The 57,671-nt window shown below is 51.7% G+C and carries 49 protein-coding genes (1 of these 49 running past the window's edge); 32 read left to right on the forward strand and 17 right to left on the reverse strand.

All coding sequences use genetic code 11. The annotated features are described in order from the left end of the window. Nucleotides 1-963: 963 nt before the first annotated feature. Both ACCI49_RS07490 and ACCI49_RS07495 read right to left on the reverse strand, forming a co-directional pair. Entirely contained in the window at nucleotides 964-2,436 is a 1,473-nt protein-coding gene (locus ACCI49_RS07490) for an aminoacyl-histidine dipeptidase (protein WP_371838338.1), read from the reverse strand. A gap of 124 nt (nucleotides 2,437-2,560) precedes the next feature. Further along, complete coding sequence (locus ACCI49_RS07495; RefSeq protein WP_371838339.1) at nucleotides 2,561-4,528, reverse strand: VacB/RNase II family 3'-5' exoribonuclease; 1,968 nt, start codon at nucleotides 4,526-4,528, stop codon at nucleotides 2,561-2,563. A gap of 350 nt (nucleotides 4,529-4,878) precedes the next feature. Here ACCI49_RS07495 and ACCI49_RS07500 point away from each other — a divergent pair, with 350 nt between their 5' ends. Together ACCI49_RS07500 and ACCI49_RS07505 are read left to right on the forward strand one after the other, a co-directional pair. Beyond that, a complete protein-coding gene (locus tag ACCI49_RS07500; protein ID WP_371838340.1) occupies nucleotides 4,879-5,967 on the forward strand; it encodes a Glu/Leu/Phe/Val dehydrogenase dimerization domain-containing protein in 1,089 nt (362 codons plus the stop codon). Between the two features lie 259 nt (nucleotides 5,968-6,226). After that, nucleotides 6,227-9,064, forward strand: coding sequence for a M16 family metallopeptidase (locus ACCI49_RS07505; RefSeq protein ID WP_371838341.1), 2,838 nt, complete (start codon nucleotides 6,227-6,229; stop codon nucleotides 9,062-9,064). 136 nt (nucleotides 9,065-9,200) lie between these two features. On the opposite strand, the gene ACCI49_RS07510 is transcribed toward ACCI49_RS07505, so the two are convergent. Beyond that, a complete protein-coding gene (locus tag ACCI49_RS07510) occupies nucleotides 9,201-9,812 on the reverse strand; it encodes a glutathione S-transferase family protein (RefSeq protein ID WP_371838342.1) in 612 nt (203 codons plus the stop codon). Between the two features lie 91 nt (nucleotides 9,813-9,903). Here ACCI49_RS07510 and ACCI49_RS07515 point away from each other — a divergent pair, with 91 nt between their 5' ends. Beyond that, nucleotides 9,904-11,265, forward strand: a complete 1,362-nt coding sequence (locus tag ACCI49_RS07515; RefSeq protein ID WP_371838343.1) for a metal-dependent hydrolase family protein — start codon at nucleotides 9,904-9,906, stop codon at nucleotides 11,263-11,265. Between the two features lie 58 nt (nucleotides 11,266-11,323). Here ACCI49_RS07515 and ACCI49_RS07520 read toward each other — a convergent pair whose 3' ends face one another. Continuing rightward, nucleotides 11,324-12,037, reverse strand: a complete 714-nt coding sequence (locus tag ACCI49_RS07520) for an SIMPL domain-containing protein (RefSeq protein ID WP_371838344.1) — start codon at nucleotides 12,035-12,037, stop codon at nucleotides 11,324-11,326. A 179-nt stretch (nucleotides 12,038-12,216) separates the two neighbouring features. Further along, complete coding sequence (locus ACCI49_RS07525) at nucleotides 12,217-13,386, reverse strand: hypothetical protein (protein WP_371838345.1); 1,170 nt, start codon at nucleotides 13,384-13,386, stop codon at nucleotides 12,217-12,219. A gap of 75 nt (nucleotides 13,387-13,461) precedes the next feature. Between ACCI49_RS07525 and ACCI49_RS07530 the strand changes: the two genes are divergently transcribed. The 8 genes from ACCI49_RS07530 (at nucleotide 13,462) to ACCI49_RS07565 (ending at nucleotide 22,639) form a co-directional block, all read left to right on the forward strand. After that, nucleotides 13,462-13,902: a VOC family protein gene (locus tag ACCI49_RS07530; RefSeq protein WP_371838346.1), complete on the forward strand. Its 441-nt coding sequence runs from the start codon at nucleotides 13,462-13,464 to the stop codon at nucleotides 13,900-13,902. A gap of 60 nt (nucleotides 13,903-13,962) precedes the next feature. Beyond that, the gene (locus tag ACCI49_RS07535; protein WP_371838347.1) at nucleotides 13,963-15,069 is read left to right on the forward strand and encodes a hypothetical protein; all 1,107 of its coding nucleotides are present in this window, start codon (nucleotides 13,963-13,965) and stop codon (nucleotides 15,067-15,069) included. After that, entirely contained in the window at nucleotides 15,066-15,737 is a 672-nt protein-coding gene (locus ACCI49_RS07540; protein WP_371838348.1) for a GntR family transcriptional regulator, read from the forward strand. The genes ACCI49_RS07535 and ACCI49_RS07540 overlap by 4 nt, the downstream gene beginning before the upstream one ends. Before the next feature lie 353 nt (nucleotides 15,738-16,090). Beyond that, a complete protein-coding gene (locus ACCI49_RS07545; RefSeq protein WP_371838349.1) occupies nucleotides 16,091-17,440 on the forward strand; it encodes an aspartate aminotransferase family protein in 1,350 nt (449 codons plus the stop codon). Nucleotides 17,441-17,565: 125 nt separating this feature from the next. Continuing rightward, complete coding sequence (locus tag ACCI49_RS07550) at nucleotides 17,566-18,951, forward strand: glutamine synthetase family protein (RefSeq protein ID WP_371838350.1); 1,386 nt, start codon at nucleotides 17,566-17,568, stop codon at nucleotides 18,949-18,951. Nucleotides 18,952-19,464: 513 nt separating this feature from the next. After that, entirely contained in the window at nucleotides 19,465-20,775 is a 1,311-nt protein-coding gene (locus ACCI49_RS07555) for a glycosyltransferase family 4 protein (protein ID WP_371838351.1), read from the forward strand. After that, complete coding sequence (locus ACCI49_RS07560; protein WP_371838352.1) at nucleotides 20,775-21,527, forward strand: class I SAM-dependent methyltransferase; 753 nt, start codon at nucleotides 20,775-20,777, stop codon at nucleotides 21,525-21,527. Before ACCI49_RS07555 ends, ACCI49_RS07560 begins: the two co-directional genes overlap by 1 nt. Nucleotides 21,528-21,532: 5 nt before the next feature. Then, the gene (locus ACCI49_RS07565) at nucleotides 21,533-22,639 is read left to right on the forward strand and encodes a prenyltransferase/squalene oxidase repeat-containing protein (RefSeq protein ID WP_371838435.1); all 1,107 of its coding nucleotides are present in this window, start codon (nucleotides 21,533-21,535) and stop codon (nucleotides 22,637-22,639) included. Here the strand turns inward: ACCI49_RS07565 and ACCI49_RS07570 are convergent. Next, nucleotides 22,568-23,185, reverse strand: a complete 618-nt coding sequence (locus tag ACCI49_RS07570; RefSeq protein ID WP_371838353.1) for a class I SAM-dependent methyltransferase — start codon at nucleotides 23,183-23,185, stop codon at nucleotides 22,568-22,570. The two genes, ACCI49_RS07565 and ACCI49_RS07570, sit on opposite strands and share 72 nt — an antisense overlap. A gap of 107 nt (nucleotides 23,186-23,292) precedes the next feature. Here ACCI49_RS07570 and ACCI49_RS07575 point away from each other — a divergent pair, with 107 nt between their 5' ends. Both ACCI49_RS07575 and ACCI49_RS07580 read left to right on the forward strand, forming a co-directional pair. Continuing rightward, on the forward strand, nucleotides 23,293-24,015 hold the full coding sequence (locus ACCI49_RS07575) for an acyltransferase (RefSeq protein WP_371838354.1): 723 nt from the start codon (nucleotides 23,293-23,295) through the stop codon (nucleotides 24,013-24,015). 37 nt (nucleotides 24,016-24,052) lie between these two features. Then, the gene (locus ACCI49_RS07580) at nucleotides 24,053-24,586 is read left to right on the forward strand and encodes a shikimate kinase (protein ID WP_371838355.1); all 534 of its coding nucleotides are present in this window, start codon (nucleotides 24,053-24,055) and stop codon (nucleotides 24,584-24,586) included. A 27-nt stretch (nucleotides 24,587-24,613) separates the two neighbouring features. Here ACCI49_RS07580 and ACCI49_RS07585 read toward each other — a convergent pair whose 3' ends face one another. After that, complete coding sequence (locus ACCI49_RS07585) at nucleotides 24,614-25,084, reverse strand: Lrp/AsnC family transcriptional regulator (protein WP_020413378.1); 471 nt, start codon at nucleotides 25,082-25,084, stop codon at nucleotides 24,614-24,616. A gap of 277 nt (nucleotides 25,085-25,361) precedes the next feature. On the opposite strand from ACCI49_RS07585, the gene ACCI49_RS07590 reads away from it, so the two are divergent. After that, the gene (locus ACCI49_RS07590) at nucleotides 25,362-28,919 is read left to right on the forward strand and encodes an indolepyruvate ferredoxin oxidoreductase family protein (protein ID WP_371838356.1); all 3,558 of its coding nucleotides are present in this window, start codon (nucleotides 25,362-25,364) and stop codon (nucleotides 28,917-28,919) included. 65 nt (nucleotides 28,920-28,984) lie between these two features. Here the strand turns inward: ACCI49_RS07590 and ACCI49_RS07595 are convergent, their stop codons facing one another. Then, entirely contained in the window at nucleotides 28,985-30,298 is a 1,314-nt protein-coding gene (locus ACCI49_RS07595) for an OprO/OprP family phosphate-selective porin (protein WP_371838357.1), read from the reverse strand. 300 nt (nucleotides 30,299-30,598) lie between these two features. Then, a complete protein-coding gene (locus ACCI49_RS07600) occupies nucleotides 30,599-31,489 on the reverse strand; it encodes a TraB/GumN family protein (protein ID WP_371838358.1) in 891 nt (296 codons plus the stop codon). Between the two features lie 326 nt (nucleotides 31,490-31,815). Between ACCI49_RS07600 and ACCI49_RS07605 the strand changes: the two genes are divergently transcribed. Beyond that, nucleotides 31,816-32,925, forward strand: coding sequence for a glycosyltransferase (locus ACCI49_RS07605; RefSeq protein ID WP_371838359.1), 1,110 nt, complete (start codon nucleotides 31,816-31,818; stop codon nucleotides 32,923-32,925). Nucleotides 32,926-32,960: 35 nt separating this feature from the next. Here ACCI49_RS07605 and ACCI49_RS07610 read toward each other — a convergent pair whose 3' ends face one another. The 3 genes from ACCI49_RS07610 to ACCI49_RS07620 form a co-directional block, all read right to left on the reverse strand. Continuing rightward, nucleotides 32,961-33,488, reverse strand: coding sequence for an acyloxyacyl hydrolase (locus ACCI49_RS07610; RefSeq protein ID WP_371838360.1), 528 nt, complete (start codon nucleotides 33,486-33,488; stop codon nucleotides 32,961-32,963). 163 nt (nucleotides 33,489-33,651) lie between these two features. After that, on the reverse strand, nucleotides 33,652-34,800 hold the full coding sequence (locus tag ACCI49_RS07615; RefSeq protein WP_371838361.1) for a sigma-70 family RNA polymerase sigma factor: 1,149 nt from the start codon (nucleotides 34,798-34,800) through the stop codon (nucleotides 33,652-33,654). Nucleotides 34,801-35,020: 220 nt separating this feature from the next. Continuing rightward, entirely contained in the window at nucleotides 35,021-35,443 is a 423-nt protein-coding gene (locus ACCI49_RS07620; RefSeq protein WP_371838362.1) for a hypothetical protein, read from the reverse strand. Nucleotides 35,444-35,695: 252 nt separating this feature from the next. On the opposite strand from ACCI49_RS07620, the gene ACCI49_RS07625 reads away from it, so the two are divergent. Continuing rightward, nucleotides 35,696-36,025 (forward strand): hypothetical protein, encoded by a 330-nt coding sequence (locus tag ACCI49_RS07625; RefSeq protein ID WP_371838363.1) that lies wholly within the window; start codon nucleotides 35,696-35,698, stop codon nucleotides 36,023-36,025. Between the two features lie 67 nt (nucleotides 36,026-36,092). Here the strand turns inward: ACCI49_RS07625 and ACCI49_RS07630 are convergent, their stop codons facing one another. From ACCI49_RS07630 to ACCI49_RS07645, 4 genes are all read right to left on the reverse strand, one after another. Continuing rightward, nucleotides 36,093-36,851, reverse strand: coding sequence for a YciK family oxidoreductase (locus ACCI49_RS07630; RefSeq protein WP_371838364.1), 759 nt, complete (start codon nucleotides 36,849-36,851; stop codon nucleotides 36,093-36,095). 52 nt (nucleotides 36,852-36,903) lie between these two features. Next, entirely contained in the window at nucleotides 36,904-37,563 is a 660-nt protein-coding gene (locus ACCI49_RS07635) for an HAD family hydrolase (protein ID WP_371838365.1), read from the reverse strand. Between the two features lie 12 nt (nucleotides 37,564-37,575). After that, a complete protein-coding gene (ubiG, locus tag ACCI49_RS07640; protein ID WP_371838366.1) occupies nucleotides 37,576-38,277 on the reverse strand; it encodes a bifunctional 2-polyprenyl-6-hydroxyphenol methylase/3-demethylubiquinol 3-O-methyltransferase UbiG in 702 nt (233 codons plus the stop codon). Nucleotides 38,278-38,349: 72 nt separating this feature from the next. Beyond that, nucleotides 38,350-39,675, reverse strand: coding sequence for a TRZ/ATZ family hydrolase (locus tag ACCI49_RS07645; protein ID WP_371838367.1), 1,326 nt, complete (start codon nucleotides 39,673-39,675; stop codon nucleotides 38,350-38,352). Nucleotides 39,676-39,863: 188 nt separating this feature from the next. Here ACCI49_RS07645 and gyrA point away from each other — a divergent pair, with 188 nt between their 5' ends. From gyrA to ACCI49_RS07725, 16 genes are all read left to right on the forward strand, one after another. After that, the gene (gene gyrA, locus ACCI49_RS07650) at nucleotides 39,864-42,425 is read left to right on the forward strand and encodes a DNA gyrase subunit A (protein ID WP_371838368.1); all 2,562 of its coding nucleotides are present in this window, start codon (nucleotides 39,864-39,866) and stop codon (nucleotides 42,423-42,425) included. A 165-nt stretch (nucleotides 42,426-42,590) separates the two neighbouring features. Continuing rightward, nucleotides 42,591-43,670 (forward strand): 3-phosphoserine/phosphohydroxythreonine transaminase, encoded by a 1,080-nt coding sequence (serC, locus tag ACCI49_RS07655; RefSeq protein WP_371838369.1) that lies wholly within the window; start codon nucleotides 42,591-42,593, stop codon nucleotides 43,668-43,670. A 46-nt stretch (nucleotides 43,671-43,716) separates the two neighbouring features. Further along, nucleotides 43,717-44,820 carry a prephenate dehydratase gene (gene pheA / locus ACCI49_RS07660; RefSeq protein ID WP_371838370.1) on the forward strand — a complete coding sequence of 368 codons (1,104 nt, stop codon included), beginning with the start codon at nucleotides 43,717-43,719 and terminating at the stop codon, nucleotides 44,818-44,820. Next, nucleotides 44,820-47,051 (forward strand): bifunctional prephenate dehydrogenase/3-phosphoshikimate 1-carboxyvinyltransferase, encoded by a 2,232-nt coding sequence (locus tag ACCI49_RS07665; RefSeq protein ID WP_371838371.1) that lies wholly within the window; start codon nucleotides 44,820-44,822, stop codon nucleotides 47,049-47,051. Before pheA ends, ACCI49_RS07665 begins: the two co-directional genes overlap by 1 nt. 74 nt (nucleotides 47,052-47,125) lie before the next feature. Further along, nucleotides 47,126-47,815 carry a (d)CMP kinase gene (gene cmk / locus ACCI49_RS07670; protein WP_371838372.1) on the forward strand — a complete coding sequence of 230 codons (690 nt, stop codon included), beginning with the start codon at nucleotides 47,126-47,128 and terminating at the stop codon, nucleotides 47,813-47,815. Nucleotides 47,816-47,990: 175 nt separating this feature from the next. After that, nucleotides 47,991-49,670 carry a 30S ribosomal protein S1 gene (gene rpsA, locus ACCI49_RS07675; RefSeq protein WP_371838373.1) on the forward strand — a complete coding sequence of 560 codons (1,680 nt, stop codon included), beginning with the start codon at nucleotides 47,991-47,993 and terminating at the stop codon, nucleotides 49,668-49,670. Between the two features lie 141 nt (nucleotides 49,671-49,811). After that, entirely contained in the window at nucleotides 49,812-50,120 is a 309-nt protein-coding gene (ihfB, locus tag ACCI49_RS07680; RefSeq protein ID WP_371838374.1) for an integration host factor subunit beta, read from the forward strand. 115 nt (nucleotides 50,121-50,235) lie between these two features. Continuing rightward, nucleotides 50,236-50,544, forward strand: coding sequence for a lipopolysaccharide assembly protein LapA domain-containing protein (locus ACCI49_RS07685; protein WP_371838375.1), 309 nt, complete (start codon nucleotides 50,236-50,238; stop codon nucleotides 50,542-50,544). 1 nt (nucleotide 50,545) lies between these two features. Beyond that, the gene (gene lapB / locus ACCI49_RS07690) at nucleotides 50,546-51,736 is read left to right on the forward strand and encodes a lipopolysaccharide assembly protein LapB (protein ID WP_371838376.1); all 1,191 of its coding nucleotides are present in this window, start codon (nucleotides 50,546-50,548) and stop codon (nucleotides 51,734-51,736) included. A gap of 78 nt (nucleotides 51,737-51,814) precedes the next feature. Then, nucleotides 51,815-52,525, forward strand: a complete 711-nt coding sequence (gene pyrF, locus ACCI49_RS07695; RefSeq protein WP_371838377.1) for an orotidine-5'-phosphate decarboxylase — start codon at nucleotides 51,815-51,817, stop codon at nucleotides 52,523-52,525. A gap of 141 nt (nucleotides 52,526-52,666) precedes the next feature. After that, on the forward strand, nucleotides 52,667-52,975 hold the full coding sequence (locus ACCI49_RS07700; RefSeq protein WP_371838378.1) for a ComEA family DNA-binding protein: 309 nt from the start codon (nucleotides 52,667-52,669) through the stop codon (nucleotides 52,973-52,975). Nucleotides 52,976-53,756: 781 nt separating this feature from the next. Continuing rightward, complete coding sequence (locus tag ACCI49_RS07705; RefSeq protein ID WP_371838379.1) at nucleotides 53,757-54,335, forward strand: TetR/AcrR family transcriptional regulator; 579 nt, start codon at nucleotides 53,757-53,759, stop codon at nucleotides 54,333-54,335. Between the two features lie 130 nt (nucleotides 54,336-54,465). Then, nucleotides 54,466-54,693 carry a tautomerase family protein gene (locus ACCI49_RS07710; protein WP_371838380.1) on the forward strand — a complete coding sequence of 76 codons (228 nt, stop codon included), beginning with the start codon at nucleotides 54,466-54,468 and terminating at the stop codon, nucleotides 54,691-54,693. Between the two features lie 37 nt (nucleotides 54,694-54,730). Further along, complete coding sequence (locus ACCI49_RS07715; protein ID WP_371838381.1) at nucleotides 54,731-55,156, forward strand: hypothetical protein; 426 nt, start codon at nucleotides 54,731-54,733, stop codon at nucleotides 55,154-55,156. Nucleotides 55,157-55,187: 31 nt separating this feature from the next. Beyond that, the gene (ahr, locus tag ACCI49_RS07720) at nucleotides 55,188-56,189 is read left to right on the forward strand and encodes an NADPH-dependent aldehyde reductase Ahr (RefSeq protein ID WP_371838382.1); all 1,002 of its coding nucleotides are present in this window, start codon (nucleotides 55,188-55,190) and stop codon (nucleotides 56,187-56,189) included. Between the two features lie 181 nt (nucleotides 56,190-56,370). Next, nucleotides 56,371-56,811 (forward strand): acyl-CoA thioesterase, encoded by a 441-nt coding sequence (locus ACCI49_RS07725; RefSeq protein ID WP_371838383.1) that lies wholly within the window; start codon nucleotides 56,371-56,373, stop codon nucleotides 56,809-56,811. A gap of 565 nt (nucleotides 56,812-57,376) precedes the next feature. Here ACCI49_RS07725 and ACCI49_RS07730 read toward each other — a convergent pair. After that, nucleotides 57,377-57,671, reverse strand: the end of a protein-coding gene (locus ACCI49_RS07730; RefSeq protein WP_371838384.1) for a hypothetical protein. Its footprint extends 740 nt past the window's final position; 295 of the gene's 1,035 nt are visible here — the last part of the coding sequence; its start codon lies beyond the right edge, outside the window; the stop codon is at nucleotides 57,377-57,379.

Below are 57,671 nucleotides of genomic sequence, written 5' to 3' on the forward strand. Positions count from 1 at the left end.
CCTGTAAGCTCGTAATCGGCATCCATGCCTCATACGGTCCCGAGCGCAGTGTATTCTTTCCTTCCCCATTTTTAGTATATCTTGAGATAAGAAGTGTTGTTGTTGAAGCAAAAGTGGAGTAAACACTTCACTTGCGCTATGCAGTGAATACAATCTTGCCGCTCGTAATTGGTATCCATGCCACCTCATATGTGGTCTCGAGTGGAATGTACTCTCCACCTCTGTTTAGTAGTATTCGCTGCTTCTCACCAATATGTTTCCGCTTTTGTTCTGTCTATATATTGTAACGGGAAGGACAGCTGTGTCAGTGGCAGTAGATACAACGCTATCTAAGAGGTAAACACCAAGGAGTAAATCAACATTTATTGAATCGCTGCTTGAGTGCATTTTACACATGTTGTAAGAAAGTCCACTGTAAACTCTTGGTATAGACTCGCAGCTGGAATTTTGCTTTTTCAGGTTTGCCGCAATTTCTCGATCCGTACTGGTTAGCGTGGTAAAAGTTCCGCAAGCTGTCAGGGGGAGAATGCAAAGTGCGAAGATTAGAAATTTCATTGACTGTATTTCCTTGGGGTCTAGAGCTGGCAGCCGAAGTGTAACCGCAGTTCTACCCTATCCTTGAGGGAGCTATCCCTGCTCGTTTTTTAATAAAGTAACCCCCTAAACTCAGACCAGTCAGGAAGCCAGTTACATCTTTAGATGCGATTTTATTGACCTGTGAGCTTGAAATAAAGTTCCCTGTGTGAGGTTTTTGGTAGAATGATTTACCGGAAAGAATCAGCTGATGCTTTATTTGATGGCTAAATATTTTCCATTAGCTGGAGATTTGCAGCTGGTATCATGATTCTCAGGGAGCGCGAATAAAGGATTGCGGTGGGGGAGGTGAATCCCCCCCCCCCATCAGTAGCTTCCGATGGGGGAGAAAGGATTACTCTATAGTAGGAGGCAGTCGGGATTGAGTGATTAATTTCGGGCCGGAACGGCCTGCACAACCTTCATAAAATAATCCCAGAAATTGGCAACACTTTGGATGTGTACTCTTTCTTCCGGAGAGTGCGCGCGGCGGATGGTGGGACCGAAAGAGACCATATCCCAGTTAGGGTAGGGTTTGGCGAGAAGGCCGCACTCCAGGCCGGCGTGGATCACTTTTACTTCCGGTTCTTCTCCGGTCATTTCCTTGTAAACACCCTTCATCATGGCGAGTAGCGGTGAGTTGGGGTTTGGCGTCCAGCCAGGGTATGAATTATCCAACCTGGTTTCTGCGCCGGCCAACTCAAAAGTAGCGGCTACATCCAGGCCGTGCTGATCCCTCGCGCTATCCGAAAGGCTGCGTACCAGGCACTGTATTTGAACCCGATGTTGGCCGTCTTTTTCTACAGTGACTACGCGGGCCAAATTGTTGGAAGTGTCGGCAATGCCTTCTAGCGCAGTGCTCATGCGCTCCACACCATTTGGGCAGCAGCGAATAGCGTGAATCAGCTTTTGCTGGCTGGCGACATCCATTGTATTGCGTGGAGTTTCGGTGGTTTCCAGGCTAATTTCCAGTGCTGCCTCGGTATCCAGTTCTCGTGCGATTTGTGCGCTTTCATTGCTGATAACCGCTTGTAGTTGCTCATGGTTGTTCGCAGGAATTACGAGGGTGCTGAATGACTCGCGGGGAATGGCATTACGCAAGCTTCCGCCATCCAGTGTGGCGATTCTCAATGCGGGGATTTCACGAAAGACCGTATCGATGATGCGGTTGGCAATTTTATTGGCATTGCCACGTCCCTTATCGATATCCAGTCCGGAGTGGCCTCCGCGCAAACCACGCACAGCTAGTTTATATGCCTGGCTACCGGCTGCTACGGGTTCTGCCTTGTAGGGCAGAGCAGCATTGATATCGATACCGCCGGCACAGCCAATGTAGAGCTCACCTTCGTCTTCAGTATCGAGGTTTAGCAGCAGATCAGCTTCAAAGTAGCCGGGCTGCAGGTTCTTGGCGCCGGTCATACCCGCCTCCTCATCAATGGTAAGCAGAGCTTCCAAGGCAGGGTGGGGGATATCTGTAGACTCCATCAGGGCAAGAATGGCGGCGACGCCAATACCATTGTCGGCTCCAAGGGTAGTGCCTTTGGCGGTAACCCAGCCGCCATCAACATATGGTTTGATAGGGTCGGTGAGAAAATCGTGTTCGGTATCTGCATTTTTTTGCGGCACCATATCCACGTGACTTTGCAGGGCCAGGGTCTGACGATCTTCCATACCGGGCGTTGCCGGCTTTTTGATAATAACGTTACCAACCTTATCCAGCTGCACATCCAGGCCGCGAGTTTTGGCGAAATCAATAATGTGCTCGACAACTCTATCTTCATGCTTGGAAGGGCGAGGAATTTCGCAGAGTTTGGCGAAGTGTTTCCACAGAGGGGTAGGGTTCAGCTCAGCAATAGTGCTCATTGGTGGCCTCGGGTCATTCTTATGAGGTTGATTGTCGTTCCCTGCAGAAATCTATTCATGGGATAGACTCAGAATAATGGGAAAGAGCTCGGCATTTGCCGGGCTCTTTGGGCGTTTCTCGCGGTTATTTTTCTGTAGCTTCTTTAGTTTTAGCGCTCTCTGCCAAAAGCTCGAAAGCGATGCGGCGCTTATCTACATCCACTGCTGCAACTTTGACACTGACAGCCTGCTCTAACTGGAAACTCTGCTCGTTGTGAGTAAGGGTCAAATGTTTGCCGTCAAAACTCGGCAGGTTCTTCTTGTCGCCATTCAGGCGAACAAACCCGTCGATGCCAAATTGATCCAGGCGCACGCCTAATCCGGCGCCAGTGACCAGGGTAATTTTGCCCGTAAATTCCTGCCCCACCTTATCCTGCATAAACTGGGTGTACAGCCATTGTTCCAGGGCGCGATTGGCTTGGCGCCCGCGGACCAGGCTATCTTGCAGGCTCTCGATTTCTGTGTCGCTCAGTGCTTTTGCGGCAGTGTTTTCCGATGCAGCGCGCAGCACACGGTGGTTATGCAGGTCGTTATACTTGCGAATTGGGGACGTTACGGTGGCATAGGCTTCGAGTCCCAGACCCAGATGGGCGCCCGCTTTGTTATCGAGTTGGCCAGGGCGCAGCATGCGTTTCAATACTGCCAGCAGGTTGTGCATTTGCGTATCGTCGTGGCTCTCCAAGTACTTTACCAGGGCCAAGTAGTGCTGCAGTTGGCTGAGATCGTTTTCCGCATGCTCTGGCAGCAATTCCTTCAGCAGGCTTTTCACTTCACCCATGCGCTCCTCACGGAAGCCCAAATGCACTGAGAAGCAGCCTTGTTTTATTTCAGCCAGTTTGGCACCAATGCTGATATTGGTGGCCAGCATGGCTTCTTCCACCATGCGCTGGGCAATATTGCGATCCTGTTTGACGATACGCTCAATCTTGCGCTGCTTGTTGAGATGTATTTCATATTCCGGGCGATCTTCCATCGCCAGGGAGTGGCTTGAGCGGTAGGCAGAGCGGGCCTCATAAAGGGCGGCAAGATTGCGCAGGCTGTCTTTTTGCTCGTCAGGCACAGCGGATTCATCGCCTTCGATAAACTGGCTCACTTGGTTGTAGCTCAGTTTGTGTTGAGAGCGGATCGCGGCAAACTCATAGCGACTGTCAGTCAGGTTGCCATCACTATCAATATCAATATGGATAACTAGTGCGGGGCGTAACTCTCCAGGTACCAGGGAGAAAAGGTCCTCACACAGATTGCGCGGCAACATTGGCAGGGTCTCGCCGGGGAGATATTGACTGTGAGCGCGTTTGAAGGCCTCTTTGTCCAAGGGGCTGGTTTCTTCGATAACACTGGAGGGGTCGGCGATGGCGATATGCAGGGTCCAACCATTGTCGCGAGCTGTAACCGCTAGGGCATCGTCCATGTCGCGGGTACTCTCGGCATCAATGGTGGCGAAACCAAACTCAGAGAGTTCTTTGCGTTCGGCATTGATAGATGCAATTTGTCCGGCAATGGCCCCCGCTTGCTTTTCAGCAGCCTGGCCAAACTGTTCTGGCAGCTTGTATTGGGCTACAACGTAAGCATGTTCAATTCCGGGCATTTCAGGTTTGCCGATAACCGTCTCCACCTTGGCTTGGGCGCGCCCGTCTTTAAATGGGTGGCGATTGACCTTGCAGGCGATAAACTCACCGGGTTGGGCTTTGCCGCGGGCTTTTGGTGGCAGGAAGATCCAGCGAGACAAGCCGTTTTGAGTGGGCTGAATAAAGTGCCCCTGGCCCCGCTGAACATATTGTCCAACCAGGTAGTCCAGTTGGCTGTCGAGGAGCGTATCCAACTCGGCGGTAAGCTTGCCTTTTTTCTCCTCTGCAATACTGACGCGAACCCTGTCACCGGGGAAAACACGTTCCATTTCATTGGGAGGTAGGAAAGCTTCCCGACCATCCTCCAGCTCCACAAAGCCAAATTTGCCGTTGCTGCCGCGTACCCGGCCCTCGGCAAACTCCTTACTGGAGCGAATATCTGTTTTCAGTTGTGAAAGTTGTTTCAGAGCGTCGGCATTCAGCATCGAGTTTATCTCTCGGGTCGATTTGGGCGCGGATTCTACCAGACCCTGTCGACACGGTGTAACGTGGGGCGATAATGGAAGAAAGTTCCTTAGCATAAGTGGGGACCGCGAGGGACTCGATGAAGCGGAGGTCTGGATTACTGACTGCTTAGCCCCTTCTATTCGTGAAGGGCCATTTATCCTAAAAAACTATACTTCACGTGACAGTTTCGCTATTAGTTCGATGTTATGTGCAAAATATGCAAACTTTGTCTGGCGAACCTGGATATAATCTTACCCCTGAATAAAAACAGATAAGGGCTGTGGTTGTTCCCCAGCTGTAGAACCGGCCTTCCGGAGAGGAACAGTTAATGAGTATTTTTTCCCATTCCGCCTACGATAAACATGAACAAGTGGCGTTTTACCAAGATGCTAAGAGCGGTCTCAAGGCAATTATCGCGGTACACAATACGAATTTAGGTCCCTCACTGGGTGGCTGCCGTATGTGGCCGTATGCCGATGACGGTGAGGCTTTGAATGATGTACTGCGCTTGTCTCGCGGTATGACTTATAAGTCTGCTATGGCTGGCCTGAAGCTTGGCGGTGGAAAGTCTGTGATTATTGGCGATCCGCGCAAGGAGAAGACTCCAGAACTGCTGCGCGCCATGGGCGAGTTTATCAATACCCTTGGTGGCCGCTACATCACTGCAGAGGACTCCGGTACCAGTGTTGCCGATATGAGCGTTATCGGCGAAACCACTGAGTATGTATCCGGCCTATTTGCCGGCTCCGAGTACGGTGGCGATCCTTCCCCATCGACTGCCTACGGCGTATTTGTGGGCCTCAAAGCTGCTGTGGAGCACCGCTGGGGCAAGACTGACCTGACTGGTCTGAAAGTTTCCATTCAGGGGGTAGGCAACGTAGGTTTCCGCCTGGGTAAGCTGCTGAAGGATGCAGGTGCGGAACTGTTTGTGACCGATATCTTTCAAGACAACATCGACCGCGCAGTAATAGAGCTGGGAGCTATTGCAGTTACTGCAGAAGAGATCTTTGATCTCGATGTAGACCTGTTTGCTCCCTGCGCCATGGGTGCCATTTTGAACGATGACACCATCTCCCGCCTGAAAGTGGGAGCTGTTGCAGGTGCCGCAAATAACCAGCTGGCTGAAGAGCGCCATGCGGCTGCATTGCGCGAGAAAGGCATCCTTTACGCTCCTGACTATGTGATTAATGCCGGGGGCATTATTGACGTTTACTACCAGCAGAAAGGTGATTACGACGCGAACGAGGTGCGTGCGCATATCGAGGAGATTGGTAACACCATGAAAGAAGTGTTCGTACGCGCAGATGAAACCGGTGAGACCACGGCGCATGTGGCTGACCGTATAGCCGAGGAGCGGTTTGGCCACCATTCTGTGACTGGTAGTTCTGAAAACAAGTCCGGCACTGTTGCAGCGTAACCGCTTTTCGACACGAGAGATATACCGATGATCTGACTCTATAGACGATTGGCATCATCGCTTCTCCCTGTCTCTAATATATTTTTTTTGGGCACTTCGGTGCCCATTTTTATGTCTGATAGTTGTCTGAGTGATCTGGCAACCAAGTAGGATGTCGGATTAGTAGAGTGAATTTGCGGAAGGGTTCAGCTGATAACGGGATTAAATCCTGTCCTAAACTTGCCATCCTATACCGCGGTTATTATTTGGGAGTGAGAATATGGACTTGCGTCCACTGTTAATCAGTGTCGTTATCGCCACTGCTGGTTTTGCCGGTTGCGGTAAGTCTGTCGACCATACACCCCACGCGCTATCCGTGGATAAAGAAGCCGCCGCTAGTAGCAAAGAAGCTGCTGCTAGTAGCAAGGCAGCAGCCACCGAAAAAGAGGCCTTTGTACCGCCGCCGGAACTCGATATCCCGTTCCACAAAGAGGTGCTGCCCAATGGGCTCACGGTGATCGTGCACGAGGACCGCAAAGCCCCGGTTGTATCCACCAACATTTGGTACAAGGTGGGCTCCAAGGATGAACCAGAGGGCAAAACCGGCTTCGCACACCTATTTGAGCATCTGATGTTCAATGGCAGTGAAAACTATCCCGGAGAGTACTTCGAGCCCTTCCAGCGCTCTGGCGCCACAGATATGAACGGCACCACCAACAATGACCGCACAAATTATTTCGCCACTGTCCCCAAAGGTGCGCTGGATATGGCTTTGTGGATGGAATCTGACCGGATGGGGCATTTCAAAGGTGCGATCACCCAGGAGGTGTTGGATGAGCAGCGTGGGGTGGTAAAAAATGAAAAGCGCCAGGGGGAGAACGCCCCCTATGGGAAAGCTTTTGACATTATCGCCAAGAGCACCTTTCCGGCAGATCATCCCTATTCCTGGACACCGATCGGCTCAATGGAAGACCTGGATAATGCCAGCCTGGAGGACGTTAAACAGTGGTTTGCGGACCACTACCAACCGGCAAATGCCACCTTGGTAATTGCTGGTGATGTCAGCGTCGATGAGGCTATGGACAAGGCACGCAAGTATTTTGGTGATATCCCCAGCACCGGCGTACAGCCTCGTATTAAAAACTGGGAGTTGCCAACCCAGGTCAAAAAGCGCGAAGTAGTACATGACAAGGTTCCGCAAACCCGCATATATAAAGTCTGGAATGTGCCAGCTGTTGGCAGTGAAGAAGAGCACGCGCTTGAGTTGATGACCTCGCTGTTGGCGAATCGAAAAAACTCGTTGCTTTATCGCCGCCTTGTGAGAGATGAACAGGTGGCGACGAGCGTGAGCGCTTTTTACTACGGGCGCCAGCTGGCAGGGCAGCTAATTATTGTGGTGGATGTAAAGCCCGGCCAATCTGTCGATAAAGTTGAAAAACTTTTGAATAAAGATCTGCAAGAGTTTGCAAAAAGCGGTGTGAGCGCGGAAGAGTTGCGGCGGGTTAAGCAAGGCGAATTTGCCGGTCTGGTCAAAGGACTGGAAAAAACCGGTGGATTCGGCGGCAAGAGCGATATTCTTGCCCGTTCTGAATTTTATTACGGTGATCCCGGAGCACTGCTTAAAGGTGTGGAGGACTATGCCAAGGTCTCTGCGCGTGAGGTACAGGATGTTGCGCAGCAGTGGCTGAAAGATGATTCCTACACCCTCATTATCGAACCGGAAAAGCAGTTCACCGCCGCGACTGAAGGGGCTGATCGCAGCAAGCTGCCTGAGGTGGACAAGACAGTAGAGCTGGAATTACCGAAACAGCGTGAGTTCACCCTTAAAAATGGTTTGAAAGTGGTTTTGGCGGAACGTCATGATACGCCGGTGGTACTGATGAATCTGCAATTTCGCGGTGGCGCCTCAGCGGATAGCGCGAAGCCGGGTCTCGCCTCCGTTGCAGCACAAATGCTGAATGAGGGCGCCGGAGACCTGGATAGCTTGGAATTCAGTGCCAGATCGGAGGAGCTGGGTGTGAGTATTGGTGGAGGCAGTAGCCTAGACTACAACTCTATCAGTATGAGTGCCCTCAAAACACAGCTGGAGCCATCCCTGGAGTTGTTTGCCAAGGTGGTGACTGAGCCTCGTTTCCCCGAGTCAGATCTGGAGCGGGTGAAATCCAACCGCTTGGATGCTATCGCGCAGGAAAAGGCACAACCGCAGGGCTTGGCTCTGCGTGAACTGCCACCGCTGCTGTTCGGTACTGGTCATCCTTACGGTGCTCCGCTGACTGGTTCAGGCACGCCCGAAGGTATCCAGTCCATCACGCGGGAGGATTTGGTAAATTTCCAGGAAACCTGGGTGAGACCGGACAACGCGATCTTAACGATTGTCGGTGATGTGACGGAAAAAGAAATTGAACCCCTTTTAAATGAGACTTTGGGGGGCTGGAAGGCACCCAAGGCAGAGTTGCCAACGATTGATGTGGCCGAGGTAGAGCGTCCCAAGGAGGCTCGTGTGTATCTGCTGGATCGCCCCGGCGCGCAGCAGAGCTTTATTATGGCTGGATTGGTAATGCCACCCTGGCAACCGCAAGGCGCAGAGGCATTTGATGCGATGGCCAATATAATTGCCGGTAAATTTACTTCCCGGGTCAATATGAACCTGCGTGAGGATAAGCACTGGTCTTACGGCGCCCGTGCGGTTTCTATGGATACGGAAGGTCAACGCCCCTATATCCTGTTCGCGCCGGTGCAAACAGATAAGACCGGCCCGGCGATTAAAGAGCTGTTAAAAGAATATCGGGATTATTTGAGTCATCGCCCAATCACCGAGAAGGAACTTGAAGATTACCAAAATGACGAAGTGCTCAAGCAGAGTGCGCGCTTTCAGACTAAAGGCCAGTTACTTTCCAGTATTAACTGGCAGTTAGAGAAGGGGCTGCCGGAAGAGTATATTGCTGAATATCCGCAAAGGGTAACTGCGCTCAATACTGATAAGGTTGAGGCGTCTGCGAAGGAGTTTCTCGCCCCAGAGCAATTTACCTGGGTGATTGTCGGGGATCTCGATAAGATCAAGGGTGAGGTAGAGGAGCTGGACATTGGTCCGGTGGAAGTTCTGCCTTCTCGAGATTAATGCTGCAATAAAATAATCGCCCCCGCTTTTTGTAACGGGGGCGATTCTTGTTTAGATGGGCTCAGCGGTGTGCCCCACAATCCTCAAATTTTTATCCAACCGGCTGGCGGCCTGCCAGCTCTTTCGAAATTGGCAATTAGGCGTTGAAACTTGAGCGCTTCTTAAGTTGTTCTCGCCACCGGATGAGGTGGGGGTGCTTCTCTGCATCCGGGCGCAGGTTTTGTACCTTGCCGAAATCCAAGCTACAGATCATGCCGATGTCTGCTACTGAGAAATAGTCACCAACTAGGTATTCGTGATCGGATAAGTGATCGTTCAGGACGCTCATAAACTCTATCGCACGCCTGCCAGATTCCTCACCGAACTCCGGGTAGACATTCATACGATCTTTGAAGAAACCCGAAACGTGCTGGAAGCACATCCCTACAGCAAACATTAAATTGAAGTCGGCGCGGCGACTCCACATTTCCACCTGCGCTTTTTCCTTGGCGTCGCGTCCGAACAGCGGCGGCTCAGGGTGAAGCTCCTCAAAGTATCGCTGGATGGCTACTGACTCAGCAATATGGGTGCCGTCATCCAGCTCAAGCACGGGGACCTTCTTGTTCACATCCTTAGTGCGAAATTCCTGGGTGAGATTTTCACCCTTGGTGATATCCACAGGAACAAGTTCAACGTCAATGCCTTTTTCTGCCAGGTACATCCGCACCCGGCGGCAATTAGGTGCGCCTGCAAACTCATAGATTTTCATGGGGGCTTCCTCTTAACTCGGCGATTACGGTAGATTGTGTAACTTCCAACAATATCAATACAAATCTAAGAGAGACTCACTGGTGACGACAATGACAACACATTCCAAGAGAGCCAGCTTCTTACACCGCTCTGCCGCATACCTGGCAGTTTGTGCAGCTTTTTTCTGCCTACAGGCTTCCGCGGAGAGTATCGCCATTTACGCAGGGAAATTGTTTGATAGTAGCAACGGAAAATTGTTGGAAAACCGTACTATTCATATTGTGGATGGCCGCATTGAGTCGGTGCAAAAAGGGTTTGCCAAGAGGGATAGGGAGTCTTTGGTAGATTTGCGCGACTACACTGTATTGCCGGGGCTAATGGATATGCATAGCCATCTCACTTATGAGTTTGGCCCCCGGGCATATATGGAGTCCTATACCTGGAACCCAGCGGATTTTGCCCTGCGTGGTGTTGATGCGGCAAATCGGACCCTGCAAGCGGGTTTCACAACCATTCGCAACCTGGGTGACCACGACAATGTAACTGTGAGTCTGCGCAAGGCTATTGAGGCGGGCACAATTGAGGGGCCGCGAATTTACACCGCCGGAAAATCTATTGCTACCACTGGAGGCCATGCCGATCCCACCAATGGCCGCCGCCAGGATCTGATAGGCAACCCCGGCCCCGAAGATGGTGTTGTGGATGGTCCCGTATCTGCGCGCAAGGCGATACGCCAACGCTACAAAGACGGCGCGGACCTGATCAAAATTACCGCTACCGGTGGTGTGCTCAGTGTTGCCAAGAGCGGACAGAACCCACAGTTTATGCAAGATGAGCTGGAAGCAATTGTGGCCACGGCCAAGGATTATGGCTTTACTGTCGCGGTGCACGCCCACGGTAAAGAGGGCATGATTCGGGCTATCCGTGCGGGAGTGGATTCTATTGAGCACGGTACCTATATGGATGAAGAGGTGATGAGCTTGATGCGGCGCAATAACACTTGGTTTGTGCCGACCCTTATGGCGGGTGAGTGGGTGACAGAAAAATCTGCCATCGACGGGTTTTTACCCGATATTGTGCGCCCCAAAGCGGCGACGATGGGCCCACTGATGCAGGAAACTTTCTCCAAGGCCTACAAACGCGGAGTCAATATTGCCTTTGGTACCGATACCGGGGTAACCCGTCATGGCGAGAACGCGCGGGAATTTGTTCTGATGGTACAGGGCGGCATGACTCCTGCTGACGCAATTCGTTCGGCAACCTGGAATGCGGCGCAGTTACTACAAGTCCAGGACGAGCTGGGTAGCATCAGCGAAGGCAAGATTGCAGATATTATTGCAGTTGCCGGTGATCCCTTGGAAGATATTTCTGAGTTGCAGCGGGTGCAATTCGTAATGAAAGATGGAAAGATTTTCAAGGCGCCCAGCGAGCCGGCTGTCGAGATATTTGTCGAGCAGGGGAGTAGAGGTTGATAGATAGTCTGTGAAAGTCCGGCCCCACGGAAGATTGGTGGGGCCGGAATAACCTTTTCTAGTCTTCCAATTCGAATACCAGCTCCAGATTTACCGACATGGTTGTCTCGCCAGGGGCAATTGGAGTGGAGGCACTATCCTCTGCTGCTGGCATATTGCTACGCATCATCATTGGGCGCGGCATGCCGCCATTGCCATTTTCGGAGATGCTGACAATCCGGTGGACCTTCATGCCCAGTGCTTTGGCATAGATGGTTGCGCGTTCCTGGGCATCGAGCAAGGCCTTTTCACGTGCCTCCGCTTTGACTGGACCTGGCTCACCAATTTCAAAACTGGGGCCGTGAATCTGGTTGGCACCGGCGGAGGCTAAGTCATCCAACACGTTGCCCAGTTCATCCAGTTTGCGTACTTTGATGCTTACTGTATTGCGTGCTGTGTAACCGACGATTTTCGGCTTTCTATTTTGTTGATAGTGGTAGCGTGGTGACAAACTGACCCCACTTGTTTGGATGTCCTTTTTGGCAATACCGGCTTTTTCGATCGCTTTCATTAGCGAATCCATTTGCTCGGCGTTGTCGTGCATGGCTTTTTTACTGTCTTCTGCCTCGGTCACTACCCCCACAGAAATGCCGGCTACATCCGGTACTTGGCTGGCCTCGCCACGAGCCGCGATCGACACCAGGGTGCCCTGTTCGGCGGGCGCCTGGCCATTACCGCAAGCGGCGATAAGCAGGGCGAGTAGCGCGACTGTTGAGAATTTTACTAACTTCATGATTTTTCCTTATCAATCACTATGGATTTGATTTCACTTCAATGCATCAGGCGCCAAATACTATCAGTGCCTTTCTGAACCTCAGCTGAGTGAGTGTGCCAGCATAACGGATTCAGCAGTGCGTCTGTAGGCTGCTAGTGTACTAATGGCGATCCGGTCACTCAGAAATTGTTGTCAGGTCAATAATCTGCAAAAACCTGCTGGTAAGTTTCATTTTCATCGTGGTAGATGGCAAAGCCCAGGCGCAACAGTTGTTGGCGCCTGTCACACAGAACGGCGCGAGTTCTCAGTTCTTTTTGCAATTTTTCTGAGGTCTCAGCGGTACCACAGTCGAATGTGAAGAAGTGGCCGTGGCCTTGTTCGAGGTCATGGTGAATCAGGCGTTCCCGGTTGAGCAGGGGGTGATGAGTATTGTCCATAGTGTGCAGGAAACGACGTTGGGCACCGAGTATATAACGGTGAATTTTTTCCACAGTGATTCCCTCACGCCTGAATAAATTGAAAATGGCCAAACCTTTGTACAGGCAGGAGTAATCCATAGTGGCCCCGGCAAATCGCAACCAGTTGTTCCCATAGCCGACATCCCCGGAGCGATTTTCTAGTTCTGCCATCTCTGCAAACCAGCCAGTATTGACCGGGCGCAAGTCGCATTGAGTTGGGATGCTCATAAAGCAGAGGCCTTCACCGGCACCCAGGTATTTGTAGGAGCCCGCAGTAAAGAAAACCTTGTCGGCGATCCTGCTCAGGTCAATAGGGCGGGCAAAAAATCCATGGTAGCCATCGATAACAAACTGGGTCGCATCTGGTTTCTGTTCGGCGATGCGCAGCAGCTCCGGGAATACCACCCCGGAATCGAAAAAAACCAGGCTGGCGTAGGCCAACTGATAGTTTTTGGAATGCAGTTCGTGCTCGAAGCGTTCTGCCAATGTTGCGAAGGGCGCTTTGGGGATTCGTATAACCTCTACATTAGGTAATTCTTCGAGCCGCTGTAACTGACGTGCGAAACTGTAAAATTCGCCATCGGTGGTGAGAATCCGGAGTGGTTTGTCCAAGTCGAAAGCGCTGATCAATCGATAGACCAGTTCGTGGGTGTTGGGGGCGATGGCGATCTGGCCGGCATCTGGGAGCTTCAGCGTGCACGCGACGGCTTTTTGCCAAGCGGGTATTTTTTCTTGGAAGATCGGCCCCCATTTATCATCGGCGAGCAATGCCGCATCGTGCCAGTATTGCTGTACTGCCTCGAGTGTGACATCAGGCCAATAATGGTGGGAATGGCAGGCCATGTGCAACATAGAGGAGGGACTGCCGCTGGGTGCTTGTGAAAAGGCTCGATAGAATTTCTTATACATTTGCTTTTCGCCGGATGAAACTGAATTATTGATTATTTCGCGATTTTAGACCCTGGGAACAGGAAGGAGTAGAGGGTGAGGTATTTGCACACGATGGTCCGCGTGACCAACCTGGAAGAATCTTTAAAATTTTATTGTGAAAAGTTGGGATTGCAGGTAGTAACGCGTAATGATTATGACCAGGGCCGATTTACCCTGGTCTATCTGGCGGCACCGGAAGATGTAGATGCTGCCCGCGAAAGGAAGGCCCCCATGTTGGAACTCACCTATAACTGGGACCCGGAGTCCTATAGCGGCGGTCGCAACTTTGGCCACTTGGCCTATGGAGTAAATGATATCTACGCTGTTTGCCAGCGAATGAAGGATGCCGGAGTGACCATTAACCGGCCACCGCGTGATGGGTATATGGCATTTTTCCGATCCCCGGATGGAGTCTCTATCGAGTTGTTACAGAACGGCGAGCCGTTGGAGCCACAAGAACCCTGGCAGTCGATGGAGAATACTGGCGAATGGTAATTCCAGGGAGAGATAAACCCAGTACACTTTCGCTTGAATGGATATCTTAAGAGACGCTTTGTGAAGAATTCCAATTGCATACTGTTGGCCGGGGCAAACGCGGCGCGCCGGATTCGTGAGGAAGGTTTGCATCAAGGGCAGTTCTCTACCCTGGTCGGTGCCTCTGGAGGTCCCAAGTGGTTGGTTATCAGCCAGCTAGACCGAGTATTGATGGGAGAGTTTTTCAAGGGGCGCCGCGACCCCATTGCGACTCTGGGCTCTTCGATTGGTAGCTTCCGTAATATGTGTTACGCCATGGAGAGGCCACTGGCGGCACTGGAGCGATTGGAGCACGGCTATATCCACCAGGCTTATGCCTCTAAGAAACCAACTCCATTGGAGATTACTATTGCCGGAGAGCGGATTCTGCTTGATGTACTGGGGGAAGGTGGCGCCGAGGAAGTAGTGAGCAATCCATTGTGGCAAAGCCATTTTGTTACTGTGCGTGGGCGTGGTCCCCTCGCCAGTGAAAAGCGCACACTCCTGGCGCCTGCACTTTTTGCATCGGCCCTGGCCAATGCATTGTCCCGGCACAGCTTGAGTGCTTTTTGGGAGAGAGTGGTGTTCCACTCTGGTGGGGAGGCTGCAGTGCAGTTTGGCAACTTGAGTACAGTGAACACTGCGCTCTCTGCAGATAATGTTTGTGCGGCAGTCCTTGCGAGTGGCTCTATTCCATTGGTAATGGCGGGTGTGCAGAACCCGGCAGGTGCGCCGCAGGGCAATTATCGTGATGGTGGCATCACCGACTACCACTTTGACTTGCGTTTTCGTCATCCACAAGGATTGGTACTCTATCCGCATTTCTTCCCGTTTATGGTGCCGGGCTGGTTCGACAAGGGACTTTCCTGGCGCCGCGTGCGTGGTGATGCCATGCAATCCACTCTGGTGCTTGCACCTTCCCCAGCATTTGTGGCGAAGCTGCCCTACGGCAAGATCCCGGATCGTAATGATTTCTATAGGCTGGCCCCCGATGAACGAATCCATTACTGGAAACGGGTGGTAGATTTGAGCAAGCAGGTTGCTGATGATTTCTACGAAATCTGGCAGAGTGACCGCGCAGCGGATTATCTTATTGAGGTCGGCTCTGATGAGACTCCTCACAAATTACAGCAGGTCAGGGCCGCATGAATATGGCGCAGGAATTTAATCATCCGCAGGCGGAGTTTCGCACCACCCAGGAGCGGGTCTATTTTCAGGTGCGTGATGCTATTTTGCGCGGTAAGTTTTTGCCGGGCCATGCAATTACAATTCGCGGCCTGGCAGCGGAGCTGGATTGCAGCCCCATGCCTGTGCGTGAAGCCCTGCGGCGCCTGACTTCCGAGCGGGCACTTGAGTTGTCCGATACCCGACGCGTGACTGTTCCCACCATGACACCTGAAAAGCTCAATGAGATCTGTGCGGCGCGGGTTGCGCTTGAGTGCCAGGCTGCGGAGCACGCCCTACCGTTTGTACAGGAAGAAGACCTGCAGCAACTGCGTGACTTGGATGCGCGAGTGAGCGCCGCACTGGAGCAAAGAGATATTGAGCAGTATGTCACTGCTAATCTCGATTTCCACTTCACCCTTTACCGCTTGGGGCGGCCGCATATTATTCTCTCCCTGATTGAAAGTCTGTGGCTGCAGACAGCGCCCCTGCAGCACCTAGTATTTCAGCGCTTTGGGGTGCAGGAGCTGCCAGATCGTCACGAGGATCTGCTGGATGCAATCGCCGAGAGTAATGTGGAGCGGGTTCGCCGTGCTATTCGCCAGGACATTGAAGAAGGGCTCGGCTCCATTTCCGCCGAAGAGTTGCTCTAGCGACTAGGCCTATTTGCTCGAATACTTTTTCTTGCGGCGGAATCGCCAAGCTATGCCTCTCGGCTGGAGTTGTCAGGTAAAGGTGACCTTTCAGTCATCAGTTCAAACTTCCTACCAGGCCCCATTCGACCTTATGGTTGCTTGAGTCATAGATAGACCTTGCACTTCTGTAAGTCTCAGCACTAAAATGTGATCACAAATTTTGGTAGTGAGAATTTGCCCTATTGTGTCCGGTATCCGGTATAAGTAGCCACAATAGGGCGGATAAAAAAAAGCTGGATATATTCCCATTGCCCACACGGGCCTGTGCCCGGTTCGGCGGGGAGCCCCAGAGCAAAAGCCAGGAGCGAAATATGAACAAGAGTGAGCTGCAACAACACGATCGCGAGCACCTGCTGCACCCCTTTACTGACTTCAATGATCTGGGCCAGCAGGGCACCCGAGTGATTACCAGTGCTGAAGGCGCCTACATCACTGATATCGATGGCAATCGTATGTTGGACGGAATGTCCGGATTGTGGTGTTGCAACCTGGGTTACAGCCGCAAAGAAATTAGCGATGCCATCTATGAACAATTGAATACCCTGCCTTTCTATAACAGCTTCTTCCAGTGCACCACTGTGCCCTCTATCGAGCTGGCTGATGCCCTGGCAGAGGTGACCCCGGCCAATATGAGCAACGTGTTCTTTACCGGCTCGGGCTCCGAAGCAAACGATACGAACTTACGCCTGATTCGCCGCTTCTGGGATCTCCAGGACAAGCCCGAGAAGCGTATCGTGATCTCCCGCAAGAATGGCTATCACGGCTCCACTATCGCCGGTGCCAGCCTCGGTGGTATGAGCGGCATGCATAAGCAGTTCCAGCCTCTGGACTACATTGAGCATGTGCAGCAGCCTTACTGGTTTGCCGAGGGTGGCGATATGTCCCCGGAAGAGTTCGGTATACATGCCGCGCGCAGCCTGGATGAAAAGATCCAGGAACTCGGACCAGAGAAAGTCGCCGCCTTTTTTGCAGAGCCTATCCAGGGCGCTGGTGGTGTAATCATCCCACCGGAAACCTACTGGCCAGAAGTAAAGAAGGTGCTGGATCAGTACGATATCCTGCTGGTGATGGACGAAGTGATTTTCGGCTTTGGCCGTACCGGTGAGTGGTTCGGTGCCGATTACTATGGTATCAAGCCCGACCTGTTGACTTTCGCCAAAGCGGTTACCAATGGCTACTTCCCGCTCGGGGGTACCATGGTGGGTGATCGCGTTGCTGACGTAATAAAGAGCAAGGGCGGTGAATTTACCCACGGTTACACTTACTCTGCGCACCCGGCAGCTTGTATGGCTGGACTTGCGACAATTAACATCCTGCGCAATGAAAAAATTATTGAGAATGTGCGCGATGTGACTGGCCCTTATCTGGCCAAGCGCTGGGCTGAACTGGCGGAGCACCCGATTGTCGGTGAAGCGCGCAGTCTGGGTATGGTTGGCGCACTGGAGCTGGTGAAAGATAAGTCCAGCCGTGCCCGCTTTGATGACGATTGCACCGCCGGTGGAGTATGCCGTGATCTCAGTATCAAGCACGGACTGGTAATGCGCGCGGTGGGCGATGCAATGGTGATCGCACCACCGCTGATTATCACCACTGAGCAGGTGGACGAGCTGGTGGAGAAGGCGCATCGCGCCCTGGACGACACTGCAAAAGCGCTGGCGTAAACTCGCGGTATCGTATCTTTTTTGTGAAAGCGGCCCTGGGCTGTCACTCACTGTCCGTCGCTGGCGGACATGGTTGGTGGCCCAAGGCCGCTTTTGCGGTTTGACTGGATTACCTCAGGCAACTTATGTCTCAAGAAAAAGAATTCACTGCCCAGCCAGAATTGCTGGAGCAGTCGCGTAAATTTCTGGCAGAGCACCCGGACCTAAAGTGGATTGAAGGCTTTATGTTCGATATTAACGGTGTGCCCCGTGGCAAATGGCTGCCTGCCGAGGCGGCGGAAAAACTGCTGAAGGGGAGTCTGCAAATGCCGCGCAGTGCCGTCAGTCTGGATATTTGGGGGCGGGATATCGAAGACAGCCCCCTGGTCTTCGCCAGTGGCGATAGCGATGGTGTCTGCTTGCCGGTATCGCCGATCAGCCTGGCGCCATGGCACCGGGAGCAGACGGCCCAGCTGCACATGCAGCTGCACGAGGCGGATGGCTCCCCCCTCTACGCAGACCCACGTGCTCAGCTACAGCGAGTGGCGGATCGACTGAAAAAGCTCGGTTACAGCGCAGTTTGCGCCACCGAGTTGGAGTTCTACCTGTTGCGTGATGAGGTGGACCACTTGGCGAGGCCGCGCCCGGTTAGTGATAACGATGCTGAATTGGTGCCCTCCACAGATGTGTACGATTTGTCTGAGCTGAATGCACAGCGTCATTTTTTTGCCGACGTTCGCGCTGCTTGTGAAGAGCAGGGGATTCCGGCTGATTCAGTGCTGTCCGAGTGCGCGCCCGGTCAGTTTGAAATTAACTTGTTGCACAGTGCTGATCCGGTGAAGGTTGCTGACCAGACCCTGCTGTTTAAGCGATTGCTGAAAGGTGTCGCGCGCAGCCACGGTTTCCGTGTGAGTACCATGGCCAAGCCCTTTGGGGATCAAGCCGGTAACGGTATGCATGTGCATATGAGCCTGATTGACGACTCAGGAAAAAATGTCTTTGATGATGGCAGTGAGATGGGCTCAGAGCTGTTGCGCCAGGCTGCGGCAGGCATGTTGACAAGCGCCAATGACGCGATGGCGTTTTTCGCACCACACAGCAATTCCTATCGCCGCTTCCAGGAGAGTTCACACGCACCACTCAATTTGTGCTGGGGCTATGACAATCGCACCACCACACTGCGAATCCCGGCAAGCAACCCGGAAGCACGGCGTATCGAGCATCGTATCGCTGGTGCGGATGTGAATCCTTACTTGGTATTGGCGGGGATTCTCGCAGGAGTTTGCTATGGCCTGGAAAATCAATTGCAGCCACCGGCCCCGGTAGAAGGGGATGCCTACCAGGTTGACAGCGAGCAGCTAATCAACACCTGGAGCGGTGCCCTTAAGCGATTTGAGCAAAGTCCCCTGTGGCGTGAATACCTTGATCCGCGCTTTGTCGAGTTATTCCTGCTGCTGAAGCGTCAGGAGCAGGCAGAAATTAACGCGCGGGTGACAGATGTGGAATACCAGAGCTATTTGCACCGTGTATAACGCCGGCAGGGGAGGCCCTGTGGCGCCTGCAGCTTAGACATTGAACGGCTTTTACGACAGAAGGAATAGTGAGTGGCAATACTCTGCTATACCTAAGTTTAAGTGCATAACGCGCTTGAAACTCTCCTCCTGAAAGTGTGTTCGAGAAATCTGGCCCGCCATTTGGCGGGCATTTTTTTATTTAATTCCCCTAAAGAAGCTTCTAGTAACAGCCAGTGTTATTCAGCGCTGCAGGCGTAATAAGCGTCCCTCTCATCCCCAATTGTAGAGTTTCATATAGCCTGGGAAGCCACACAACGGTCAGGCTGGACAAGAGCGTGGACCGCTTCTGCCTAGCAGTCATTTCCACGCCAGTGTATTCTTCCGCTATACAAGCGTAAGGCTCCGGATTAATTAGCCGCTGCAGTACCGCTTTAAAGCGCAGAGCTGCTTGGTTCTATTAAAGATGAGTGGGTCTCAAAACAAGCAGATGGGGAATCTATGACCGCCTTGGGAAATTGTGCAGACGGTCCAATGGCTAGCAAGACGCGGCCGCTAAAAATATGTCTATTAGGTTATCGCAGCAATCCGCATAGCGGTGGCCAGGGAATCTACCTTCGCTACCTGAGCAAAGCATTGGTTGATGCCGGCCACTCAGTGGATGTTATCTCAGGCCAACCCTATCCAGAGCTGGATGAACGGGTAAAGTTGATAAAGATGCCGGGGCTCAACCTGTATGAGGTTGAGAGACCAGCACGGGCTCTTAAACCAAAACACCTGCTTTCCTGGGCAGACTTTTTTGAGTGGTGGAGTAAGCTCACCGGCGGTTTTGCCGAGCCTTATACCTTTGGTCGCCGTGTGAGCAAATACCTGCGTAAACATGGCCGTGACTACGACATAGTGCACGATAACCAGTCCCTTTGTTACGGATTATTGGATATCGACAAAAGTGGTCTGCCAGTGGTTGCGACCATTCACCATCCAATTACTCGCGATCGCCAGCTGGCACTGAATGCAGCGCCAGACTGGAAAATCCGTTTGCTGGTGCGCCGCTGGCACAACTTTCTGAATATGCAGATCAAGGTTTCGCGCAGGCTGCGCCATATTGTGACAGTATCGCGCCAGTCCGAACGGGATATTATTGAGCAATTTGGTGTGGCACCTGAGCAGATACAGCTGATTTACAACGGCATTGATACAGAAATATTTAGCGCCAGTGATAAAGTTGAACGTCAGCCGTTGAGAATCATGACAACCTCATCGGCAGATCAGCCGCTTAAAGGTTTGGGAGTTTTACTTGAGTCTTTGGCTGAATTGCGTAAAGAATTTTCCGGCTTGGAGTTACTGGTAGTTGGGCGCTTGCGGGAAGGGGGTGATACCGAGAAACTCCTGCATCGTTTACAGCTGCAAGATGCTGTTAAATTCGTTTCCGGCATTTCTAATGAAGAGCTTGTAGATCACTACCGCAGTGCAACAGTGGTGGCTTGCCCATCACTGTATGAAGGGTTTGGCCTGCCCGCTGGTGAGGCTATGGCCTGTGGAGCACCAGTAGTATCCAGCGATGGCGGCGCGCTACCAGAAGTGGTTGGTGATGCTGGCATTGTGGTACCCGCCGGGGATAGTCAGGCATTGGGCGAAGCCCTTGGCAAGGTTTTGTCGGACAAATCCCTTCAAGCTGAGCTGAGTGCGAGGGGCAGGGCACGAATTGAGGATAAGTTCTCATGGCGTCTGGCAGCTGCAAGTTTGGTGGCCTACTACCGCGAAATACTGGGTGAATCAGCAGTACAGCGTCGCGGTGAAGATGAGTTGGTTAACGCAGATGTCAGCGGTGCGGAGGCGGCTTAATGATAACTGTAGACCCGCAGCACCTGAATCTTCGCCCAGGACAGAAAGTTTTGGACCTTGGCTGTGGCGAAGGTCGCCACTCCATTCACCTGATGATTACTGATGAAGTAGATGTCTACGGCATAGATTTATGCCTTGACGACGTGCGTACTGCCAGTGAGCGGGCGGAGCCTTTTAAAAGTCCGGAGCATGCAAAAGGGCGCCTTTTGCTCGGAGTTGCCAATGGCCTGCAGCTACCTTTTGCCGATGCCACTTTCGATGTGGTGATCTGTTCCGAGGTATTGGAGCACATTGAGAACTACAAGGCGGTCCTTGCAGAAATTGATCGGGTTTTGAAACCCTCCGGCATATTCGCTGCCACGGTACCGGCCTACTTTCCAGAGTGGATCTGCTGGAAGCTCAGCGATGAATACCATCAGGTGGACGGTGGCCATATTCGTATCTTCCGTGAGAAAGAACTGAGGGGAAGTATTGAATCCTTGGGGCATCGCTATTTTGCGCGCCATAAGGCTCATGCTTTGCACTCCCCCTATTGGTGGTTGAAGTGTCTGTTCTGGAATCAGCCGGACTCCCGCTTAGTTGCAGCCTATCATCGCTTATTGGTTTGGGACTTGATGAAACAACCGGTGCTCACTCGTGCCGCAGAAAAAATACTGAACCCGCTGTTGGGTAAGAGTATTGCACTTTATTTTGTCAAAGCCGAGCAGGAAGCGCCGGAGACCTTGCGCTTAGCGGGGGAGGCGAGTTCGTGAGTGAGATGGTGATTCCCCCGGTAAAAAACACAAACCTGTTTCCCGATGGATTTGTCCGTGACAGTGCTGCCTATATTCTCTCCCAGCAACTGCCTGATGGCTCTATTCCCTGGTTTAAGGGGCATTACGCCGACCCCTGGGATCACGTTGAGGCGGCCATGGGCTTGGCAATTGCCGGTGAGTTTGCCGCTGCGGAAAAAGCTTATCGTTGGCTGGCGGACATTCAGTTGGCCGATGGCAGCTGGTGGGCGGCTTACAGAGACGGTTGCGTTGATAATCGCGAGCGCCGTGAGACAAATTTCGTTGCTTATGTGGCCACCGGCGTTTGGCACTATTTTCTGATTCGCGGTGACAAAAGTTTTTTGCGCTGCTACTGGCAGATGGTTGAGCGTGCTATTGATTTTGTATTGGCCCTACAGACGGAGCACGGGGAAATTCACTGGGCGGTGGATGCAGAGGGTGCAGCCAAGAAGGATGCACTGGTCACTGGCTGTTCTTCGGTTTATAAGAGCCTCGAATGTGCCATCAACATTGCCAATGAGTTGGGCGTAGCCCGCCCCAATTGGGAGCGGGGGCGTCAGGCTCTGGGGCATGCTTTACGCTACAAGCCAGAGCGTTTTGACCGCACCTGGGAGAGCAAGGCGCGCTTTTCCATGGACTGGTTTTATCCGGTGTTAACAGGGGCCTTTTCCGGTGAAGCTGCTCGCGCTCGCCTGCAGCAGCGCTGGGATGAGTTTGTCGTGACGGGATTGGGTTGCCGCTGTGTCAACGATGAGCCCTGGGTAACGGTGGCGGAATCCTGCGAGCTGACAATGGCGCTACTGGCTGCGGGGCAGCGTTCCCGCGCTGAGATTATTTACCGGGGGCTGCACCGTTGGCAGGACAGTGATGGCGGTTACTGGACTGGTTATGTCTACCGGGATGAGGCAGTTTGGCCGGAAGAAAAAACTACTTGGACTGTGGGCGCAATGTTGCTGGCGGCGGATGCACTCGCCGACCTGACCCCGGCGAGTGGTTTGTTTACTTCAGTGCGACTGCCTTCAGATACGGCGCAGGATACCCAGGGTGTCCACAGTTTCGACGAGCTCGAACTGAGCGGAAGCCAGGGCTAACTTGTAAATATCGTAAGGGGCCTGGCCGCCATCGGCCGGGTCCGGGAATATATCGTGGATGGCGAGATAGCCACCGGGAACAATGTGGCGGGACCAGCTACGGTAGTCAGTCATAGCGGCTTCCAGGGAATGGCCTCCATCGATAAAGACCAAACCGAGCGGCGTATTCCAGTGACGTGCCGCGATTGCAGATGGGGCCACAATAGGAACCACCCAGTCCTCGAGCTCAGCTGTGCGGATATTTGCACGAAAGTTGCGAAAGCTGTCCATCAATTGGGCTCTTTCGTCAAAAAGGTCCGGGTCGTGATACTCCTCGCCGGGTTGATGCTCCTCTGAGCCGCGGTGGTGGTCCACAGCGAAGACCACATTGTCTGTGAGTTTGCAGGCAGTGGCCAGGTAAACGGTGGATTTTCCGCAGTAGCTGCCGACCTCCAGGCAGGGGCCTAGGCCGCTGGCTTCCGCGGCCAGATGGTAAAGTGCTTCGCCCTCGTGGGCGGCAAGAAATCCTTTGATAGCTCGAATATCGATGGGCAATTTAATGGACATGGGTAACCGCTTGCTATTTTTTGTTGCCCAAACACTAAACCGCTGCTTTCACAAAAGCAATTGCGATTTGTTTTATATGTAGTGCTAAATCAAACAGAATTTAATGTATGCGCAAGGACCACCGGCCCTATTGGATGAAGCGTTTGCAGTTGCGTTGGCGCAACTGGCGCACTGAATACTTCCTGCTTCCACAGTTTGATGCTGTAGGTGTCGAGCCTGAAGTGATGGATCCCTCTTCAGTCTATGTTTTTGGTAGTAATGTTCGTATTGGTAATTATCCTCATTTAATTTCCAATGCTGAAAAATGTATCCGCTTTACGACATTCGGCCACAAGGGTGGCGAGGCATTTATTACCATTGGTGATTATGTACTGATTTCCCCAGGTGTGCGTATTTCCGCTGCGCAATCCATAGAAATTGGCAATGCCTGTATGATTGCCGCGAATGTGTATATTTCCGATTCGGATTGGCATGGACTCTATAATCGCACCAGGCCTTTTCGTTGCACTGCACCAGTACGCCTGGGGAATAATGTCTGGATTGGCGATAGCGCGACGATTTGTAAGGGCGTGAGTATTGGAGATAATTCGGTGGTTGGGGCGGGTAGTGTGGTTACCAAGGATATTCCCGCAAATACTGTAGTTGCTGGTAATCCCGCAAAGCCTGTAAAAAGTATTAATCCCAAACGGCGAATGATTACTCGTGAGGCACTATTTGCCGATGCTTTTCGCCAGAGTCACAATCTGGATGAGCTTGATAAGATGATGCTTAAAGGCAACAGTCTCTTAGGCTGGTTGCGCTCTGTAGCTTTCCCTCGCCGTGGGGATTAAAAAGATACGCACGAATTACTCTCGAACATTTGAACTGATGAAAAAAAGAAAAAGTATTGTTCTGATTGGTATGCCAGGTGCAGGTAAAAGTACCCTGGGTGTTTTACTGGCAAAAGAGTTGGCCCTGGATTTTGTCGATACCGATGTACTGATCCAAGCCAGGGAGGAAAAAACCCTGCAGGAGATTATGGCAGAAAGCGGTTATTTGAATCTGCGGGCTATTGAGGGGGAGGTGATAGCGGCTGCGCATCTGCCCAGCCATGTAATCGCCACCGGCGGCAGCGCTGTCTATAGCGAAGAGGGTATGGCCAATTTAAAAGAGCTCGGCACCATCGTGTTTCTGGAGTGCTCTGCTGAGGAGTTGCGCCGGCGTATTCACAATTATGAAAGCCGTGGGATTGCCAAGGCTCCGGGGCAGACTTTTGAGGCCCTGTTTGCTGAACGCCAAGCTCTGTATCGGGAATATGCGGATATTACGGTGGGCTGCGATGGTCTGACCATGCAGCAGGCATTGGATCAATTGCTAAGTCAATTGCCATCGCGGCCCCAGAATGGCGGTAGAGCCCCTTGATTGCGGGGGCTCTGACTTATATCTTCCTCACAGGGGTAACTGGGTGGTGTACTTCACTTGTTTTAAGGCAAAAGTAGAGTTCACCGAGGCCACGTTGGGCAGATGCACAAGGGAGCGCTTCAGAAGTTGCTCATAATGCTCTACGCTGTCCACGACAACTCGCAGAACATAGTCTTTGTCACCACTGGTTGAATAGCACTCGACAACTTCCTGGACATCTTGAACTGCAGACTCAAAATTGTTCAGGGATTCTTCGTCATGGTTGTGGATTGTGACATAGCAGTATACTGTGACGCCTAGGTCCAGTTTGCGCGGGTCCAATAGGGTGACCCGGCCGCGGATAATGCCTTCCGCCTCCAGTCTTTTGATACGGCGCCAGCAGGGGGTGTGGGAGAGACCGACTTTGTCTCCTAGCTCCGCCATGGAATAATCGGCGTTCTCCTGCAGCGCTCGCAGAATCTTACGGTCAAAATCATCCAGGTCTGTCGAACGCTTCATAAAGACTCCTATCCTATAAAAATTTGATCGATCGAGATTTCTATCACAAATTTACGCACATTTACGTAAATAAAGCAATGCTCTGTTGCGCTTAACGAACTAGTATGACCTGACCAATCCGTCTCAGGGCGGGTGCTTTTTGTGATTGCCCGCCAAAGGACTCTGTGGGCCCATCATAAATCCAGCATCCGACTGCTGATACGAGGCGATTCGGAAGAATAATGACTCATAACTCGAACCGAGTTTCGAGAAGAATAAACGACCGGAAGTTAGGTGTATGACTGATAACGTAACCAGTCCCCAGCGCGCGGCGGACAACCAGGTAAAGAAGCAAGTATCCCTGGACGATCGCTATACCACCCTTAAAGGCCGTGTGCTTCTCTCTGGCATCCAGGCGTTAGTGCGCCTGCCGATCGACCAGATGCGTATGGATCAATCCCGCGGTCTCAATACCGCGACTTTTATTTCTGGTTACCGCGGCTCACCGCTGGGTGGCTATGATTTGCAGCTTTCTCGCGCCAAAAAATTACTGGGGCAGCACAATATTCGTTTCCAGCCGGGCGTAAATGAAGAGCTGGCCGCAACTGCGGTATGGGGTTCCCAGCAAGTGGGTCTGTTTGAAGGCGCTGAGGTAGATGGCGTCTGTGGCATTTGGTATGGAAAGACACCGGGTGTGGACCGCTCTTGTGATGCTTTCCGCCATGCGAATGCCGCGGGCTCCTCTCCGAAGGGTGGTGCCTTGATTGTGGCTGGCGACGACCATGGCTGTAAGTCATCTTCATACCCAGGCCAATCTGAATTTGCTTTCGTAGATATGCATATTCCAGTGCTCAACCCCGCCACTGTGCAGGAGGTACTGGATTATGGTCACTATGGCTTGGAGTTGTCCCGCTTCAGTGGCTGCTGGGTAGCGATGATCACTCTGGCGGAAAATATGGACAGTTCTGCCACGGTAGAAGTGGGCTCGCAGCGTGTGCAGTTCACCTATCCGGAAATCGAGCGCCCCGAGGGGGGCTTAAATATTCGCAAGCAGGATAACCCCCTGGAGCAGGAGGAGCGCCTGTGGCGTTATAAGCGTCCAGCAGCGTTGGCTTTTGCCCGTGCCAATAATCTGAACAAAGTTGTACTGGAAAACCCCGAGGCCAGTCTCGGCATCGTCACGACCGGCAAGGCCCATCTTGACCTGATGCAGGCCTTTGAGGATATGGGGATTGATGAAGACCAGGCTAAGCAGCTTGGAATTCGGATTCTCAAGGTGGGCATGACTTACCCGCTGGATGTACCTGGTATTCAGGAATTTGCTCGAGGCCTGAATACCCTGCTAGTGCTGGAAGAGAAGCGCAGCTTGATGGAAGTGCAGCTTAAAGAGGAGCTGTATAACGTCCACGTTAAAGACCCTAATTTCCCGCGTATTCTCGGTAAGGTGGATGAACATGACCAGCCACTGATGCCCGCTTACGGTGAGCTTTCACCGGCGATTGTTGCCCAGGTTTTGGGCTTTGTGTTGGGTGACGACAAGTTGGGTGAGCGTGGTCGCCATCGCCTGATGCGCCTCAATGCCCTTTCCCAGCGAATTTCCCAGCAGGCGGGCTCCAGTGTTTCACGTTTGCCCATGTTCTGTGCCGGTTGCCCCCATAACCGCTCAACTAAAGTGCCTGAGGGTAGCCGTGCTCTCGCGGGAATTGGCTGTCACTATATGGCCCAGTGGCTCGATAGGGAGACTTTTACCTTTACTCAGATGGGCGCTGAGGGCGTCAACTGGGTAGGCCAGGCGCCCTTCACCAGTGAAAAGCACGTATTCGTAAACCTGGGCGATGGCACTTATTTCCATTCAGGAATCCTGGCTATTCGTGCATCTGTCGCAGCCAGGGTGAATATCACCTACAAGATTCTGTTTAACGACGCTGTCGCTATGACAGGTGGCCAGCCCCATGACGGAGAGCTGGCACCGGATATGATCTGTCGCCAGGTATTGGCTGAGGGGGTGCAGAAAGTTGTACTGGTGATGGATAACCCGGATAAATATAAGGGTGCTCTATCTTTCCCTGCCGAGGTGGAGATCCGCCATCGCGATTATATGCCGGCGGTTATGGAAGAGCTTCGCGAAGTTGAAGGTTGTACAGTAATTATCTACGACCAAACCTGCGCTACTGAGCTGCGCCGCAAGCGCAAACGCGGCCTGTTACCCCAGGCAGAGGGGCGCCCGTTTATCAATGAGCTGGTGTGTGAAGGCTGTGGTGACTGCGTGCAGCAATCCAGCTGTATCGCGGTAGAAAAAGTTGCTACTGCCCTGGGGGATAAACGCCGGGTAAACCAGACTGGTTGCAATCAGGACCTCTCCTGCATCAATGGTTTTTGCCCATCGTTTGTTACTGTGAAAGGTGGGCGCCTGGCCAAAGGTGCCGGGGTTGGCGATGTGTTACGCACTGAGGCGGATAAATTATCTGCACCGCAACTACCCGCCCTGGGTGAGCCGTTTAACTTCCTGGTAACCGGTGTAGGTGGAACCGGAGTGGTTACTATCGGTGCTTTGCTGGCAATGGCAGCCCACATTGAAGGTAAGGCCTGCAGTACCCTGGATCAGACTGGCCTTGCGCAAAAGGGCGGGGCGGTTTATTCCCATATCCGCTTTGCTGCAAAGCCTGACGCGTTGCAGGCTGTTCGTATTTCTGATGGTCGAGCAGACGCGCTGATGGCTTGTGACCTGATTGCCGCGGGCAACCTCGCAGCCTGTCTGGCTAAGCTGGATGAAACCCATAGTCGAGCAGTGGTAAATACCCATCTGAGTCCAACCGCTGCTACTGTTTTGGGTCGTGAAGATGCACACTCGCCTCAGGCTGTATTAGACACCTTGAGTAATGCTGTTTGTGAGTTGGAGTCTGTAGAGGCGCATAGGCTCACCAAGTTGGCACTGGGGGATACCCTGGCCGCAAATATCTTTATGTTGGGTTTTGCCTGGCAAAAAGGGTTATTGCCGCTTTCTCAGGAGTCGTTGTTACAGGCTATTGAGCTGAATGGTGTTGCGGTTGAGGGCAACCTGCAGGGCTTTGCCGCTGGTCGCCTTGCCGCTGCTGATTCCAAAGCCTTAAACAAGCTACTTGCTCACGACCAGGCTCCCGTTGCTTTACCGCAGGGCCTGGAAGAAGTGGTTGCTCACCGGGTTAAGCACCTCACTGGTTACCAGAATATCGAGCTGGCGCAGCGCTACCAAAACCTGGTGGATAAGGTGAAGGCGGCGGAAGTTCTTAAAGTGCCGGGCAATCTCAAGCTTGCGGAGATTGTCGCGCGCAATTACGCCAAACTCTTGGCCTATAAAGATGAATACGAGGTGGCGCGCCTGTATATCGATGGGCGCTTTACTCAATCCCTGCAGGAAAATTTCAGCGGGGAAATTGAGTTGGAGTTCAACCTGGCCCCGCCCCTGCTAGCGCGTTTTGACAAGATATTGGGGCGCCCACGCAAAATGAAGTTTGGCGGATGGATGTTTAAAGCCTTCGGTGTCCTGGCCAAATTAAAATTCCTGCGCGGTACTGTATTGGATGTGTTTGGTTACACTGCCGAGCGCAGGATGGAGCGTGCCTTAATTAGCGAGTATGAGGAGTTGGTCGATAAGGTAGTGGGTGAGCTGAATGCACAGAACCACACCGCAGCTATTGATTTACTCAACTATCCAGAGGAAATTCGCGGCTATGGCCACGTGAAAGAGGCCAATCTGGAGAAAGTCAGGCAACAGCGTGATATGGCTCTCACTCGCTTCGAAAATCCGGTGCGCGATATCGAGCGGGCCTCTGAAGTGGAAGTGTTCGATCCTGCTAATGCCCAGCAAGTTGGTTAATTGTTATTTGAAGGGAGGCGGCTCTTTCTATATGGGGCCGCTTGCTCGCAAGTATACTTTCCTGCTTACCAGCTCCCCTGTATACGAATGGCGAATTGTTTGGTCCGGTCGTCTATAAAATTATTATCCCCCAGGGTCACATTCATCATTAGGCGCACTTTGGGGTTGAAATAATAATTGAACCCGAAAATAAAGTTGCTTACTTTCATGCCGGGAATATCCCTGTTTTCGATGGTGTCGTAGCGGGCGGTCAGTTCGAATGCGCCCTCAGGCGGATTTGGCCTGATTGATCTGAAAACCCCATTTTTCTCGTCATAGGGTTTGTGCTGCCCGGTAACTGCCCAGCTGCCCATGATGTACCAGGTGTGAACGCTCTGGTCGCCAATAAAGCATCCGGTAAATGGGTCGCAAAAGAAGTTGGGGGGGGCTCCAAAGAATTCTTCAAAAGTGAACTCGGAGAGAAATATGTCACCGGAGAAGTTGCCGAAGGCATATTCCGATTGGGCAAAGAAGGGCCCATAAGTGCCGGCCAGCTCGAGTCCAAAGATTAGAACATCTCCTCCGGGCCTGCCGAGGTAAAACTCTTCCTCGCCAAACTCTCCAAAAAAGAAATCGCTCCCACCTGGGCTTAGCGCGACTAATTGCTCTGGGCCGCGACGGCCAGCATATTCGACCAGGGCTTCTCGCGGAGGGGTGTCCTTATTGGCATCTTCGTAACTGAGCGAGGCACCGAGGTGCAGTGTGCTTTTGTAGTCATTAATTGGAGCCCAGGTAAACCTGGTTGCGGCGCCAATGCCCGAATTGAGTGGATCGCCTGGATCGCGCAAGTTAAAAAGATTGATGCCAAAAGTATGACAACACCAATAGGTATTCCAGCCTATTCCCTGTTGCCGTCCACGCCCGTCGTAAATGCCGGATTCGGTCGCGAAGGCGCGCTCCATCATGGTGGTTTCGTTGGAGCTGGTCAGTTCACCGATAGAGCGTCTGGGTTTATAGTTCCCTATGAGAAGGTCACCATTAAAAATTTCTGTGCCTAAATAGACATCTCTGAGACCACCGGTGCCAGAGAAAGCGAAGTCCCGTTCCAGTTTATATTTCCACTTCCACAACTTTCCCTTCATTGCCAGGCGTACCCGGCGAAAGTCCGTGGTATTTACCACTTCCTTGCGATCATCATCATTAGAGAAGGTCTGGTAATAATAGGTGTCATCTTTATCAAAGAAGTAGGTGTCAAAATGAATGCGGCCTCCAAGTTCCGCTGAAAAATTTCCGTCGTCGGAGACAATTTTGAGCCCCCCTTTGGTTTCGGCTTCGTCAGCCAAAGTAAGGGGGGGTAGAAAAATGCAGATTAAGGCGCAATACATTCTATAGCGTTTCATATGACAGTCCATGTCAAAGCTATTACTATCAGGGCGCGTGCTTTTTAGTTTAGCAAGTGTGGATTAACAAGTTATGTTGGGGGTGGGTACAGTTTTTCCTGTACTTTTGCGTGGACCGGAAATAATAAAATGGGGCCAGAGGTCTAGCCGTCTTGGAGGTGGGCAGTGTGCCAGGCTATTTGAAATGCAGTTCCAAAGTTGCGAGGAATCGCCGGCGGGAGCCGGCGATTCGGATATCTATAGCTAGGGGCAAAGGCGCCGTTTAAACTAATATACCGTTCGATGGAGTATAGGTTGGCATTAGATACGCTCCAATGTGTACCCACTTTTTTTCAGTAGTTCCACAATACTGCCTTCGCCTACCAGATGCCCGGCGCCGACAATAACGAACAGGGATTGGTAATTTGGCGCCTTCCGAGTAATTCGGTTGGCCATATTTTCGTTGCGATGGAAAAACAGCTTGTCATACAGCGGTTTGTATTCGGGATTCTCCTTTAGACCATCGAGAATGATCAGGCGGTTCAGGGTTGCTTCATCGCCCGCTTTCCAGGCTTTGGTAAGCTTGGGTAGGAAGCTGGAAATCTCCTCGAGTTGCTCCAGGGTTTGCTGTAGCAGTAGGGCCGGATTTTCCAGGCCGTTCAGCATCTGGAATTGCTGTAATACCCCTTCGAGTTCTATTACCGGCTTGTCATCTTTCTTGGCTTTCTTCAGAAAGTGACGGTCTATACCTAGCTCTGGGTTGAGACCGTAGGCCTGCATCTCAATCATGCTCATCGAAATCATGGCGATAGCCGGGCGCTGACGGATAAACATCGCCTCTGGCATGTTGTGCTTTTTCATCCATCCCTGCAGCTGTTTATACAGCTCTGGTGGCAGCTCATCACGCAGATTACGGTCGCCCTGATAGACGGACTCCATCATGATTTTTTGCTGCAGTAACATGTCGCCTTCGGCGGCGAGGATATCGGCCTCGACAGCAACCGCATCACTGCTTTTATAAGCATGCTCAATTTGGGGGCGTAATGGATAGAAATCCTCAGTTGCCAGGTGGACGGACCCCAGCAAGTAGGCGGTGTGGTTCTCCTTGGTTGCTTTCCAGAAGATCCCCTGATCTGTCTCGGCTGCGGAAGCAATACTGACAAACAATATGAGAGCAAGGGCGATTGACTGTGATAGGTAGCGATGGATCATTGCTTTTCCCTGATCTTATTTAAGCTAACGAAATACTATCAGCTCTCGAGCTTTGCTCATACCGGCCATGGGTGTACAGGGAAGTGGGTTGTGGGGGAGGGTACTACTGGGTCAGAAGGAAAGAATACACTGTGCTCGGGACTCGCTGTGAATATATCCCTGTAAGCTCGTAATCGGCATCCACGCCTCATACGGTCCCGAGCGCAGTGTATTCTTTCCTTCCCCCCTTTTTAGTAATTTAGAGGTAACTCTGTGAGGGATTTACTGGGAAATTAGGTCGGTGAGGGTCAAAATGGTCATTTTGTACAGTTTGCGCGGTAATTATTTTGAGAATCGTACAGGTTTGGTCTGCACTGGAGTCAGGGGGGGCAGGAAAGGCGACACTGGACTTTATACAGGAGCTGGTGCAGCAGGGCCATAAACCTGTAGTGATTTCTGCTGGAGGCGCTCTGGTTGCGCGCCTTAAACTGCATGGTATTGAGCACATCCAGCTGCCTTTACACAAAAAGCCGGTCTGGTCCCAGGGTCTTGTGCGTCGCCTGCGTAGTGCTCTGGAGGAACTGCAGGCGGATGTGATTCATGTGCACGGTCGATTGCCCGCTTTATTGGTCTGGCGCGCCTGGAGAAAGATGCCCAAGGAAGCCCGCCCCCGTTTGGTCACCCAGGTCGATCATTGTTATCCCCCCAGTCGAGGGAATGCCGCTCTGGTTGCAGGGGACAGTGTAATTGCTTCGTCACAGTGCGTGGCGGATTACTTAAATGAACGTTACGGTGTACAGCAGGTTCGAGTTATCCACCGGGGAGTTAGTCACAGAGAGTTCGATAGAAGTAAGCCGGTTTCCGGTCAGTGGCAATTGCGGCTTCTCAACGACTATCCGCAGTTGGAAGGGAAAAACTGGTGGCTGTATACCGGTGCCTTGTCTCCAGAAGGAGAGCTGGAGGTTTTTTTGCGATCGCTCTCTAAAGCCATTCTCAGCCGTGAAGATATCCAGGGACTGGTAGTTGGGACACCGCAAGAAGATGATTTGCGCAGTCTTCGCAAGCTTGAACAGTTAGCTCAGAGACTGGGGCTCGATGGAAAAGTACTATTCCTTGGAGCGCGGCAGGATATGCGTGAACTTTATGCTTCTTCTCAATTGTTTTTTAGCCTTGCCGGCCCTCGGGACCCCTGCGGGAAAAATGCCATGGCGGCATTGGCAATGGGCTGCCCAGTAATCGCCTATAAAGACAGCTGTGCGGGAGAGGTGGTCAAGCATTGTTTTCCGCAGGGATTGATTGAGAGGGGGAATCTGGAAGCTCTGGCTGATGTGGCCTTGGGGTTAATGAATAAGGCCTCGAAAGTGGAACTTCACAGCTTTTTCCATACAGATATTGTGCGAAAAACACTGAATCTGTATTGGGAGTTGCATGCTCCCTCTCAAGTGGATCGCAGCTAGTGGGGGACATTTTGATTTTATATTATTCCTCCAGCTTAAAAGTAAAAATGACCGTTAAGTGAGGCGAAATCAAATCCGGGATTGGGGATGTTGGTATTGGCATTGGAGAAGTGGCTGTAGCGTAGTGAAAGTGTATGACCGCTGGAGAAGCGGTATCCCAAAGCGAAATGCAGGGCAAAGTTCAAATTTGTGCTCAATCGAATATCGCCAAATTCTCTACGGCTTAAATAGGCCGCACCTACTCCGGCTTCACCGAAGCCGCCACTGGGCTCATGGCGTGGATACCAGCGTAAAACAGGCTTAATTTCGATAATATTCTGTCGCTGCTTCTGATCTCGGTGTTCGAGGTACATATGAGAGTAACTGCCTTGTCCCCACCACTGCCAGAAATTGCTGTTGCTGGCGGAAGAAGTGAGAAGGTAGGAGTAGTTTAGCCCCCCCATTTTTGCTGCAGAAATAGAGCGTCGTTGCATCAACGTATTATTTAAGCCTTTGCCGGCGCTTACAACAAACTCTGACTCTGCAAGAAGCAGAGGGGAATTTAACAATCCATAGATCAACAAAAATGCACAGCACGTCGAGTAGTTGTTCCTTGCGTTTGAGGCAACTGATATACCCATAGCTTCCGTTCTAATCGCAAATAATAAAGCTGCCTTTAAGGCTAGTGAGAAAATTGTTGATGGCAAGCGTATTTACCATGAACCGTCACCAACAGGCTCTTTTTGATTAGCGCCATTGCCGCTTCAACTGGCGAAGCGCGTCGGAGTGCAGTTGGCGTGCGCGCTCCTGGCTGAGACCCAGCTGCTCGCCAATGACGCGGAAAGAGCAATCCTTGTCGGATGCCAATCCGTAGCGGAGATTCAAAACAGTTCTTTGTCGCGCTGGCAGCCGCTCAACAGCTTCGCGCAAGCGTTCCGCCAGTTCCTGATTGGTTACCAGCTCATCGGTGTTATAGAGCTCGTCGGCGGGTGCGTAGTCGAGTCGGGTACTGCTTTGGTCATCTGCAACCGGGTCATCCAAAGAGCCAGTGGGTCCTGGTAGCTTTAGCAGGCTTTGGATGCGCTCCAGATCCAAGCCAGTCTGTTTGGCAAGGTTCTCATCGGATGCGGGGAGCCCTTGAGCGCGGACTTCACCAATCGCTCGGTAAATTGCACGCAAGTCGTCCTGAACGTTAGCGGGCTGACGTACCAGATCCTCATTGCGGCGCAGAGCCAGTTGGATTTCCTGTTGGATCCACCAGTAAGCATAGGTGGAGAAGCGGTAACCCATTTGTGGCTTGAAGCGCTCTATGGCTTTCATTAACCCGACGTTGCCTTCTTGGATTAGGTCGATAAAGGGCACCGAAGGATTACGGAAACGTTTGGCGATAGCGATAACCAAGCGCAGGTTGCATTGGATAAGCTTTTTGCGTTGTCTTTGGAAGCGCTTCAATACCCCGGTGAGCCTGCTGCGCTCCCGAGGCGCTAGTTGATCAAGTACCAGTAGTGCCTCAGTATGTCCGATGATGAGGCCGTGGTCATAAGCTCCGGTGCTGCCCCGCTGTTCAACACCCTCGCTGCGCAATTGCACAAGTTCCGTGCCGTATTGCTGCAATATTTCTATTAGCTTGTCTTCCAGGTCTCTGAGCAAGCAGGTGGTACTGTGCTCCTCCTCGGGGGTGAGTAGCTCCAGTCTGTATAGATGTTTCAGGTAGCTCTGCATGGGAGTGGTACCACTCTCGGTGAGTGACTCCCCAACTGAATGGATCTCTTCGATATCGGGCTCAGGATCTGCATCCTGGCCACGATCGTCTGCACTGGAGCAGGAATCGGAGAGGGCGTTGTCTGTATCCTTCAGCCAGTCTTCATCCCTTGAGTAAATATTTTCTCGGGACAAGTGCTTAAACCTTCTGTTGACTGCGTGAACGATATGTACTGTTTGGTCTCTCCGGGCAGCCTTTGGCGCCCATTTAACCTTAACAGTAGATGAAAGTTGATTATTGTGCCTTCCTAATAAGTGACTAGTAGGTGCTGATTGGTAAGCAGGGGTAGGTGGAAGCTATATGGGGTAGGGCATGCATTCCTTATTGATGCTGCCCCGATAACAATATGCGTATTTATTTCAGCCGCTTTACTCGCATTTTTCGACCGCCATTTACAGTCTTCATGAAAAAGGAGCCGAATAGAGCGCGCTCTACAATGACCAGATCTCCAGACTTCCAGTGTGCGCGAGAGCTATCATTTTGTTTCCAGACTTGGCCATTCTCCAAAGTAATTATGTTCTTGTCGTAGGCCCCTTTTTGTATTTTCTGAATTCTGGCCTCAATGGAATCAGGTGCTTCTGAAATAAATTTCTGCTCTTGGCCAAAATCTTGTTCCGAGCGTTGTTTCAGGGAGCTGCTGAGTTTGTCATAGCATACCAGTCTGTCTTTGTTTGCTGTTAGTTGGGCGCATACTTTGAGTTGCGTGCTGATGGAGTCAGCGTAGACTCCGGGGGCCATTAGGGCGAGTAGATAAATTGTAAAAACAGCTTTCATCATCTTTTTATTTACGCTATTGCTATTTGTTGGCTTTATTCTGCCCCAGTCGGTGGGGTTGGACAATTAAATTTGTGCGGCCTTTCACGCTTTTGCTGGAACTGACATGGAAAAATAGACTTCATAAGAAATTGGCTTGACTTGCGAATATAAGCCTGACTGCTTGTTCAGGTTAGTATTTGCCCCAGACCTGATTTGGTCTCTTATTGATTGGTTGGAAATAGATTGTAAATTAAAGCTATCCAGGGGTGGAAAATGAAAGGTTTTATAACTCCCGCAGTATTGCTTACCGTAGTTGCAGGTTATCTTGGCTTAGAGGGCGCGCGGCTCTTGCACTCGGAGACAGCAGTTGCTTACGCGGCGGGTGTGATAGCCAGTCAATCCCAGGACGGGCAGGTAGCCCAGCAAAACCTCTTCGGTAACAGCGATCAGAGTGGTGAAGGGGCTGATATGCACGAAGGTGGTGAGATGATGGAATTCGAAGGGGATATTTTTGCGGATGTGCCGGAACATATGCCACATGATGTTGAGGCGACCAAGGATGGGAAGTCGAGCAAGAAGTCTTTTGGAAAGTATCAGGGCTGAATTTGACAATAGAGCAGGCAATAAGAAACCGGGCTAAGCCCGGTTTCTTATTGCCTGCCTTGAAGGTTTAGCGCTTCTGTGCACTAAAGTGCTTGCCACTGTGCTCTCGGCTTTTTTCCCCCATTAGATATAAATAGGTGGGCATAATGTCCTCTGCCGCTACCACTGTCTGTGGGTTTTCGGCTGGATAGGCGGTAGCGCGCATGGAAGTGCGGGTGGCGCCGGGGTTAAGGCTGTTTACTCGGATATTCGATACGCCATCCAATTCATCCGCTAACACTTGCATCAATCCTTCGGTGGCAAACTTTGATACTGAGTAGGCACCCCAGTAAGCCCTTCCTTTTAGACCGACGCTGGAGCTAGTGAATACAATCGAACCTGCTTCCGACTTTTCCAGTAGGGGCAGTAAAGATTTGGTTAGGCCAAATGCTGCATTGACATTTACCTGCATAACCTCCTGCCAGGTAGCAAAATTATAATTTGCCAATGGAGTGCGTTGCCCCAGAAGGCTGGCATTGTGGAGGAGTCCATCGAGACGGCCGAACTCCTGATCGATGGCCTCGGCAAGGTTTTCGAAGTTTTCTATGCTGGCCTTGCTAAGGTCCATAGGAAATATGGCCGGTTGGGGTCCGCCAGCGGCTTCGATCTCGTCATAAACCATTTCAAGCTTCGGCGTAGTTCGTCCCAATAGGACTAGGGTAGCTCCGTGGGCGGCAAAGGTCTTGGCTGCAGTTTTGCCGATGCCATCCCCCGCACCGGTAACGAGAATAATTTTGTCTTTGAGGAGATTGTTTGGCGCTACATAATCGCCGACAAATTCTGACATGAAAAATCCTGATACTGTCGCCCGGCATCAGAGCAGGGCACTACTTTGAAAGTTAAATATAATGTTGCTGCAGCAGTGGCCATATCTCGTCTACGGAGCTGACCAGGTGATCCGCGCCCCAACTCGCAGGGTTGTCTGATGCATCGATGTAACCATAGCTGCAGGCGATCGTTGGCATCCCGGCACGCTGCCCGGCAATAATGTCACGCTTGTGGTCACCGATATAGACGGCATCGGACGGGTCGCAGCCGATCTGGCTGCAGGCAAGGAAAATTGGCTCTGGGTCAGGCTTTGATTTGCTTACATGATCAGGACATATCACAGCAGCTGCAGGAGGCAGGTGCTCAAATGCCTGCATAAGCGGCACCGTAAATGCCTCAGGTTTATTGGTCACAATACCCCAGGGTATGCTGTTTTCCTCGAGTGTATCCAGCAGGGCCTCTATGCCGGGAAAAGGTACAGTTAGTTCTGCAAGGTGGGCGAGATACAGGTCCAGTAGACGCTGTAACAGGCTGCCAAATTCAGGATCGCTTTCTTCTTTGCCAAACCCCAATGTAACCAATGCTCGGGAACCATTGGATACGGTACCGCGAATCGTTTCATCTGGGAGCGGTGGCAGTTGTTCCTGGTGTCGCAGCTGGTTGAGTACCACAATAAAATCCGGTGCGGTATCAAGGAGTGTACCATCCAGGTCAAATAAAACAGCTTTCATTTTATCGTCCGCTTATTCGGGTTTGCCGGCATACATCAGGTAGTTAACATCAACATCGCGAGGGTTGAGCTTATATGAGCGAGTTACCGGGTTATAGGTCATGCCGGTGATATCACGCAGCTCCAAATCAGTTTCTCGTAGCCAGGCCCCCATCTCTGAGGGGCGAATGAATTTGCCGTATTCATGAGTGCCTTTGGGTAGTAAGCCTAGAATATATTCTGCACCCACCACCGCAAACAGCCAGCCTTTGGCTGTGCGATTAATTGTTGAGAAGAATAGGTGGCCGCCGGGCCTAACCAGCTTTGCGCAGGCGCGGATAACCGATGAAGGGTCGGGTACATGTTCCAGCATTTCCAGGCAGGTAACGATATCAAAGCTGCCAGGCATTTCTTCCGACAGATCCTCAACGGCCGTAAGGCGGTAATCTACATTGATACCGCTCTCCAAAGCATGCAGTTTGGCGACGTTAAGCGGCGCCTCCCCCAAATCAATACCTGTAACTTCCGCGCCCCTTTGCGCCATAGCCTCCGCCAGGATGCCCCCGCCACAACCGACATCCAGCAGTCTCTTGCCCGCCACTGATGCGTGCCCATCGATATAGTTGGCACGTAGTGGGTTGATTTCATGCAGCGGTTTAAATTCGCCTTCTCTATCCCACCAGCGGCTGGCGAGCTGTTCGAACTTGGCGATTTCTGCGGGATCTACGTTACTCATGAACTTCTCTGCAAACTCCGTCGCTAGTAGCCGGCAAACACCGGTTGTTGAATCACTTGGATCAATTCGCGCCTAGTGCGAATGGCCGGCGATTCTATCACGCCACAGTTTTGCTCGCTGGATTACCTCGGTTTCATTCAATGTTTGAAGTTGGCGCTGTTTTAAGAGCTGTCTGCCGGCCACCCAGACATCGCTCACATTGTGGCCTCCGCCAGTATAAATGAGCTGTGATATCGGATCATGCATCGGCTGTTGTTCCAGGTCGCCAAGATTGATGGCGGTAATATCGGCGCTCTTACCAACCTCAAGGCTTCCAGTAATATCCTCGATCCCCAGAGCGCGGGCGCCGTTGATAGTGGCCATGGCTAGGGCTTGGTGGGCGGGCAATGCGGTGGCTCGACCGCTGACAGCTTTCGCCAATAAAGCGGCGGTATTCGCTTCGGAAAATAGATCCTGGCTGTTATTGCTTGCGGCGCCGTCGGTACCGAGCGAAACATTGATGCCGGCATCGAGCATCTCGGTCGTGGGACAGAAACCCGATGCCAATTTCAGGTTGGAGGAGGGGCAGTGTGCAACATGAGCGCCGCTCGTGCCCAGCAACTCGATATCCCTCTCATTTGTTGCAACCATGTGTACGCAGAGAGTTTGTGGCCCCATCAGGCCAAGGCGTAATAGTCGCTCCGTAGGGCGCTCTCCACTTATCTCAAGAGCGGTTTCTACCTCATGATAAGTCTCGTGCAGGTGTATTTGCACCGGGACCTGGGCCTCTGCGGAGCATACAGCAATTTTTTCCAGGGTCTGGTCTCCCACCGTGTAGGGGGCATGCGGGGCGAATACTACTTCGATACGCTCATGGGCTCGATAATCGTCACGCAGAGCGAGTCCTTTGTGAAGTGCTTCTTCGCTGTGGCGGCTCCATGGAGTTGGTGCATCCAATACGGGAAATGCGATATGGGCCCGGATGCCACTCTCGCGTGCTGCGATAGCAACTGCCTCGGGAAAGAAATATTGATCGGAAAAAGTGGTTGTGCCGGATCTCAGCATCTCGGCAATCGCATGACGACTCCCATCTGCAACGAATTCCGGACCGACCCAGCGCTGTTCTGCTGGCCAAATATGCTGCTCCAGCCGCTCCTTGAGGGGGCAGTCATCAGCGTAGCCGCGCAACAGGGTCATGGGGGCGTGGTTGTGGGTGTTGATCAGGCCGGGAATCAGCGCGTGCTGGTCGAGGCTAATTTCCTGCCCTGCTTTGAAGCGTGCTTTGGCTTCAGTGGAGGGCAATAGTGCGATAATACACCCTTGAGCAATGGCTAGGGAGCAATTTTCGTACACTTTTTGCTCGGGAATCACTGGAATAATCCAGCGTGCGTGAATCAGTGTGTCTACGAGTTGGGGCATGGGCGCTTAGTGGCAGCGGTTAAAGTGGGTTTAACTTTAGCGGTAGAGCACAATTGCAGCAACCGGGGCCCGGAACAGGCTTATCGCCTTTTGGCCGTGCCCCTCCAACGGCGTCAAACTATGCTAGAATCGCCCGCTTATCCGGGCTCAGTACACATGCCCGCGCTATAAAAGGAACGCCGTAAGCCATGGGCGAATTAGCCAAAGAAATCTCTCCGATTAATATCGAAGAAGAACTCAAGCAGTCTTATCTCGACTACGCCATGAGTGTGATAGTCGGACGCGCACTGCCGGATGTACGCGATGGCCTCAAGCCGGTACACCGCCGCGTGCTCTACGCGATGAGCGAGCTTAAAAACGACTGGAATAAACCTTACAAGAAATCAGCGCGTGTCGTTGGTGACGTAATCGGTAAATATCACCCACACGGAGACACTGCGGTCTACGACACTATTGTGCGTATGGCGCAGCCGTTTTCTATGCGTTACACCTTGGTAGATGGCCAGGGTAACTTCGGTTCTATCGATGGTGACAGCCCTGCTGCCATGCGATACACCGAGATCCGTATGGACAAGCTGGCCCATGAGCTGCTGTCTGATCTCGATAAAGAAACCGTTAATTTTGTCGACAATTACGATGGCTCCGAGCAAATGCCGGAGGTTTTGCCTTCGCGTGTGCCGAACCTCCTGGTCAACGGTTCCTCCGGTATTGCGGTGGGCATGGCCACGAATATCCCTCCCCATAACCTGGGTGAGGTGATCAAAGCCTGTTTGGCATTGATCAATAATCCCGAGCTGACAGTCGACGACCTGATGGAGTATATCCCCGGGCCGGACTTCCCCACTGGAGCAACCATTAATGGCCGCGCCGGTATCCTGATGGCCTACCGCACTGGCCGTGGACGCATCTATGTGCGCGCCAAGGCGGATGTCATCCGCGATGACAAGACCAATCGCGAAACGATCATCGTTACTGAGATCCCCTTCCAGTTAAATAAGGCGCGCCTAATTGAGCGTATTGCCGAGCTGGTGAAAGAGAAAAAGATCGAGGGTATCTCTGAGCTGCGCGATGAATCCGATAAAGACGGCTTGCGCGTAGTGATCGAGCTGAAGCGCGGTGAGTTGGGCGATGTGGTTCTGAACAACCTCTATTCCCAGACTCAGTTGGAAAGTGTCTTCGGTATCAATATGGTGGCCCTGGTCGATGGTCAGCCCAAGGTATTGAATCTCAAAGAGCTGCTTGAGCACTTCGTTCGCCACCGTCAGGAAGTGGTTACCCGTCGTACGGTTTACCTGCTGCGTAAAGCGCGTGAACGCGGCCATATCCTGGAAGGTCTGGCGATTGCCATTGCCAATATCGATCCGGTCATCGAGCTGATCAAATCTTCCGCTACTCCGGCAGATGCTCGTGAGGCGTTGTTGGCCAAGGGCTGGCCAGTGGGCAATGTGCAGCAGTTCCTGGAGCGCGCCGGCGCAGATGCCTGCCGCCCGGACGACCTGCCGAAAGAATTTGGTCTCCGTGACAATGCCTACTACTTATCGCCGGCCCAAGCCCAGGCCATCCTCGAGCTGCGCTTGCATCGCCTGACCGGTATGGAGCACGACAAGCTACTGGCAGAATACCAGGACCGGTTGGAGCAGATTGCTGAATATCTGCATATCCTCGGCAGCTTCGAGCGCCTGATGGAAGTGATTCGCGAGGAGTTGGAGCAGCTGTCAAAAGACTTCGGTGATGAGCGCCGTACCGATATTGTTGCTTCCCGCCAGGACCTGACGGTTGAAGACCTGATCACTCCAGAAGATAAAGTGGTAACCATCTCCCATGGTGGCTATGCCAAGAGCCAGCCCTTGACCGATTACCAGGCCCAGCGCCGTGGTGGCATGGGCAAGTCCGCAACTCAGGTAAAAGACGAGGATTTTGTCGAACACCTGCTGATTGCCAATTCCCACGACACCATCCTGTGCTTCTCCAACAAGGGTAAGGTTTATTGGCTCAAGGTTTATGAGGTGCCGACTGCTGGCCGCGCCTCTCGTGGGCGCCCGGTGGTCAATATGCTGCCCTTGGAAGAGGGTGAGCGCATCAGTAGCCTGATGCCGGTGTCCGAGTATGACGAGGACCACTTTATCTTCTTCGCTACCGCTAATGGCACTGTGAAAAAGACACCTCTTACTGCCTTCGCTCGCCCGCGCAGTGTTGGATTGCGTGCGATTGAACTGGAAGAGGGAGATCGCTTGGTGGCTACTGCGGTTACCGATGGCGAGCGCGACGTGCTGCTGTTGACGAGTGCCGGTAAAGCTGCCCGATTCTCCGAATCTAATGTCCGCTCTATGGGGCGTGTTTCCCGCGGAGTACGGGGTATCCGTATGCAAGAGGGGAAACAGGTGATTGCCATGGTTATTCCTGAAGAAGGTGGTTCCGTCATGATGGCCACCGAGAATGGTTACGGAAAACGCACCGCCATAAGCGAATTCCCGACCAAGGGGCGCGGTACTCAAGGGGTAATTGCGATTGCCGAGAGCGAGCGGAATGGCGCTCTCGTAGGTGCCTGCCAAGTACACCCGGGAGAAGAGATGATGTTGATCTCTGACCAGGGAACTTTGGTGCGCACCCGTGTCGATGAAGTATCCGTTCTTGGGCGAAATACCCAGGGGGTGCGGGTAATTCGCTTAAAGAGTGGCGAGAAGCTTGTCGGCCTGGGGCGCATTGAGGAGGCCGAGGGTGAAGTTGACGAGAGTGGTGGGGCGGAGTGACCCACCCCGTTACCATCATAAAAGGCTGCGATTATCGCGGCCTTTCTTGCCTTAGGTAGCCTAAAAAAAGTCTGAAAGCGTGATAGCTGTCTCCCTGAAACGCAGTTTTTGCGTCCGCATATCTAGTTGTAATTGAAACCATTTTTAGTTTTTGGAAATCAGGTCATGAGGAAGTTTAATTTCTGCGCGGGTCCCGCCGCGCTGCCGGAACCGGTACTGCGGCAGGCACAACAGGAGTTGCTCGATTGGCGCGGCCTCGGCTGTTCAGTGATGGAAATCAGTCACCGTTCGCCAGAATTTATGGAGGTAGCTGAACGAGCTGAACGGGATCTGCGTGATCTGCTCAAGATACCGGACAATTACAAGGTGCTATTTCTTCAGGGCGGAGCTACTGGACAATTTAGTGCGGTGCCCTGGAATCTCTTTGGGGCTGGCTCCAAGAAAGCTGATTTTATCCACTCGGGCCACTGGGCTGCCAAAGCAATTAAGGAGGCCCGGCGCTACGGCCAAGTGAACGTGGTTGCTTCCAGTGAGGACCGAAATTTTAGCTATGCCCCGTCTGCAGATAGCTGGCGGCAAAGCCCGGATGCGGCTTACCTACACTATACCCCCAATGAAACTATTAGCGGTGTCGAGTTTGATTATGTGCCGGAGGTGGATTGTCCGCTGGTCGCGGACATGTCCTCGACTATTCTTTCGCATCCGCTTCCGGTGGAAAAATTTGGGGTGATTTATGCCGGTGCGCAGAAAAATATCGGCCCCTCAGGTATCGCCGTTGCCCTGGTTCGTGAGGATTTGCTGGATAGATCAATGGAAAATATCCCTCGCAGCCTGAGCTGGAAAGTGGCGGCTGATGCGGACTCTATGGACAACACGCCACCGACTTTTGCCTGGTATTTGTCTGGGTTGGTTTTCCAGTGGCTCAAGGCGCAGGGCGGTGTTGAGGCGATGGCAAAGCAGGCAGAACAAAAATCCGCTCTGCTGTACCGCTATCTGGATAGCAGTGATTTCTTCTCCAGCCCGGTGGAGAAGGGTAGCCGCTCTCGAATGAATGTTCCTTTCGTGTTGGCTGATGACAGTTTGGATAAGCAGTTCTTGGCGGAAGCTAAGGAAGTCGGGCTGTTGAATCTGAAGGGGCATCGCTCTGTGGGTGGTATGCGGGCGTCGTTGTACAACGCTGTGCCATTGGAGGCAGTGGAGGCACTTGTGAAGTTTATGGCAGATTTCGAGGCACGCCGAGCTTGAGTGGCCCATTAAATATTGATGACATCTAAACAAAGTAGATAGGCAAATGACAGAGGAAACTGTAAGTGGCGACCAGCACCTGCTGGAGCTGCGCAATCGAATTGACAGAATCGATGGCGAGATTGCCCGCTTGATCAGCGAGCGTGCCGGCTGTGCCCTGGAGGTTGCCGAAGTGAAAAAGGCAACTGGTGAAGATGCCCTTTACTACCGGCCTGAGCGTGAGGCCCAGGTATTGCGTCGGGCTATGGAGCGCAACTCGGGCCCTTTAACCGATGAGGAAATGGCGAGGCTGTTTCGCGAGATTATGTCCGCCTGCCTCGCCCTTGAGGAGCCGGTTAAAGTGGCTTACCTGGGGCCTGAGGGTACCTTTACACAGCAGGCTACCTTGAAGCACTTCGGTAATTCCGCCCAGAGTCGTCCGCTTGCGGCAATTGATGAAGTATTCCGTGAAGTGGAGGCTGGCGCTGTAAATTACGGCGTTGTGCCAGTGGAGAACTCCACCGAGGGGGTGATCAATCACACCCTGGATAACTTTATGAATTCCAACCTGAGTATCTGTGGTGAGGTGGAGTTGCGTATCCATCACCACCTGATGATTTCAGACGTAACCCGTCCGAAATCCATTACGCGCATTTATTCCCATGCGCAAAGCTTGGCACAGTGTCGCAAGTGGTTGGATGCCCATTATCCCAATGTGGAGCGGGTAGCGGTTTCCAGTAATGCCGATGCAGCCAAACGAGTTAAAGGTGAATGGAATGCTGCGGCGATTGCCGGTGATATGGCGGCAGAGCTCTATGGGTTGAAGGTGTTGTCAGAGAAAATTGAGGATCGTCCTGACAATTCTACGCGTTTTTTGATTATCGGTACGCAGCAAGTCCCCTCCAGCGGTGATGATAAAACCTCCTTGATGGTCTCCATGCGAAATGAGCCGGGCGCTCTGCACGACTTGCTGGAGCCATTCCGTCGCTACAATATCGATCTTACTCGGGTTGAGACCCGCCCATCCCAATCTGGTAATTGGACCTATGTGTTCTTTATCGACTTTAAAGGGCATCGTGACACCAGCGGAATTGCTGAGGCGTTAAAAGAAATTGGCGCCTGTGCTTCAGACTTGAAAGTGCTCGGCTCTTATCCCCGTGGTGTGCTGTGATGGGGAAAGCGCAAATTGGTCGACTTGTGGTTGTCGGGGTCGGCCTTATTGGCGGCAGTTTTGCACTTGCCTTAAAAGCCGCAAGTGTCTGTCGCGAGGTGATCGGCGTCGCGCTTGAGGAGAGCACCTGTGAGGACGCCGTGAGGCTTGGCATAGTCGATCGGGCCAGTACACGCCTTAAGGAAATATTGCCGCAACTGGAACCGGGTGATCTGGTTTTCGTGGCTGTGCCTACGCTCGCCGTTGAATCCGTGTTTTCTCAGATCAAAGAGTATATGCCAGCTGGTGTTACGATCACTGATGGTGCCAGTGTGAAGGGCAGTGTGGTCAGGGCGGCAGAAAGGGTGTGGGGTTGTGTGCCTGGCTTCCTGGTGCCTGGCCACCCTATTGCGGGTTCTGAAAAGAGTGGTGTGACGGCGGCACGGGATGACCTCTATTGCGATCACCGCATTATCTTGACCCCACTCCCAAATACCGGTGATGATCATTTGCGGCGCGTGGAGCAGGCATGGCAGGCTGCGGGTGCCGAGGTGCTGAAAATGCCCGTGGCGGAGCATGACGAGGTGCTGGCGGCAACTAGCCACTTACCCCATGTCATTGCCTTTAGCCTCGTGGACACCCTCGCCCACGATGCGGAAAATGAAAATATCTTCCGCTACGCTGCCGGCGGCTTCCGTGATTTTACCCGTATTGCTTCCAGTGACCCGGTGATGTGGCGTGACATTATGCTTGCCAACCGGGATGCCATTTTAAAGGCAATCGATCTCTACAGTCTCAATCTCTCCTCCCTGCGTGGTGCCATCGCCTCTGGCGACAGTGCGGCGCTTATGGGTGTATTTACCCGCGCCAAGGCGGCTCGGGACCACTTCACAAAAATGTTGGCGAAACAAGCGTACTCAGATTCTATGCAAGCACAGGAAATTACTTTTATCGCGCAGCCCAGTGGAGCTGTCAGTGGCCGTTTGCGGGTGCCTGGAGATAAATCCATGTCACACCGCTCCATAATGCTGGGCTCTTTGGCCGAGGGCCTTACAGAGGTGGAGGGTTTTCTTGAGGGTGAAGATGCCTTGGCAACCCTGCAGGCTTTTCGCGATATGGGAGTGGTGATTGAAGGGCCGTACGATGGTCGGGTCACTATTCACGGAGTGGGGCTGCGAGGTTTGAAGGCGCCGCCGGGATCGCTGTACCTGGGGAATTCCGGTACTTCCATGCGCCTGTTGGCGGGCTTGCTCGCAGGGCAGGATTTCGATGTGACGCTAACTGGTGACGAGTCCCTGTCCAAGCGACCTATGAACAGGGTTGCCAATCCGCTACGTGATATGGGGGCGATCATTGAAACTGGGCCCGAGGGTCGGCCGCCTCTTCTTATCAAAGGGGGTAGTCAACTTAGGGGGATTCATTACCCCTTGCCGATGGCCAGTGCACAGGTGAAATCTGCGGTGCTGCTCGCCGGTCTTTATGCCGATGGCGAGACGTCCACTGTGGAGCCGGCGCCCACTCGCGACCACACCGAGCGAATGTTGCAAGGGTTTGGATATTCCGTGGAGCGTAATGGGGCGCAGGCAACGCTAGGTGGAGGCGGTGCACTTAAGGCCTGTCATATTGACGTACCAGCCGATATCTCTTCAGCAGCCTTCTTTATGGTGGCGGCAGCCATTTCCCCTGGTTCGGATATTCTTCTGGAGCATGTGGGAATCAACCCAACTCGGGACGGTGTGATTAACATCTTGAGGGCTATGGGAGCCGATATTGAGCTGGTGAATATTCGCGAGGTGGGAGGTGAGCCGGTCGCGGATATTTCGGTTCGCTATACACCTCTGAAGGGCATTCGTATTCCTGAGGATCAGGTGCCCCTGGCAATAGATGAATTCCCGGCGCTGTTTATTGCTGCTGCCTGTGCAGAGGGGGAAACGGTGCTGACAGGAGCCGAGGAGCTGCGAGTTAAAGAGAGCGATCGTATCCAGGCAATGGCAAATGGATTGGCTGCGCTGGGGGCGGAGGTTAGGACAACGCCCGATGGCATTGTCATTCAGGGGGCTCAGGAGGAGGCCGTATTCTCTGGTGGAACCGTCGACAGTCTTGGTGATCACCGTATTGCCATGGCATTTTCGGTGGCATCGTTGCGTGCAAAGGATACAATTCGCATCCTTCATTGCGCCAACGTGGCGACCTCCTTCCCGAACTTTGCCGAGCTGGCGACTGGTGTTGGCTTGAAGCTACAACTGGCCTAATGGCCAGGTGCGGTATGAAGGTTGGCGCTACTGGTTTGCGCGGCTAATTGAGAAGTAGAGTTGTAAAGAACGATATGAGTGATAAGAACAAGCTGCCCCCAGTGGTTACAATTGATGGCCCGAGTGGTTCCGGCAAAGGCACTATCGCCAAGCTTCTGGCGGACCGTTTAGGCTTTATCCTGCTTGACTCCGGTGCGTTGTATCGGGCTGCGGCCCTGGCTGCTCTGGATAAGTCGGTGGATCTGTCGGATGAGGAGGCGCTCACTCAGGTGGCGAAGTCCCTGGATGTTCACTTTGCGGTTAACGGGGGGCAGTTGCGTGTGGTGCTTGAGGGGCGTGAAGTTACAGATGACATTCGTATGGAGAGGGTGAGTATGGCCGCCTCATCGGTGGCTGCAATTCCTGGAGTGCGTGCGGCGCTGCTGCAACGTCAGAGGGACTTTCGTATGGCGCCAGGCTTGGTGGCCGATGGTCGCGATATGGGGACAACGGTATTTCCCGATGCCCCGGTCAAGGTGTTTCTGACTGCCAGCGCTGAGGAGCGCGCCAGAAGGCGCGAGGCGCAGTTGCGGGAGAAGGGGGTTTCTGTTAGCCTCCGCGACCTGCTGGAGGACATCCGTGCCCGTGATGCACAGGATATGAACCGAAAGGCCTCTCCCCTGGCTCCCGCTGAGGACGCGGTTGAGCTCGATAGTACTGGGGTCGATATAGAGGAAGTCTTACGGCGGGTACTGGCGCTGGTGCAGGCGCGAATCCAATCCTGAAGGCGCGATAACCAGTATTAATCAGTTTTCTAACGATAGCGGCCGGGTCTTGCCAGAATTGCCCGGCCGTTGTTGTAATCCGACCCGCGTGCTGGCAACGCGGTTGGGGTCACGGCTGGCGGTTGACTAAACTCAACAGTTACCAACGGCTGGACCCAGCACTATAGGTAATGTAATGAGCGAGAGCTTTGCTGATCTATTTGAAGAGAGCCTGAAAAGCGTCGAAATGGCACCGGGCGCTATTGTAACTGGTGTTGTAATTGACGTAGACAAAGACTGGGTAACCGTTCACGCGGGCCTGAAGTCTGAAGGCGTTATCCCTGCCGCACAGTTCGCCAACGACAAAGGCGAAGTTGAGCTGCAGGTGGGCGACGAAGTGCAGGTTGCCCTGGAAGCTGTTGAAGACGGTTTCGGTGAAACCCGTCTGTCCCGTGAAAAAGCCAAGCGCGCTGAAGCCTGGAAGATCCTCGACGCAGCTCACGCAGCTGACGAAGTGGTTAAAGGTGTTATCAGCGGCAAGGTTAAGGGTGGCTTTACTGTCGACGTTGCCAACATCCGCGCGTTCCTGCCCGGCTCTCTGGTTGATGTTCGCCCGGTTCGCGATACTGCGCACCTGGAAGGTAAAGAGCTCGAGTTCAAGGTCATCAAGCTGGATGCCAAGCGCAACAATGTTGTTGTATCCCGCCGTGCAGTGATGGAAGCTGCGACTTCCGAAGAGCGCGAAGCACTGCTGGCCAGCCTGCAAGAAGGCATGAGCATCAAGGGTATCGTGAAGAACCTGACCGACTACGGTGCTTTCGTAGACCTGGGCGGTATCGACGGCCTGCTGCATATCACCGATATGGCTTGGAAGCGCATCAAGCATCCGAGCGAGATCGTGAACGTTGGCGACGAGATCGAAGTAAAAGTACTGAAGTTCGACCGCGAGCGCAGCCGTGTATCCCTGGGCCTGAAGCAGTTGGGCGAAGATCCTTGGGTATCCATCAAGCAGCGTTACCCGGAAAACAGCCGCGTGAAGGCGGTTGTAACCAACCTGACCGACTACGGCTGCTTCGCCGAGCTGGAAGAAGGTGTGGAAGGTCTGGTACACGTTTCCGAAATGGATTGGACCAACAAGAACATCCACCCATCCAAAGTTGTCCAGGTGGGCGACGAGGTAGAGGTGATGATCCTGGATATCGACGAGGAGCGTCGTCGTATCTCCCTGGGTATCAAGCAGTGTCAGGAAAATCCGTGGGATGCCTTCGCGCGTAAATTCGCTAAGGGCGACAAGATCTCCGGTAAGATCAAGTCCATCACTGACTTCGGTATCTTCATCGGTCTCGACGGCAGCATCGACGGTCTGGTGCACCTGTCCGACATCTCCTGGAACGAAGCTGGCGAAGAAGCTGTTCGCAAGTTCAAGAAAGGCGACGAAATCGAGACTGTTATCCTGGGTATCGATTCCGAGCGCGAGCGCATCTCCCTGGGTATCAAGCAGTTGGAGTCCGATCCCTTCTCCGACTACGTAACTACCAGTGATCGTGGCAGCATCGTAACCGGTACTGTTAAGGAAGTGGATGCTAAGCAAGCGGTAATCACCCTGGCGAATGAAGTTGAAGGTGTTCTGCGCGCTTCTGAAATCAGCCGCGACAAGGTGGAAGATGCTCGCAACGTCCTGAAAGAAGGTAAAGAAGTAGAGGCTAAGATCACCAGTGTGGATCGCAAGAACCGCGTGATCAGCCTGTCTATCAAAGCCAAAGATCAGGATGACGAGAAGCAAGCCATCAAGGATCACAGCAAGAAGCAGTCTGAACAGGTTCAGCCTGCAACTATCGGTGACCTGATCAAGGCGCAGATGAACAACAAAGACTAATCACTTTTGTGTGTTCATAGCTCCAGATGAAGCGTTTGGAGCGACTCGAAAGCCGGACTGGGGTTGCCCAGTTCGGCTTTCTATTAGATGATTGGTGCTCTACTCCAGAATAATCAATGACTTACAAAGGTAGTGGGGCACATGACCAAATCCGAACTGATCGAAAGGATTGCGTTGAGGTTGGATCAGCTGCCAGTGAAGGATGTGGAGCTGGCAGTTAAGGTGATGTTGGACAGCATGTCTGATGCCCTCTCTCAGGGGGAACGTATAGAGATACGCGGTTTCGGTAGCTTTTCGCTGCACTATCGGGCACCGCGTACCGGGCGAAACCCTAAGACAGGGGACGCTGTTGATTTGGCGGGCAAATATGTACCTCATTTTAAGCCGGGTAAGGAGCTGCGTGACAGAGTTAATCGCAGCATGCTCGACGAAGCTGGTATCGAGGTATGATTGCCTACCTGAAGTAACTGGGCTGGAGAGAGGCCGGTTATAGGTCGTATAATTTGCCCGGAACGCCTGTGTGGCTGATTAATATAGCCATTTTCAGTGGAACGTGGAGGTTCCCTTGTCATTTTTGCGCTGGTTGATGCACGTTATTCTTGGCTTCCTCGCCCTTTTGTGTGTCGTCCTCGGCATCTATATCGCAGTGGAAAACCCCCAGATTATTTCTCCGGTTATCGCTGGATATTCCCCATTTTCTGGCAGTGTGGGAGTCTGGCTGATCGGAATGTTGCTACTGGGAGTCTTGTTGGGTTTTCTGGCAAACCTGCTGCCACTCTTTTCACAGCGCCGCCGTCTGCGGGGATTGAATAAACAGTTGAAGAAACTGGAGCGAGAGCTTCAGGCTGCCCATCGAAAGGTTTCTGGAGACTGACTTGCTCGATCTTGCTTATTTCTTTTTCCTGCTGGCAGCCGTCGCCATAGGTTGGGTGTTGGGCCGGGGCAGCTCCAAGAGAAAGCCGGATTTTAGTGAGCGGGAGGAGTCCTTGGCTCGCTCCTACGCACAAGGGCTCAACTACCTGTTGAGTGAAAGCCACGACGATACCATCGACAAGTTTATTGATTCCCTTGAAGTCAGCCCTGCGACCTTTGATACACATTTGGCATTGGGTAATCTCCTGCGTAGGCGGGGTGAGTATGATCAGGCTATAAGAGTGCACCAGAATTTGCTGGCACGCCCGAGCTTAGCTCGGCAAAGTCAGCATAAGGCGCAATTTGAACTCGCTTGTGACTATATCGCTGCCGGTTGGCTCGATCGGGCTGAGCGCCTTCTGCAAGAGCTGGTGGAGACTTCCCAGGAGCTGCGCGCAACCAGTCTTGAGCATTTGGTGGAAGTCTATAGGGATGAACGGGAATGGGCCAAAGCTATCCATGCCGTCAATCTCTTGCATGGTCGGCGATTTAAGCGTTTATCCGCAGATTGGGCACCTGTGCAGGCCCATTTTTGCTGTGAGTTGGCAGAAGAGGCAATAGCAGGTAAGGATTATCTCAGTGCGCGCAAGCACCTTGATGCCGCTTTAGGGTATGATCGCAGCTCGGTTCGGGCCTGCCTTCTCTGGGCTCGCCTCGAGTATCTGCTTGGTAAGCAGCGCGATGCCATTAAAGTTTTACAGAGAATTCCCAAGCAAAATCCGGATTACATCCCGGAGATTCTGGAGTTATTGATCACTTGCTACGGCGAGCTGGGGGATGGCAAGGGGTTGGATCGCTACCTGGAGTCCCTTCTCAAGGAGTGTCCATCAAATAGTGTGTTGATCGCATTGACTGAGCGTATTCAGGCGCAGGACAGTGAAGCCGCTGCTGCCGCATTTATGGGAGAGCAGCTGGCCCTGCGCCCATCCTTGCGGGGTCTTGGGCGATTTCTTGACCTGTATATCGGCACGGCACAGGGTAGGGCAAAGGAAAACTTGTCCCTGCTTAAAACGCTAATCGACCAGTTGATCGCAAGCCGTCCCCACTATCGTTGCAGCAACTGTGGTTTCTCCGGCAACCAGTTGCACTGGCTATGCCCCAGTTGTAAGCACTGGGACTCTGTTCGCTCGGTCAAGGGTATCGAAGGCGAATAACCGTAAACGCAAGGTGGTTGTTCCAGATAGCTTTGCCGGCGGTCATTGAGTAATTCAAAAATTAATGAGGTGTTTTTTTTGCACTCCCAAGTCTCCTCTCCAATCATTGTTGCACTTGACTATGACAATACCGATGCTGCGCTGGCTATGGCTGGCCAACTTGATCCCGCTCTATGCCGGGTTAAAGTTGGAAAAGAGCTGTTTACCATTGCGGGTCCGGAATTAGTCCGCGCCCTGGTTGAGCGCGGTTTCGAAGTGTTTCTAGATTTAAAGTTTCACGATATCCCAAATACTGTTGCCTCCGCCGTTAAGGCTGCAGCGCGCCTGGGAGTCTGGATGGTTAACGTGCATGCCAGTGGTGGTGAGCGCATGATGAGTGCGGCATCTGACGCATTAAAAGAGTTTGGTGATAGTAAACCCTTGCTGATTGGGGTGACCGTACTGACAAGCACTACCCCGGAAGAGCTGGCTGCAACTGGAGTTGCCAAGCCACTGAAAGAGCAAGTAATCGACCTGGCCTCCAAGGCGAAATCCTGTGGCCTCGATGGAGTCGTATGTTCTGCACGTGAAGCGCAGGAATTGAAGAAGGTTTGTGGTTCAGACTTTGTATTGGTGACTCCTGGTATTCGCCCGACGGGAAGTGATGCGGGAGACCAGAGGCGAACATTGACCCCTTCAGAGGCTATTTCCCAGGGGGCCGACTACCTCGTCATTGGTCGACCTATTACCGCAGCTGCGAACCCGCTCAGGGCGTTACAGGAAATATTGAGCGAAATTGCAGGTAAGTAAGGATTTTTCTTTCTGGTCGCGTGTGATGTCGCGTAATTAGTATTAAGCGGAAGCAGCTCCGCGTATTGATATCATGGTTTGGCTTGGGGAAGTAACAGCAGTCCCAATGTGAAACAAGAACAATTTCACTGGGAGTTAACCATGAAAAATACACGCATATTACTTTCTACGCTATTGATCGCATTGTTTTCTAGCTGCATCTCACCGGCAATTTATGCTGATGATGGCGAGCTTAATTCGGTGGAGCAGCTTGTATCTGAAGTTAATGTAAACAGTGCTTCAGCCTTGGAGTTAGCCGAAAAGCTGGATGGAGTCGGTAAGGCTCGGGCGCAGCTGATTATTGAGTATCGGGAAAAGCATGGCCCCTTTACATCTGTGGATCAGTTACTGAATGTTAAAGGCATTGGTGCGGCAACACTCGAGAAGAATCGGGAAAAGATTCGACTTTAGCGCCTATTGTAAATCGCTGTCGGCAATAGACTGCCGACTGCAATTTTGAGCGGGGTTAATGTATCGCCAGGAGCATTTAGCCCCGTCAAAACAATGCCATAGATAAGGTGGCGGCCTCTAGTCGGATTTCCATATTGCAATTGAATTGATTCCTTCGGATTCAAAGCCTGAGGGTTTTCAGCAATTTAACTGGGTTGTTCGAAGGAGTTAAAAGATCCTTAATTGCTCAGTATTTATAAGTAAAAACCGCATAGGGAGCTATACCTTTTTTGGTTTGGTTCTGCCTGTTCCTATTTGTAATTGTTTCTGCACCCATAAGTTGGCCGCTGATTGGAAGCAAGATTTGGCCACAGCGTGGCTTATTCTTGCTCTGGACTTCTTCAGTTAAAATTGTAGTGGTCAACTATTTCCGGACAGTAAGTTAAGTTTTTCTTCTGCTTTTGCGGGTGGTACTCCGTCATTGTGTTGGTGGGGACGCTCCCGGTTGTAGTAAGTCATCAGGTAATGACTGATGAGCGCGTCAGCCCGTTTATAAAAGGCTATTTACCCACACCTATTAAGCCTGATCTATCCATAGATACTAAAAAGGGAGAAGGAAAGAATACACTGCACTCGGGACGCGCTGTGAATACATCCCTGTATGCTCGTAACCGGCATCCATGCCTCATACGGTCCCGAGCGCAGTGTATTCTTTCCTTCTGACCCAGTGGTAATATGCATCAAAGTTCAACCTATTGGTTAATTTGACTTTTGATCCCAGTCGAGGTTAACATCGGTTAACATGAGCAGTACTAAAGACATAATCCTAGCTTGTGCAAGGGACCAGTACCTTTCAGATGGGTATAAGGGCCTGTCTATGCGCAAGATTGCCGACAAGGCTGGTATCAGCGCCACGGCTATATATCGGCATTTCAACAATAAAGAAGAGTTGTTCCATAAGCTGGTGAAGAAAGGGTTTCGGACATATACCCAGTATTTGACCCCCGCACTGGCAGAATCCACGGCAGAAATGCGCTTCAAAAAAACCATGGAATATGCGCTAAATTTTATTCTGGAGCAGCCCAAATATTTCGAGTTGATCTTTGTTAAGTCTGAAACCAAAGATGAATTGGTTAACTTTGATGATTTGCGGATAGACTCAAAAATATCTTTTGACTTTTACACGGCCAGAATTAACGAGTGTATGGATGAGGGTTACTTGAAAAAAGATAATGCCAGCGAAATTTCCGTTTTACTTCTAGCGTCTTATACTGGGTTCTTTGCCCTGTATACGTCTGGCCTGTTACCGAGAACAGATAAAGAAATTAGAAAACTTTATTGGAGGACCATAGACCGTATTTTAAATGGTGTTGTTACTTAGTGAGACTCCTCGTTAGCCACAATTGCTTTGGTTTAAGTTCAATGCTTGAACAGGATACTTACCCATTTTTTTTACCCCCAGGTTAACATTTGTTAACTTGGGATGATATGCCGGTATAAAGGAGAACGTTATGCCAATTATTAGTTATACCACTGTAGAAGGTGCCTTAACGGAAGATCAAAAATCTGACTTATGCAAAGCATTAACCGATGCCGTAACTGCAACACTAGGCAGCAGGATCAAACCCAATGTATGGGTAACTCTAAACGAAACCCCTGAAGGTAATTATTTTATTGGCGGCCATCCTTTAAAGGCAAAGCACCTCAAAAAATTAATCGAGACCAATGAATTTGAGTAAGACTACAGATAAATTAAAATAAGAAGGGAGAAAGCTCATGCTTGAAGTTGTATTGGTATTAAATGCCCTATGGTTTGCCATGGGCTTTAACGTATTTTCAATTCGAAACAAAATTTTTGCCAAACTGATCGTAGCTAGAGAGGATAGGGATACCCCTGTTTTTGATATTTTGGCCGAATCAGCACGATTCCTAGGTGGGTTTAATCTTGCTTTTTCCCTTCTCAATATTTTGTTGCTCATCAACCTAGATCTATTTTCGGAAAATATTCAATGGAGTCTTTTATTGTTTGTTAACGCCGTCGCCCATGGAACTCAGTTTGCGTTTAATGTACCGATAGCTTTGCACAATCGTCAAGGTAAAGGGCTGTGGCAGGTATTAAAAGGCACCATGCTTTTTATTTTTGTAACTGATTTTCTGATGATGGTATTCAACGCTGTAGTAGCAGCGATTTATTTCTTTTAAAGAACGGTCTATTTGATAGGAGTAATGGAATATGATCAAGGCGTATGCAGCCCATGAGCCAGGCGGTAGATTAAAACCGTTTGAATATGACCCTGGCCCCTTACTTGATAATCAGATTGAGATTGCTGTAGAGCACTGTGGAATTTGTCACAGTGACCTAAGCATGCTGAATAACGAGTGGGGTATAACTAAGTACCCGTTTGTTCCCGGACATGAGGTAGTAGGTAAAATTATTGAAGTTGGCGCTGGCGTTAAATCATTAGCGGTTGGCCAAACTGTTGGACTAGGTTGGCACTCCGGGTATTGTATGACTTGCTCGTCATGCAACGGTGGTGATCATAACGTATGTGGCTCAGCCCAGGGAACCATCATTGGCCGCCATGGCGGTTTCTCTGACAAAGTACGCGCTGATGAAAGCAGTGTAATCCTCCTGCCCTATGGAATGGATGAATCCGTGGTTGCTCCACTTTTTTGTGCGGGTGTTACTGTGTTCAACCCATTGCTCGAACTCAATATAAAACCCACAGATACCGTAGGTGTGATTGGCATTGGTGGTTTGGGGCATCTGGCATTGCAATTCTTAAAAGCATGGGGCTGTGAAGTTTGGGCCTTTACGTCTTCAGACACTAAGCGAGAAGAGGCCATAAACCTTGGTGCACACCATACAGTAAACTCGAAACACAAAGATGAGTTGAAAGCGTTAAGGGGAAAGTTTGATCTCATTCTATCTACGGTAAACGTTAAATTGAATTGGAATCAATACATTAATACGCTTGTACCTAAAGGCAAACTACATTTTGTTGGTGCGACCTTAGAGCCATTAGATTTGAACGTGTTTTCTTTAATGTACGGCCAGCGATCAGTATCCAGTTCTCCTGTAGGCAGCCCTCAAGCACTGAGAAAAATGCTCTCATTTGCACAGCGCCACGATGTAGAGCCTAAGGTAGAACGATTCAGCTTTAATCAGATTAATGAAGCTATCGCACGCTTGGAAAGTGGTAAAGCCCATTACCGAATCGTCCTCAGTAAATAGTAAATATTTTGGTGTTACTACTGGGTCAGAAGGAAAGAATACACTGCACTCGAGACGCACTGTGAATACATCCTTGTAAGCTCGTAATCGGCATCCATGCCTCATACGGTCCCGAGCACAGTGTATTCTCTCCTTTCCCCTTTTTAGTAAATGCTTAATTTGTAGTATGCAGGAATAAATAATGTCTAGAGTTAATATTAATTTTCCTGAAAACATTCACTACTCTGATATGCAGGTAGTAGGAATCCAAGATGTTAACTGTCGAAAGCATGTTGGGCATGACAAATTGATCTCGATGCTACACGAAATCCGTGAGAGATTTTTTGATTACATCGGTAAGTCTGAAATGGATGAATGCCCTCAAGGGTATATTTTGGCTGATTTGGAAGTTCAATATTTAGGTGAAGCTTTTTTCGGTGATGAATTACGCTTTGATCTCGCTGTAGATGAGCTTTCAGAAAGAAGCTGCAACATCTATTATCGGGTATCTCGGGTAAGTGATGGAGCTGTCACGACTCCTGCTCTCATTGCGCGTGCAAAAACAGGTGTAGTATTTTTTGATTATGAATCACGAAAGGCGATACCAGTACCTAGAGTAGTTTTTAGGCTATGGAACCCATAGCGGCTCATCATTTACTTAAGGGCACCTCTAAAAATCCACTGATTTCCGGTAAAATAGTCTAAATGCTCACCAGTAAAGGTTATTGTCAGATGCAGCCGAGTTTTTCGGTCTTGATGACCGCCATCGCAAGCTAATAGTGGGTCAGAAGGAAAGAATACACTGCATTCGAGACGCGCTGTGAATACACCCCTGCAAGCTCGTAATCGGCATCCATGCCTCATACGTACGGTCCCGAGCGAAGTATATTCATTCCTTCCGCCTTTTTAGTAAATAAACGTGATCCATTGGTTGCTCTGCGCAAGTTGATTGACTGGGAAGATGGTGGATTATGACTTCTTTATAAACGAAATGAGAAATCGAGGTTTATCTTTCCTGGAATTTCAAATGACGCAATGGAGTTATCGATTTCACAGCTACAGTGCCAGGTTGAACAGCTCACACGTGAACTCAAACACTCAATCACAACGATGTGAGCAGTTTGAAAAGGCTTGTAATCAGACAATGCTCACAAAAAGCGGACGGGTAGAGCCTAGTTTTGCTGAACTGGTTGCGGAAGAGTCAGCGGCTACTGGGTAATCGTGCCCATATTTCTGCTACCAGCCTGTACGACTATAGCGACTTGACCAGTACCGGTTTGGGTCGTGTCATGCATATTGTTACTGCCTAGCTGGATGGTCGAAGCAAGGCCAAGAGTAGCTCCCGTTTGGGTAATAGTTGCATTATTTAAAGTTCCTACTTGATTGACAAAGACACTGGTAGCTGTAGTTTCAGTTTGGTCAACTACGGCTGAGTTCTCTGAGCCTGTTTGATTAAGAAAAGCACTGCTCGCAGTGTTTAGAAGTTGGGCAGCTACGACCATG

This window comes from Microbulbifer epialgicus (assembly GCF_041447265.1).
Taxonomy (GTDB): domain Bacteria; phylum Pseudomonadota; class Gammaproteobacteria; order Pseudomonadales; family Cellvibrionaceae; genus Microbulbifer; species Microbulbifer epialgicus.

What these genes read in the sequence shown, in the direction of transcription:
- ACCI49_RS07525 (WP_371838345.1), bottom strand. Translation starts at nt 13,386, where the DNA reads ATGTATAAGAAATTCTATCGAGCCTTTTCACAAGCACCCAGCGGCAGT.
- ACCI49_RS07725 (WP_371838383.1), top strand. Translation starts at nt 56,371, where the DNA reads ATGTCTAGAGTTAATATTAATTTTCCTGAAAACATTCACTACTCTGAT.
- rpsA (WP_371838373.1), top strand. Translation starts at nt 47,991, where the DNA reads ATGAGCGAGAGCTTTGCTGATCTATTTGAAGAGAGCCTGAAAAGCGTC.
- ACCI49_RS07630 (WP_371838364.1), bottom strand. Translation starts at nt 36,851, where the DNA reads ATGTCAGAATTTGTCGGCGATTATGTAGCGCCAAACAATCTCCTCAAA.
- ACCI49_RS07575 (WP_371838354.1), top strand. Translation starts at nt 23,293, where the DNA reads ATGCGCAAGGACCACCGGCCCTATTGGATGAAGCGTTTGCAGTTGCGT.
- ACCI49_RS07580 (WP_371838355.1), top strand. Translation starts at nt 24,053, where the DNA reads ATGAAAAAAAGAAAAAGTATTGTTCTGATTGGTATGCCAGGTGCAGGT.
- ACCI49_RS07550 (WP_371838350.1), top strand. Translation starts at nt 17,566, where the DNA reads ATGTCTCAAGAAAAAGAATTCACTGCCCAGCCAGAATTGCTGGAGCAG.
- ACCI49_RS07665 (WP_371838371.1), top strand. Translation starts at nt 44,820, where the DNA reads ATGGGGAAAGCGCAAATTGGTCGACTTGTGGTTGTCGGGGTCGGCCTT.
- ACCI49_RS07510 (WP_371838342.1), bottom strand. Translation starts at nt 9,812, where the DNA reads ATGAAAATCTATGAGTTTGCAGGCGCACCTAATTGCCGCCGGGTGCGG.
- ACCI49_RS07715 (WP_371838381.1), top strand. Translation starts at nt 54,731, where the DNA reads ATGCTTGAAGTTGTATTGGTATTAAATGCCCTATGGTTTGCCATGGGC.
- ubiG (WP_371838366.1), bottom strand. Translation starts at nt 38,277, where the DNA reads ATGAGTAACGTAGATCCCGCAGAAATCGCCAAGTTCGAACAGCTCGCC.
- ACCI49_RS07705 (WP_371838379.1), top strand. Translation starts at nt 53,757, where the DNA reads ATGAGCAGTACTAAAGACATAATCCTAGCTTGTGCAAGGGACCAGTAC.
- ihfB (WP_371838374.1), top strand. Translation starts at nt 49,812, where the DNA reads ATGACCAAATCCGAACTGATCGAAAGGATTGCGTTGAGGTTGGATCAG.
- ACCI49_RS07540 (WP_371838348.1), top strand. Translation starts at nt 15,066, where the DNA reads ATGAATATGGCGCAGGAATTTAATCATCCGCAGGCGGAGTTTCGCACC.
- ACCI49_RS07490 (WP_371838338.1), bottom strand. Translation starts at nt 2,436, where the DNA reads ATGAGCACTATTGCTGAGCTGAACCCTACCCCTCTGTGGAAACACTTC.
- ACCI49_RS07560 (WP_371838352.1), top strand. Translation starts at nt 20,775, where the DNA reads ATGATAACTGTAGACCCGCAGCACCTGAATCTTCGCCCAGGACAGAAA.
- ACCI49_RS07635 (WP_371838365.1), bottom strand. Translation starts at nt 37,563, where the DNA reads ATGAAAGCTGTTTTATTTGACCTGGATGGTACACTCCTTGATACCGCA.
- ACCI49_RS07505 (WP_371838341.1), top strand. Translation starts at nt 6,227, where the DNA reads ATGGACTTGCGTCCACTGTTAATCAGTGTCGTTATCGCCACTGCTGGT.
- ACCI49_RS07495 (WP_371838339.1), bottom strand. Translation starts at nt 4,528, where the DNA reads ATGCTGAATGCCGACGCTCTGAAACAACTTTCACAACTGAAAACAGAT.
- ACCI49_RS07500 (WP_371838340.1), top strand. Translation starts at nt 4,879, where the DNA reads ATGAGTATTTTTTCCCATTCCGCCTACGATAAACATGAACAAGTGGCG.
- ahr (WP_371838382.1), top strand. Translation starts at nt 55,188, where the DNA reads ATGATCAAGGCGTATGCAGCCCATGAGCCAGGCGGTAGATTAAAACCG.
- serC (WP_371838369.1), top strand. Translation starts at nt 42,591, where the DNA reads ATGAGGAAGTTTAATTTCTGCGCGGGTCCCGCCGCGCTGCCGGAACCG.
- pheA (WP_371838370.1), top strand. Translation starts at nt 43,717, where the DNA reads ATGACAGAGGAAACTGTAAGTGGCGACCAGCACCTGCTGGAGCTGCGC.
- ACCI49_RS07600 (WP_371838358.1), bottom strand. Translation starts at nt 31,489, where the DNA reads ATGATCCATCGCTACCTATCACAGTCAATCGCCCTTGCTCTCATATTG.
- gyrA (WP_371838368.1), top strand. Translation starts at nt 39,864, where the DNA reads ATGGGCGAATTAGCCAAAGAAATCTCTCCGATTAATATCGAAGAAGAA.
- ACCI49_RS07570 (WP_371838353.1), bottom strand. Translation starts at nt 23,185, where the DNA reads ATGTCCATTAAATTGCCCATCGATATTCGAGCTATCAAAGGATTTCTT.
- ACCI49_RS07555 (WP_371838351.1), top strand. Translation starts at nt 19,465, where the DNA reads ATGGCTAGCAAGACGCGGCCGCTAAAAATATGTCTATTAGGTTATCGC.
- ACCI49_RS07520 (WP_371838344.1), bottom strand. Translation starts at nt 12,037, where the DNA reads ATGAAGTTAGTAAAATTCTCAACAGTCGCGCTACTCGCCCTGCTTATC.
- ACCI49_RS07595 (WP_371838357.1), bottom strand. Translation starts at nt 30,298, where the DNA reads ATGAAACGCTATAGAATGTATTGCGCCTTAATCTGCATTTTTCTACCC.
- ACCI49_RS07565 (WP_371838435.1), top strand. Translation starts at nt 21,533, where the DNA reads ATGGTGATTCCCCCGGTAAAAAACACAAACCTGTTTCCCGATGGATTT.
- ACCI49_RS07515 (WP_371838343.1), top strand. Translation starts at nt 9,904, where the DNA reads ATGACAACACATTCCAAGAGAGCCAGCTTCTTACACCGCTCTGCCGCA.
- cmk (WP_371838372.1), top strand. Translation starts at nt 47,126, where the DNA reads ATGAGTGATAAGAACAAGCTGCCCCCAGTGGTTACAATTGATGGCCCG.
- ACCI49_RS07710 (WP_371838380.1), top strand. Translation starts at nt 54,466, where the DNA reads ATGCCAATTATTAGTTATACCACTGTAGAAGGTGCCTTAACGGAAGAT.
- ACCI49_RS07625 (WP_371838363.1), top strand. Translation starts at nt 35,696, where the DNA reads ATGAAAGGTTTTATAACTCCCGCAGTATTGCTTACCGTAGTTGCAGGT.
- ACCI49_RS07700 (WP_371838378.1), top strand. Translation starts at nt 52,667, where the DNA reads ATGAAAAATACACGCATATTACTTTCTACGCTATTGATCGCATTGTTT.
- ACCI49_RS07645 (WP_371838367.1), bottom strand. Translation starts at nt 39,675, where the DNA reads ATGCCCCAACTCGTAGACACACTGATTCACGCACGCTGGATTATTCCA.
- ACCI49_RS07545 (WP_371838349.1), top strand. Translation starts at nt 16,091, where the DNA reads ATGAACAAGAGTGAGCTGCAACAACACGATCGCGAGCACCTGCTGCAC.
- ACCI49_RS07585 (WP_020413378.1), bottom strand. Translation starts at nt 25,084, where the DNA reads ATGAAGCGTTCGACAGACCTGGATGATTTTGACCGTAAGATTCTGCGA.
- ACCI49_RS07590 (WP_371838356.1), top strand. Translation starts at nt 25,362, where the DNA reads ATGACTGATAACGTAACCAGTCCCCAGCGCGCGGCGGACAACCAGGTA.
- ACCI49_RS07620 (WP_371838362.1), bottom strand. Translation starts at nt 35,443, where the DNA reads ATGATGAAAGCTGTTTTTACAATTTATCTACTCGCCCTAATGGCCCCC.